General features: G+C 48.7%; 37 protein-coding genes, 2 tRNA genes and 1 other RNA gene. 10 read left to right on the top strand and 30 right to left on the bottom strand.

Annotated features, from left to right (window positions below; all coding sequences use genetic code 11):
• Positions 1 to 177: 177 nt before the first annotated feature.
• The 14 genes from H141_RS0106735 to H141_RS0106665 all read right to left on the bottom strand — a co-directional run bounded on the left by H141_RS0106735 (position 178) and on the right by H141_RS0106665 (position 15,926).
• On the bottom strand, positions 178 to 1,743 hold the full coding sequence (locus tag H141_RS0106735; RefSeq protein ID WP_019675487.1) for a transposase: 1,566 nt from the start codon (positions 1,741 to 1,743) through the stop codon (positions 178 to 180).
• A 160-nt stretch (positions 1,744 to 1,903) separates the two neighbouring features.
• Positions 1,904 to 2,353 carry a GNAT family N-acetyltransferase gene (locus H141_RS0106730; RefSeq protein WP_205620348.1) on the bottom strand — a complete coding sequence of 150 codons (450 nt, stop codon included), beginning with the start codon at positions 2,351 to 2,353 and terminating at the stop codon, positions 1,904 to 1,906.
• A gap of 130 nt (positions 2,354 to 2,483) precedes the next feature.
• Positions 2,484 to 2,843 (bottom strand): hypothetical protein, encoded by a 360-nt coding sequence (locus tag H141_RS0106725; RefSeq protein WP_019675485.1) that lies wholly within the window; start codon positions 2,841 to 2,843, stop codon positions 2,484 to 2,486.
• A gap of 143 nt (positions 2,844 to 2,986) precedes the next feature.
• On the bottom strand, positions 2,987 to 3,832 hold the full coding sequence (locus H141_RS0106720; protein ID WP_019675484.1) for a trypsin-like serine protease: 846 nt from the start codon (positions 3,830 to 3,832) through the stop codon (positions 2,987 to 2,989).
• Between the two features lie 99 nt (positions 3,833 to 3,931).
• Positions 3,932 to 4,237, bottom strand: a complete 306-nt coding sequence (locus tag H141_RS19925; RefSeq protein WP_019675483.1) for a hypothetical protein — start codon at positions 4,235 to 4,237, stop codon at positions 3,932 to 3,934.
• A 398-nt stretch (positions 4,238 to 4,635) separates the two neighbouring features.
• Positions 4,636 to 5,142: a hypothetical protein gene (locus tag H141_RS0106710; protein ID WP_019675482.1), complete on the bottom strand. Its 507-nt coding sequence runs from the start codon at positions 5,140 to 5,142 to the stop codon at positions 4,636 to 4,638.
• 446 nt (positions 5,143 to 5,588) lie between these two features.
• Positions 5,589 to 5,990, bottom strand: coding sequence for a hypothetical protein (locus H141_RS0106700; protein WP_019675480.1), 402 nt, complete (start codon positions 5,988 to 5,990; stop codon positions 5,589 to 5,591).
• Between the two features lie 800 nt (positions 5,991 to 6,790).
• Positions 6,791 to 9,682 carry an aminomethyl-transferring glycine dehydrogenase gene (gene gcvP / locus H141_RS0106695; RefSeq protein ID WP_019675479.1) on the bottom strand — a complete coding sequence of 964 codons (2,892 nt, stop codon included), beginning with the start codon at positions 9,680 to 9,682 and terminating at the stop codon, positions 6,791 to 6,793.
• Positions 9,683 to 9,779: 97 nt separating this feature from the next.
• A complete protein-coding gene (gcvH, locus tag H141_RS0106690; protein ID WP_019675478.1) occupies positions 9,780 to 10,169 on the bottom strand; it encodes a glycine cleavage system protein GcvH in 390 nt (129 codons plus the stop codon).
• A gap of 78 nt (positions 10,170 to 10,247) precedes the next feature.
• Positions 10,248 to 11,327 carry a glycine cleavage system aminomethyltransferase GcvT gene (gene gcvT / locus H141_RS0106685; protein WP_019675477.1) on the bottom strand — a complete coding sequence of 360 codons (1,080 nt, stop codon included), beginning with the start codon at positions 11,325 to 11,327 and terminating at the stop codon, positions 10,248 to 10,250.
• A gap of 196 nt (positions 11,328 to 11,523) precedes the next feature.
• Positions 11,524 to 12,756, bottom strand: coding sequence for an FAD-dependent oxidoreductase (locus H141_RS0106680; protein WP_019675476.1), 1,233 nt, complete (start codon positions 12,754 to 12,756; stop codon positions 11,524 to 11,526).
• The gene (gene ubiH, locus H141_RS0106675) at positions 12,743 to 13,987 is read right to left on the bottom strand and encodes a 2-octaprenyl-6-methoxyphenyl hydroxylase (protein ID WP_019675475.1); all 1,245 of its coding nucleotides are present in this window, start codon (positions 13,985 to 13,987) and stop codon (positions 12,743 to 12,745) included. The genes H141_RS0106680 and ubiH overlap by 14 nt, the downstream gene beginning before the upstream one ends.
• Positions 13,974 to 15,305 carry a Xaa-Pro aminopeptidase gene (gene pepP / locus H141_RS0106670; RefSeq protein WP_019675474.1) on the bottom strand — a complete coding sequence of 444 codons (1,332 nt, stop codon included), beginning with the start codon at positions 15,303 to 15,305 and terminating at the stop codon, positions 13,974 to 13,976. The genes ubiH and pepP overlap by 14 nt, the downstream gene beginning before the upstream one ends.
• Before the next feature lie 39 nt (positions 15,306 to 15,344).
• Positions 15,345 to 15,926 (bottom strand): UPF0149 family protein, encoded by a 582-nt coding sequence (locus H141_RS0106665; RefSeq protein ID WP_019675473.1) that lies wholly within the window; start codon positions 15,924 to 15,926, stop codon positions 15,345 to 15,347.
• A 161-nt stretch (positions 15,927 to 16,087) separates the two neighbouring features.
• Between H141_RS0106665 and ssrS the strand changes: the two genes are divergently transcribed.
• The 4 genes from ssrS (at position 16,088) to serA (ending at position 19,152) form a co-directional block, all read left to right on the top strand.
• A non-coding RNA gene (gene ssrS, locus H141_RS21105) (6S RNA) lies at positions 16,088 to 16,271 on the top strand.
• 52 nt (positions 16,272 to 16,323) lie between these two features.
• Positions 16,324 to 16,941, top strand: a complete 618-nt coding sequence (locus tag H141_RS0106660; protein WP_051090383.1) for a 5-formyltetrahydrofolate cyclo-ligase — start codon at positions 16,324 to 16,326, stop codon at positions 16,939 to 16,941.
• 259 nt (positions 16,942 to 17,200) lie between these two features.
• Positions 17,201 to 17,857 (top strand): ribose-5-phosphate isomerase RpiA, encoded by a 657-nt coding sequence (gene rpiA, locus H141_RS0106655; RefSeq protein ID WP_019675471.1) that lies wholly within the window; start codon positions 17,201 to 17,203, stop codon positions 17,855 to 17,857.
• A gap of 68 nt (positions 17,858 to 17,925) precedes the next feature.
• A complete protein-coding gene (gene serA / locus H141_RS0106650; RefSeq protein WP_019675470.1) occupies positions 17,926 to 19,152 on the top strand; it encodes a phosphoglycerate dehydrogenase in 1,227 nt (408 codons plus the stop codon).
• 18 nt (positions 19,153 to 19,170) lie between these two features.
• Here the strand turns inward: serA and H141_RS0106645 are convergent, their stop codons facing one another.
• Both H141_RS0106645 and gltX read right to left on the bottom strand, forming a co-directional pair.
• Positions 19,171 to 20,001: a DUF481 domain-containing protein gene (locus H141_RS0106645; protein WP_240473103.1), complete on the bottom strand. Its 831-nt coding sequence runs from the start codon at positions 19,999 to 20,001 to the stop codon at positions 19,171 to 19,173.
• 7 nt (positions 20,002 to 20,008) lie between these two features.
• On the bottom strand, positions 20,009 to 21,421 hold the full coding sequence (gene gltX / locus H141_RS0106640; protein ID WP_019675468.1) for a glutamate--tRNA ligase: 1,413 nt from the start codon (positions 21,419 to 21,421) through the stop codon (positions 20,009 to 20,011).
• Between the two features lie 203 nt (positions 21,422 to 21,624).
• On the opposite strand from gltX, the gene H141_RS0106630 reads away from it, so the two are divergent.
• Both H141_RS0106630 and H141_RS0106625 read left to right on the top strand, forming a co-directional pair.
• A tRNA-Val gene (locus H141_RS0106630) sits at positions 21,625 to 21,700 on the top strand.
• A 116-nt stretch (positions 21,701 to 21,816) separates the two neighbouring features.
• Positions 21,817 to 21,892, top strand: a tRNA-Val gene (locus tag H141_RS0106625).
• A gap of 12 nt (positions 21,893 to 21,904) precedes the next feature.
• On the opposite strand, the gene H141_RS0106620 is transcribed toward H141_RS0106625, so the two are convergent.
• Positions 21,905 to 22,342: a CBS domain-containing protein gene (locus H141_RS0106620; protein WP_019675466.1), complete on the bottom strand. Its 438-nt coding sequence runs from the start codon at positions 22,340 to 22,342 to the stop codon at positions 21,905 to 21,907.
• 104 nt (positions 22,343 to 22,446) lie between these two features.
• Positions 22,447 to 23,118, bottom strand: coding sequence for a type 1 glutamine amidotransferase domain-containing protein (locus H141_RS0106615; protein ID WP_019675465.1), 672 nt, complete (start codon positions 23,116 to 23,118; stop codon positions 22,447 to 22,449).
• Positions 23,119 to 23,352: 234 nt separating this feature from the next.
• On the opposite strand from H141_RS0106615, the gene H141_RS0106610 reads away from it, so the two are divergent.
• A complete protein-coding gene (locus H141_RS0106610; protein ID WP_019675464.1) occupies positions 23,353 to 24,984 on the top strand; it encodes a response regulator in 1,632 nt (543 codons plus the stop codon).
• Here the strand turns inward: H141_RS0106610 and H141_RS0106605 are convergent.
• The 8 genes from H141_RS0106605 to H141_RS0106570 all read right to left on the bottom strand — a co-directional run bounded on the left by H141_RS0106605 (position 24,981) and on the right by H141_RS0106570 (position 34,588).
• Positions 24,981 to 25,478: a DUF2919 family protein gene (locus H141_RS0106605; RefSeq protein ID WP_019675463.1), complete on the bottom strand. Its 498-nt coding sequence runs from the start codon at positions 25,476 to 25,478 to the stop codon at positions 24,981 to 24,983. The genes H141_RS0106610 and H141_RS0106605 overlap by 4 nt on opposite strands.
• Positions 25,478 to 27,520, bottom strand: a complete 2,043-nt coding sequence (gene ligA, locus H141_RS0106600; protein WP_019675462.1) for an NAD-dependent DNA ligase LigA — start codon at positions 27,518 to 27,520, stop codon at positions 25,478 to 25,480. Before ligA ends, H141_RS0106605 begins: the two co-directional genes overlap by 1 nt.
• Positions 27,521 to 27,609: 89 nt before the next feature.
• A complete protein-coding gene (gene zipA / locus H141_RS0106595; protein WP_019675461.1) occupies positions 27,610 to 28,557 on the bottom strand; it encodes a cell division protein ZipA in 948 nt (315 codons plus the stop codon).
• Positions 28,558 to 28,577: 20 nt separating this feature from the next.
• Positions 28,578 to 32,006 carry a chromosome segregation protein SMC gene (smc, locus tag H141_RS0106590; RefSeq protein ID WP_019675460.1) on the bottom strand — a complete coding sequence of 1,143 codons (3,429 nt, stop codon included), beginning with the start codon at positions 32,004 to 32,006 and terminating at the stop codon, positions 28,578 to 28,580.
• A gap of 53 nt (positions 32,007 to 32,059) precedes the next feature.
• Positions 32,060 to 32,554 carry a YcgN family cysteine cluster protein gene (locus tag H141_RS0106585; protein WP_019675459.1) on the bottom strand — a complete coding sequence of 165 codons (495 nt, stop codon included), beginning with the start codon at positions 32,552 to 32,554 and terminating at the stop codon, positions 32,060 to 32,062.
• A 2-nt stretch (positions 32,555 to 32,556) separates the two neighbouring features.
• A complete protein-coding gene (locus H141_RS0106580) occupies positions 32,557 to 33,219 on the bottom strand; it encodes a fumarylacetoacetate hydrolase family protein (protein ID WP_019675458.1) in 663 nt (220 codons plus the stop codon).
• 3 nt (positions 33,220 to 33,222) lie between these two features.
• A complete protein-coding gene (locus tag H141_RS0106575) occupies positions 33,223 to 34,305 on the bottom strand; it encodes a lytic murein transglycosylase (protein ID WP_019675457.1) in 1,083 nt (360 codons plus the stop codon).
• 1 nt (position 34,306) lies between these two features.
• Positions 34,307 to 34,588, bottom strand: coding sequence for a YcgL domain-containing protein (locus H141_RS0106570; protein WP_019675456.1), 282 nt, complete (start codon positions 34,586 to 34,588; stop codon positions 34,307 to 34,309).
• Positions 34,589 to 34,732: 144 nt separating this feature from the next.
• Between H141_RS0106570 and minC the strand changes: the two genes are divergently transcribed.
• The 3 genes from minC to minE are packed head-to-tail and all read left to right on the top strand — an operon-like array spanning position 34,733 to position 36,570.
• The gene (minC, locus tag H141_RS0106565) at positions 34,733 to 35,485 is read left to right on the top strand and encodes a septum site-determining protein MinC (RefSeq protein ID WP_026349280.1); all 753 of its coding nucleotides are present in this window, start codon (positions 34,733 to 34,735) and stop codon (positions 35,483 to 35,485) included.
• A gap of 11 nt (positions 35,486 to 35,496) precedes the next feature.
• Positions 35,497 to 36,306 (top strand): septum site-determining protein MinD, encoded by an 810-nt coding sequence (gene minD / locus H141_RS0106560; RefSeq protein WP_019675454.1) that lies wholly within the window; start codon positions 35,497 to 35,499, stop codon positions 36,304 to 36,306.
• Between the two features lie 3 nt (positions 36,307 to 36,309).
• On the top strand, positions 36,310 to 36,570 hold the full coding sequence (gene minE, locus H141_RS0106555) for a cell division topological specificity factor MinE (RefSeq protein ID WP_019675453.1): 261 nt from the start codon (positions 36,310 to 36,312) through the stop codon (positions 36,568 to 36,570).
• A gap of 64 nt (positions 36,571 to 36,634) precedes the next feature.
• Here the strand turns inward: minE and H141_RS0106550 are convergent, their stop codons facing one another.
• From H141_RS0106550 to fadD, 4 genes are all read right to left on the bottom strand, one after another.
• The gene (locus tag H141_RS0106550; protein ID WP_019675452.1) at positions 36,635 to 38,578 is read right to left on the bottom strand and encodes an alpha/beta hydrolase family protein; all 1,944 of its coding nucleotides are present in this window, start codon (positions 38,576 to 38,578) and stop codon (positions 36,635 to 36,637) included.
• Between the two features lie 178 nt (positions 38,579 to 38,756).
• The gene (locus H141_RS0106545) at positions 38,757 to 40,154 is read right to left on the bottom strand and encodes a DUF4397 domain-containing protein (RefSeq protein ID WP_019675451.1); all 1,398 of its coding nucleotides are present in this window, start codon (positions 40,152 to 40,154) and stop codon (positions 38,757 to 38,759) included.
• 137 nt (positions 40,155 to 40,291) lie between these two features.
• A complete protein-coding gene (gene rnd, locus H141_RS19920) occupies positions 40,292 to 41,443 on the bottom strand; it encodes a ribonuclease D (RefSeq protein ID WP_019675449.1) in 1,152 nt (383 codons plus the stop codon).
• 45 nt (positions 41,444 to 41,488) lie between these two features.
• On the bottom strand, positions 41,489 to 43,144 hold the full coding sequence (fadD, locus tag H141_RS0106530) for a long-chain-fatty-acid--CoA ligase FadD (RefSeq protein ID WP_019675448.1): 1,656 nt from the start codon (positions 43,142 to 43,144) through the stop codon (positions 41,489 to 41,491).
• Between the last annotated feature and the right edge of the window lie 158 nt (positions 43,145 to 43,302).

Genomic DNA, 43,302 nt, shown 5'->3' with positions numbered 1-43,302 from the left:
CATAACGAGCCTGTAGAAAAACCTGTTTACAACACAGCATTTCTACCCAGGCTATTCTGTTTATTATTTGTTACGAACTTTGCATGCTTTTGGTGGGAATATCAAGACAAGATTGAGTTGATGCTAGTTATGTAAAACTAGTGAGTTATCAGGCCGCTCTGCGTGATATCAGTACCGCTATTCCGCTAGCTTACCGTATCGGTTTACCTTCTCCAGATTATGCACCATACAATACAATTGCCACTGGCCTTGCACCTTGGTTTTGCCGCGCAAGCTAAACCGGTTCAGCCGTTTGTTGGTGCCAATATTGCCAAACACCGGCTCCACTACCGACATTCGATGGCTGTATATTTGTTTACCGGCATCGCTGTCTACTCGCTGTTTCATCCAATCGGTGTAATTAGGTGGCGCATTGGCTTTCATTAAAAACGAGACCTGTCGGCCATTGCCCTTTCGATGGCTAGCTGACTCGGGGTTTATCATGCATTGTTCTTTTAAATCACAATTTCGACACTGCAATAGTCTGCCATTAAATTGAGCTCTTTGTAGTCCATCTGATTCAAGCCTGAAACCTCTAAAGGGTAGCGACTCCCCTGCAGGGCAAACACAGGTCATCGATATTGGGTCAAACGTAAAAGCACTGGAGGGGATAATGGCTTTCTGCCCCTTAGCTGTCGGAATATGCCGTTTTCCGTACTTTTTCTGTTGCTCGCTAAACTTCGGGTCACGTTTTCTAAACTGGTTATCCGGGATGAAGCCATTAATGTTTTGCAGGTATAGATAACTGTTGTTGGCTTCATTGGCAAAGCCGGTGTCGGCCGTGACTATGGTGTTATTGGCAAAGATGTTGTCGCTAATCCCTATGCTTTTATAGCGCTGCTTTATCTTTTCCAGTACCGGCACTAAAGTGTGATGTTCCTGCCCTTCGCCAAAGGCTTGGGCGTCCACAATGATTTGATGTTTTTTATCCACCGCCGCCACGCCGTTATAGCCCTGAATGGTGCCTTTGCTGGTGGTCATTTTGGCTGACTGATTATCGGTGATGTTACTTTTCACTTCCTTGCTGCGTTTGCCCTGGCCCATCCGTGGACTGGCGGTCTTTAGAAAGTCGGTGATTTTGTCATGCGCTTTATTTAGCGTGTCGATACTTTGTTGATGCCTCGCTTTGCGAACTTCATCAGCATTGGCTTGCTCATCCAGCTTTTTATGTTGTTCCAGATGGTAACGAATTTGCCGCTTTAATTTATCCCGCTTTGCACTTAGTTCTTTAAAGGTGCCAGACCATTCCTTGGCAGCGTTAGACGGCATTTTGCAACCGTCTATGGCAAACAACTCATTACCCAACAATCCTTGTTGATGGCACACCAACAGCACCTGTTCAAACAACTGCGCAATTTGCACCGACGAGCTACTGACAAAAGCCGCTATCGTCGTAAAGTGCGGTACCGTATCGCACGACAGCGCTTTGAAGATGATATTGGTTTCACAGCACCACTGTATTTCCCGGCTGGAGGTAATGCCTTTTGAGTAGGCAAACAAAATGACTTTTAATAGCACCGCAGGATCATACGCCGGGCGCCCGTTGTTTTCATTTTGGTATTTACAGTGAAATATCGACAAGTCCAGCTTGTTATCAATCAGGTAGTGGATGGCGTATTCAAAGGTGCCAGGCTGCAGTTGGTCGAGATAATTAATCACCACCATGGCGCTTTGGTTGTAGTCATAAGGGATGTATTTAGGCATGAGGCGTTGTCCACTTTTTAATCAGACAATGCTATTTGATCACAAACTCGATCGCGTGAAAAGAGGTTTTTCTACAGCCTCAACGCACGCCTAAACGGCGAGCAACTTGTTGCGAGTCCAGCGGCCGCAGGCCGCGTTGTTTAAGGCGCTTGTTAGTATTTTACCCTGCACTGGTAAATGCAGAACGATACTTAACAAAGCCACGCTTGACCGCCCCTTTATAACCCTGCTTTTCAAAAAATGCGTGCGAATCTAAACGCTGCGAAGAGCTAAGAAGCATGATCTTAGAGCAGTTTGTACTAACACAAAAAATTTCTATTGCCTGAAATAAAGCAGTACCAACACCCAACCCGCGAGCAGCAACATCAACAATAACGTTTTCTACTACAGCAAACGGCTGTTTACGAAACATAACATCAGGACACAGTGATACTAATGCGCTACCGACAACAATACCTTGGTAGTCGCAGACAAATAACTTTGAACGCGCATCGTCATAAAGTGCCTGTATTTGTTCTGGCTCTACATTTACCGCAGGATTATTAACCAATTGGTTATACAGTTCAGACAATCTTAAAGCATCTTCAGGCTTTGCATCACGAACTCTCAAACGAACACCTACCATCCTGAAATGCTAACGCCGCAATAAGCGGTGGTTTTTAAGTTGCACTTTTGCCATAAAATGGAGCGTAGCGGAATGGCAAAAGTGCAACTTAAAGGCCATCCGCTTGATTGCTTTGTTAGCTTGCTACTTTTGAGTGGTGAAAGTATAAATATGCCAAACCAATTGGGGCTATAAATATTGAAAAGCCCCAGCACAAGACCATAGTCATTATTTTTACGAACAACATGAGAAAAGTATTAACAAAAAAGGTATTTTCACCAAGAATAAAATTTACGATGCTTTCATAAACGAACCGTGAATAAGGATAAAGTACTGCGCTAATTATGCACATTAGCAATAGGCTAACTGATATTCCAGATGGGCCTCTTGCTGCCATAAACCCAACAAATGCACTTATTGCCACGCCAAAAATGAACTGACGCATGAAATATTGAAGAGATAAGCCACCAAATGTTTTTTCTAGTACGGGATGCATTTAAAGCTCCTTTTAGGTTAGTTGAGACGATTTTCTATTTCTGTGGATAAGCTAACGCTTTGCTAATTGGCTGCCGCAGCGCAGCGTAGGCAGTCCAGTGGAGGCCACGTTTTTTTGTGGCTGGAACGAAATTAAGCAATTTGTTAAATTGCATTTGGTTTTAACCCGATATCAGAACACACTTCAGGTAAAATCTGTTCTGTGAGACCTGCAGGAAGGCGCTCTAATTTGGGAAATGCCAATTGCCGTTGCAAAGTTTCTTCACCAGTGGTGATTTTTTCAATCCAAGGCTTAAAAAATGAAACTCTTGAATAAACTTCCACTACACCGTACTTCCCGATATCCCCGCCTTCAACTCTGGAGCTAATGCCGAGTAAGTGGCTCGTACCGTCAATAGTCAGATAGGCTGGGCCGCCACTATCGCCCCCACCAGAAACACCTTCGTGTGGTAAAGCTGCATCATCTCTGTCAAATTTGAATTTTAATAGCGGCCCTTCTGCTTGTTCGATTCGATTCTCGGCTTTTCGTAAAACTCCGCCATTTTCATAATTATCAACCGTTTGTCCGGTTAGCCCATTTCCAGTGCCGCCAACACCGATAAACCATATTATCTTGCCAACTTCATCTGTTTTTTCATACAAACTCGCTGGTTCTACATCCTTTATTGGGTTTACTAATTTCATTAACGCAATGTCGTGACTTTTACCTGGCTGATAATCTTTATGAACAAAGACACTTTCCACCTTGTGGTAGCCATTATTTAGGCCGATGTAGCTACCAGAATTAATACAGAACGTTGCGTGAGCAGCAGTCACAATCCAATCAGGCTTAATTAATGTGCCATGAGCCCCATCAACATAAAGTGTTGCCAAAGGTGCAAAATCTGTAGTGTCCGCAAGATATTTTTTGTCATCCACATCATGACGAACAACAATTGCTGAAGCTGCTAAGCTTAAAATTATTAATGAAAAGAACAGAAATATACGCATGACTTCCCTATGCAATTTAACGCCCGCCACAAACGCGAGCAACTTGTTGCGAGTCGAGCGCCCAAAGGGCGCGTTTTTGATGGCGCTTGTTATGTGATTTCATGGGTGCCCTACCTCGTGCATTAACCAATAGGCATCAACTTCGCTTAATGTACCAGCCTTGTTTACTAGGAAGCCGATACAGTCTGTGGCACCAAACCAACGAAGAATATACCAACGAGTTAGTTGAACAACCAAAAGTGCTTGCCCATCAAACTCTTGCCCCCAAATCGCAGGGTGGTATTTTTTGCCACTAATGGTGACAGGATCTTCATTGACCCATCCTAAATTAACGATCTCATCGTAATTTATACCTTTATAACGTTCTCTCATTTCTTTGAGATGGCGCTCGATCTCCGAGTTCATATATTCACATAACGCCAAAATAAGCCGCCACAAAAAGTGGCGCGTTTTTTTGCGACAGCAAAAAACGTGACGCTTTTTGTGGTCGGCTTGATTTTTTTGTTAGGTGGTTTTACACCACCGAATTAACAACTTTGCCACGATGGTTATGACCGCGACAAAACCAAACTAAAAGTTGAAACTGCCACGAAAAATAAAGACAGAAACAACATTGAAACCGCAAAAACAAAAGCCAAAAATTTACCGCACTAAAATAGCAAAACTTGCACGACAAAGGCATTGCAACTGCAAAAGCCAGAAAAACTGACACGACAAAAATAATTGCAGCAAAACTAAATATTGCAACCGCAATAAAGTTTCAATTTAATCACGTTAATACATGACGAACCTAACGCCCAAATTTAGCGCGGAAAGCCGCGCAGCGGGTTGACGTCGCAGCCAGCGCTGTTTGCTGGCGATAATATTTGCTTGTTATATTGGGCCATTGCCAACCCTTGATTGATTTTATGCTGCATGTAAATTACATGAAAAATTGACGTAATCAATGGTTTTAACCATAGCTTGTCACCTTTACTTGAACCCGTTATCAAATTAATACGGTTACGCACGACAATTATCCAAGTTACGTCGAATACACTTGAGACAATGTGAATACCGATTGTTCCTATTAAAATGGTTGGGTCATGAAGGTTGGCTAAACCATAAATCAAACTACCCAAGTGGATAGCGAATAATAAAATTGTTATTCCAATGAATAAGTTAGATATTTTGTATTCAGTTTTGTGATTAATTAGGCTTGAGAAATGATAAAGCTTATAAATTAGGTAAGCTCCAATAGTCAGTATGCAAAGCACTAATGTCTTTAACGCTGACTCAGCTTCAAATATTTCCACAAATCCTTTTTGCATTTACTCTCCGAAAGTGAAAGCACATCAATACTACAGCCCAATATAACGCTCAAAGCAGCTGCGCGGTACGCGTCGGCTGGCTTTGCTTGTTAGCAGCCTACACCGAACTATCGCGGCTTGCCGCACTGGCAAACCTGAACAACGGCACGCTGCTATTAATTAAAAACACCACCAGTTAACTGCGACACAGCGAGCCAACCGGAACCTATAAAACTGTTAAGCGAAGCCACGAAGAACAACGCTACCTTACCTACCGTTTGCTGCAAACCCACAAACTGGCGAGCTTTGACTATTTGCCAGTGCCGCTTGGTAAGCAAAACACGAGCAATGCCCGAACAAAACTACTGACTAAAACCCTTAAAACCCCGAATGCCTGCTAACGCCCGCCACACACGCGAGCAACTTGTTGCGAGTCGAGCGCCAAAGGCGCGTTGTGCTGGCGATTGTTATGCCTGACTCGGACCATCTTGATATTTAGATTTTTCAATGATTAAAGGGACTTGTGATGCGAACCACTCTTTTTCTTTGGCTCCAAATGTCGTTTTATGTCCATTTAACCTGTAGTGATAAACAATAGAACCTTGGTTTTCTTTTATCGTGAGCTGATGTTTTCCGATATTATCTGAAACAATTAACTCGATTTGAGCATTTTCGGGTAAAAATAATAGTTCTGTTTCTTCTGCGTTAAAACGAATTTCTTCTTTTACAACGCGAGATGGGGTCGTGATATGTAAATAGAAGTTTTCTTCATCTACAGTATGGCGATGTCCTGGCCAAGTAATACATGCAGAAAGAACAAGGCTTAGGCAAGCTAAAATAACTAGTCGAAATTTAAGAAATGCTAACATTTACTTTTCCTGTTTCACTGTTGTTCCTGAGACTATCTGTAATGTTTCAGCCGGCATAACGCAAAGCTTTGGGGCGGCTGAAGCGAAGCGTAAGCCGTCCCAGCCACGGCAGTGGCGACAATAGCGCTTTGTTATGTGATTGTTGAATCAATTTAACTTTTTCCCTTGATGATATTTATCATCCGATACATAGAGTACAAATACATGCTTGGGAAAAATGCACCGAAAAAGAGAATTAGGCTACTAAAGCTTAAAAACTCAGTATATGAAACATCAGTAGTCAGACCTTTTGACAACATTGAATTATACAGATTCCACAATCCAGCTATTAAAAGGCCACAATGCACAACTATGTAAAACATTAAACGAACCCTGGTCTTGGCCACTGATTCAGCCCACTTTACGGGATCACTAAATAAACTCACGAGCTATCCTTTTCTTAATCACATAACGCTTATTCGGCGGAAAAATCCGTATTTAAACACGGACTTTTCCGCTTTTGTAAATTTAATGTATAGAACATTACATCGTTTCTTTAAAACTTACAATAACTTATAGGTACAACTGGTAATTATTTAAGCTACAAATACGGGTTAGTCCGTCTAACAGGCACTGACGGCGTCTAGATGTGAACTGGATATAATCACAGATCTTATAATCACGTTAGAGGATATGAATGACCGCTTTTGGCACCAAGCAGTCTATCAAAAAACCCACCTCATATTTACCACAAGCAATCCCGCATAAAAAACCCCAGCACTCAGGCTGGGGTTTGTATAGTGCGTACTATTGTTAAACGCTTACCGATACGCTTCCGGGCTTGGGCAGGCGCACATTAAGTTGCGGTCGCCGTATACATCGTCAATCCGGGTAACGGTTGGCCAGAACTTGTTCTCGGCGACATAAGCTACCGGGAAGGCGCCATAGGTGCGCTCGTAAGCTCTGTCCCAGGCGGGGTCGAGAATATCGGCCATAGTGTGTGGCGCGTACGCCAGTGGGTTGTTATCCACTGTCCACTCGCCTGCTTCTACTTTGGCAATCTCGCTACGGATACTGGTCATCGCTTCAATAAACTTATCCAGCTCGGCTTTGCTTTCTGATTCAGTAGGCTCAATCATCAGGGTGCCGGCTACCGGGAAGCTCATGGTTGGCGAGTGATAACCGTAATCCATTAAACGCTTGGCAATATCCATTTCGGTAATACCGCTGGCGTCTTTTAATGGCCGGATATCGATAATACATTCATGGGCAACCCGGCCGTTGGTGCCGCGGTACAGTACCGGGAATAACGGGTCGAGTTTTTTCGCCATATAGTTGGCCGTTAAAATAGCAAATTCAGTAGCCTGTTTTAAACCCTCACCACCCATCATCGCGATATACATCCAGCTGATGGGTAAAATACCGGCGCTGCCAAATGGAGCAGCCGCTACTGCACCGTTGCACTCGCCGGTGCCGTCAATTTTTACCACCGGGTGGTTAGGTAAAAATGGCGCTAAATGGCTTTTCACGCCGATAGGGCCCATGCCCGGGCCGCCGCCGCCGTGCGGAATACAGAAAGTTTTATGCAGGTTTAAGTGCGATACGTCTGAACCGATAAAGCCTGGCGAGGTTAAGCCAACCTGAGCATTCATATTGGCGCCGTCCATATACACCTGGCCACCGTATGAGTGAACGATGTCGCACAGCTCCTGAATACTTTCTTCAAACACACCGTGAGTAGACGGATAGGTAACCATAATGGCCGCTAAGCGATCGCCCACTTCTGCTGCCTTGGCTTTTAAATCGGCCATATCGATATTGCCCGACTTGTCGCAGTCAACCAGTACCACATCGTAGCTGGCCATAGCGGCTGTGGCCGGGTTAGTACCGTGCGCCGATACCGGAATTAAACAGATATTACGATGACCTTCGCCACGGCTTTCGTGATACCTACGAATGGCTACCATACCAGCGTACTCACCCTGGGCACCTGAGTTAGGCTGCATTGAGATATTGTCGTAACCGGTAATATTGACCAGCCAGTCGCCCAGCTCAGTGATCATTTCATAATAGCCTTCGGCCTGATCGCGCGGCACGAACGGATGCAGTGAGCCAAATTCCGGCCAGGTGATCGGTATCATCTCGGCGGTGGCGTTCAGCTTCATGGTGCACGAGCCCAGGGAAATCATCGAGTGGTTCAGGGCTAAATCTTTGTTTTCCAGTTTTTTGATATAGCGCAGCATCTCAGTTTCGCTGTGATACTGGTTAAATACCGGATGGCTTAACACTGTTGTGGTACGTGCCAGCTCAGCTGGAATAGATGCTGAGCCATTAGCGACGATTTCGCTATCCAGCTTATCAACATTCAAGCCATGATCAGCACCCAGTACGATATCAAACAGCTCAGCAACATCGGCAGCCTGCGTCGCTTCGCTGAAGCTGACGGCCAGGCTGTCGCTGACGTCAGTGCGCAGGTTAACGCCGGCGGCCAGTGCCCGCTTCACCACGGCAGCACGATCAGTTGCTTTGAAAGTAACGGTATCGAACCAGTGGCTGTTGACTAACTCAACGCCTTTGGCTTTGATGCCGGCAGCAAAAATATCGGCGCTGCGGTGAATGCGCTCAGCAATATCTTTTAAGCCCTGCGGGCCATGGTATACCGCATAGAAAGAGGCGATATTGGCCAGTAATACCTGGGCCGTACAAATATTCGAGTTAGCTTTTTCGCGGCGGATATGTTGCTCGCGGGTTTGCATTGCCATCCGCAGTGCCTGATTGCCACGGCGATCTTTTGATACACCAATAATACGGCCTGGCATAGAGCGTTTATAAGCATCACGGGTAGCAAAGAACGCCGCATGCGGGCCACCATAGGCCATCGGCACGCCAAAGCGCTGCATTGAGCCGAGCACCACGTCAGCACCCAGTTCACCCGGTGATTTTAACAGCATTAAGGCCATCGGATCAGTCGCTACTGCCACTACCGCTTTTTTCGCCTGCAGCGCAGCAATTAAGGCGCTGTCGTTACGGATATCGCCATTAGTGGTCGGGTACTGAATTAAAGCACCAAATACCTCGTGGCTGGCGGCTTCGCTGGCTTTACCGATAACGATATCAAAGCCAAACATCTCGGCGCGGGTTTTTACCACATCGATAGTTTGCGGGTGCACATCGTCGCTAATAAAGTACAGGTTGGCTTTGCTTTTACTGACCCGCTTGGCCAACGCCATAGCTTCAGCAGCTGCGGTGGCTTCGTCCAGTAATGAGGCACTGGCCAGCTCCATGCCGGTTAAATCTAATGATAACTGCTGGAAATTTAACAGTGCTTCTAAGCGGCCCTGAGCAATTTCCGGCTGATAAGGTGTGTAAGCCGTGTACCAGCCCGGGTTTTCCAGCACATTACGCAAAATAACATTCGGGGTTAATGTCGGGTGATAACCCATACCAATGTATGACTTATACATTTTGTTCTTCGCTGCCACTGCCTTTAAATGGGTTAAGGCATTTTGCTCAGTGCGGCTGTTACCGGTCGCCAGTGGCTTGGGTAAGCGGATACTGGCCGGAACGGTTTGGGCAATCAGCGTTTCCATGCTATCAACGCCAAGTTCGGCCAGCATAGCAGCAGTTTCTGCTTCATCCGGGCCAATGTGGCGTTGAATAAATTCGTCGTGGTTCGCAAGTTGCGACAGGGTTTTCACAGCGGTATGGGTCATGCTTTGAATGTCCTAGTAATAATACAGCGTGCAGCACAGCTGTTAGTAAGATAAAGCCCCGGTATATACGGGGCTTTATGCTGGAACGATCTGTTAATTAAGCTTCGTCGATGCTGCTTTTGTAACCGGCAGCGTCTAATAACGCGTCCAGTTCAGCTTCATCGCTGGCTTTAATTTTAAACATCCAGCCATCATTATACGGGCTGGCATTAACTTGCTCTGGCGAATCAGCCAGCGCGTCGTTAACCTCTACTACTTCGCCAGACAGTGGCGCGTAAATATCAGACGCGGCTTTTACCGACTCTGCCACGGCGCAGTCGTCGCCCTGAGTGACGCTGTCGCCCACTTCTGGCAGCTCAACAAATACCATATCACCCAGCAGTTCCTGGGCATGCTCGGTAATGCCTACGGTGAAAACGCCATCACCGTCGTTGCGGACCCATTCGTGGCTGGTCGCATATTTTAATTCTGTAGGGATAGAGCTCATTATAAATTCCTTCGCTGTTTTATACGTATGTTTTATGGTCTACGTTAGTTGTTATATCTGTTGTTCGCAGTACTGATTTTAGATGACTTTTTTACCCATGCGCACAAAAGCCGGTTTTACCACTTTAACGCTGACCAGCTTACCGCGAATATCCACTTCAGCCGTATCGCCAGTGTTAGCAGGTACCCGTGCCATGGCAATACTGTAACCTAAGGTTGGTGAGAAGGTACCCGAAGTAATCACACCCTCGCCGCCATCAACCACCACCCGCTGGCCGTGGCGTAGCACACCCTTTTGCTCCATTACCAGGCCAACCAGCTTGGCGGTACCTGCTGCCTTTTGTTCAGTTAACGCCGCACGACCAATAAAGTTGCGCTGTTCCGGGTTCCAGGCAATAGTCCAGCCCATATTGGCTGCCAGTGGCGATACGGTTTCATCCATATCCTGGCCATATAAATTCATGCCGGCTTCTAAACGCAGGGTATCACGGGCGCCTAAGCCTGCCGGCGCCACGCCTGCGTCCAGCAATTTTTGCCAGAAATCAGCGGCCTGTTCGTTTGGCATGGCAATTTCATAACCATCTTCGCCGGTGTAACCGGTGGTAGCAATAAATAAATCGCCGGCCTGCTTGCCAAAAAACGGCTTCATACCGTCAACCGCGGCTTGTTGCTCAGCAGTTAATAAGGTCGCCACTTTCGCTTTAGCATTCGGGCCCTGCACCGCTATCATTGCAAACTCCGGCCGTTCGGTCACGGTCACCTCAAAAGCCTTAGCTTCAGCGGTTATATGCGCCAGGTCTTTCTCACGGGTAGCCGAATTCACCACCAACCGGAAAAAATCATCCTGCATAAAGTAAACAATTAAATCGTCAATCACGCCGCCACTCTGGTTCAGCATGCCGGTGTAAAGTGCTTTGCCAGGTACGGTCAGTTTGGCCACATCGTTAGCCAGTAAATAGCGTAAAAACTCCCGGGTTTTGCTCCCGGTTAAGTCAACAATGGTCATATGAGAAACGTCAAACATACCGGCGTCGCGGCGAACGGCGTGGTGCTCTTCAATTTGTGAGCCGTAGTTAATTGGCATATCCCAGCCAAAAAAATCGACCATCTTGGCACCAGCAGCAAGGTGGCTGGCATGTAATGCGGTTTTTTGAGCCATTATTTTTTCCTACTTATTGTGAGGGCCACAAGCGGTAAAACCAACAATAGCAATAAGCCTTATTTTTCAGGCTATTACGTAAAAATGTCAAGCTTGAGACTAAAAAATACTGCTCGATTATACCGCATACACCCTGCAGCAAACAGCCCAATTTGGATTACTTTTTATAATGCGATAGCCGCTGTTACAAATAAAACTAAGGCAAAACCTCAGCTGCTGCTCCCTGGTTTTTTACAAGCGTTGGTAAGTCGCCTTTTAAGCCCAGGGCATAAGCCATCAGTTGCTGTTTCAGCAATGGCAGGCGATCTACAGCCACTAAACCGAGGCCACGCAACAGTTTTAGCAGGGCCGGTTTCGCAGTAAAACCACGCTTAAAGGCTTCCATCGCTATTATCATGCTTTGCGCTTCTGCTTTGCGCCAACGCTCGTATCGGCGCAGCATCGCGGTTGCGGCTATATCTTCGCCCGCTGCTTGCTGAACGCCAATTAACTGGGCCAGTGCAGTCACGTCCATCAGGCCTAAATTCATGCCCTGGCCGGCCAGCGGGTGAATACTGTGCGCCGCATCGGCTACCAGTACTACCCGGTCCCGTTGCCAGCTGCTGGCATAACGCATGGTTAAGCCAAAAGCCTGACGCTCACTGACAAGTTTTACCGGCCCTAAAACGGCCTGGCTGGCAGCACATAGCGCCTGATTAAACTCAGTATCATTCAGCGCCATTAAGCGCCTGGCTTCATCGGTTTCGGCGCTCCAGACAATAGAGCATAAATTGCTGTCGGGCAGCGGCAACAATGCTAACGGGCCGCTTGGCAGAAATACCTGGCGGGCAGTCAGCTGGTGTGGCCCGCTGCAGCGAATTTTTGCGACAATAGCCGTATGCTGATAATCCCAGTGGGTTAACGGTAGCTGCATCTGCTGGCGTACAAAAGAGTTAACGCCATCAGCGCCAACCAGCAACTGGCTTAATATCAGCTCACTGTTATCCAGTTGCAGCATAACTTCGCGCTCGCCCTGCTTCAGCTGGCTAATTGCCACATCAAAGTAGCACTGGACGTTGCTGTGCTGCTGTAACTGACTAAAAAGCAGCTGGCGAATTTGCTCGTTATCACAAATATAGCCGAGCGCATCGAGCTGCTGCTCTTCGGCCGAAAAACCTATTTTGGCAAAACTGTCGGCCTCCCATACCTGCATATCGGTATAGGCCGCGGCAGCTTTCAGCAGTTGCGGCCAGATCCCCAGCTGCTGAAATAAGCTGCGTGAGGCCATATTAAGGGCGCTGACCCGCTGGTAAGCCGGAGCAGTTGCCGTTTGCGCGGGCGCCGGGCCTTTTTCCACCAGCACCACCCGCAGCTGCTGCCGGGCCAGTAACAAAGCCAGGGTCAGGCCGGCGCTACCGCCGCCGACTATAATTACATCAGTATTTTGCATAGGGTTGTCCCTGGCCCATCGCCTGCATGGCAAGCGGCCGTTTTAATGGATCGCACAGCAGCATGGCGGCCAACCCAGCGTTACGGGCCAGTGCCACCAGCCGCGAATTATTGGAAAAACCGCGCACCAGCGCATCGGTAAACCAAATCACCCGTTTAATGTCCTGCGCGCGCAGTTGCTGATAGGTGCGCAGCACCGGGTAACTGCCGGGATCGTTTGCGTCATTAAGCGCCAGCAGCAAGGCCTGAATATCTCGAATGGCCAGGTTAAACCCCTGGCCGGCTATCGGGTGTAAATTATGTAAGCTGTTACCCAATAAGGCGCTGCGGTGGCGCACTATTTCATTGGGCCGGCGCAGTGTCAGCGGATACTGCGCCCGGACACCTGCACTGGTAAATACTCCGGCCCGGTAACCAAAAGCCTGCTGAATAGCGGCAGTAAATTCTGGCCCGTCCAGAGCTAACAAGCCCGCAGCATCATCGCGTGCTACCGTCCACACCAGCGAATATCGCTGGCCGCTCAGAGGCAGTAAGGCAATAGGGCCATGTTCGGTAAAACGTTCAAACGCGGTATTGTTATGATCCTGCGCCAGCGCCAGATTGGCAATCACCGCACTTTGCTGATAATCATCACTGCTAACGCTGAACCCTGCTAACTGCCGGCTTTGCGACAAACCACCTTCGGCAATCACTAGTAAATTAGCACTCAGTTCAGCGCCACTGTTCAGCTGAATATGTTGCTGATCTATAGCTGGGGTTATTGCCGTTATAAAATCGGGCTGGAAATAACTCAGGTTAGGCTGCGCTGAGAGCTTAGTGTTAAGCAAACTTCCCAGATGCTCCACTTCTAATACCTGGCCCAGTGCCGCCTGCTGATACTCACTGGCGGTTAACTGCGTTTTACCGAAATGGCCGCGATCTGACACCCAAATTTGCTTAAGCGGGGAGGCTTTAGCACCGAGATCCTGCCATAGCCCCCAGCGCTGTAATAAACTGACACTGCCAGCGGCGAGCGCAATACTGCGACTGTCGAAACTGGCCGGTTGCGGGCTCTGAGCCTGCTCAGGGTTCTGTCTTTCACTACTCTGTTTATCACTGCTTTGTCTTTCGATCAGGGCTAAGCGCAGTTCTGGCCGGGCACTAAGCAGACACCAGGCCAACAAGCTGCCGGCCATGCCACCACCGGCAATAATGATGTCAAAATGCGCCTGACTTTGGTTAATTTGGGTCATTATTTACTGCCATTAGCTGCTCGATGGCGTCAATTTCTTTCGGGACAGCAGTAGTCAGGTTGGTATGGCCATCAGACGTTACCAGCAGATTATCTTCAATCCGGATGGCTAAATCCCACCAGCGCGGCTCGGTTGGGCTGCCCTGTGGAATGTACAAGCCGGGCTCAATGGTCAGCACCATGCCGGGCACAAAGGGCTGCTCGGCAGCTGCACTATCCGGGCCAGGAACTTTATATGCACCAACATCATGCACATCCAGCCCCAGCCAGTGGCCAATGCCGTGAATAAAATACTGTTTACAGGCTTTATCGCGGATAAGCTGCTCCAGCTCGCCCTGCAAAATGCCAAGGCCCAGTAAGCCCTCGGTAAGCACCTGCTCGGCCGCGGCGCTAACCTTAGCAAAGTTGCTACCGGGCTTTACTGCATTACAGGCCGCGTACTGGGCATCTAATACCAGCTGATACAGCTCAGCTTGCTCCGGGCTGAATTTGCCGGCTACCGGAAAAGTCCGGCTAATGTCTGCCGCATAACCTTGCAGCTCACAGCCGGCGTCAATCAGCACTAAATCGCCGGCTTTCAGCTCACTGCTGTTATCGGTGTAATGTAAAATACAACCGTTAGCACCACTGCCGACAATACTGTTGTACGCCGGGTGGCGGGCAGCGTTCAGGGCAAAGTGATGCAGAATTTCCGCTTCCAACTGATACTCAAATCGCCCGGGCTGGCAATACTGCATAGCTCGGATATGCGCCTGGGCGCTAATTTGACCGGCCCGGCGCATGATTGCAATTTCACTCTGATCTTTTATCAGCCGCTGCGCTGCGCTGATGGGTGCCAGATCAACCAGTTGGGTTGGCGCGATATCACCGCGTTTTTCCCGTTGCTTCAGCAATTGCATTTGCCCGGTGATCTGCTGCAGCAGCGCGCTATTTTCAGTTAAATGCAGGTAAACCGCTGCGCTGCCGTTGATAGCTTGCTGCAAGAGTGGGCTCTGCTCGCTAAGTGAAAATGCCTGAAGTTGCAGGGTATCAGCAGCGGCAAGCGGGCCCAGCCGGCGGCCATGCCATACTTCCTGCGCCGGGTCTTTGTCACGGCATAACAATTGAGCCGCTGGTAAATCAGCACGGTTAGTTAAGATCAACAGCGCATCAGGTTCGTTAAAACCGGTAAAATACCAAAAGTCACTATGCTGACGAAACGGATATTCGGTATCACGGCTGCGGTTTTGTTCAGTGGCAGCACAGATAATGGCGACTGAGCCCGGCTGCAAAGCCGCGATTAACTGCTGTCGGCGCTTTACGAAAACACTGTTTTCCATTGCAATCCTTCGGGGTTAAAGTGAGCGGGCAAAGTAGTATTAATGCAGCGTTTTGCCATACGGTGGCTGCGGGCTGTATTTCAGGCCAACTTCATTAAAACAACACAGCACCATAATCCGCACATGTTCCAGCACCAGATAATAGGCTTCTTCATTCTCATCTTTGCTGCCATCAGTTACGGTATGAATGTCAACCCGGGTCACTTCCGTCAGCTGATCCAGTGCTTCGCGTACATCTTCCGACACCAGCGATAAATCGGTTTGCTGCACGGCAAAACCGACTAGAAATGCCTGTGACCATTCAACCAGTGCCTCTAACCGCTCAAACAGCGCATCATCATCACTTGGCAGTAATACACTAAAAGAAAAGTCGCCCTGATTCAGGCTTTTCGCTGTGGCATTAACTAACAACTGCACCTGTTTTTCCAGGCCGACCGGCAAGGCCTGGCCATCGTTCAGAAAATCGTACAGTACCGGCAGCAGCGATTTAGCATCGGCTTTTACGCCGGCACTTAACATGCCGGCAATTAAACCATGCAGTTCAGCGGCGGAAGCCATAACGTGAGCTTGCTCCAGCTCAGAGCTCCAGCGGTCATAACTTTGAATAAGAGGGTCAGTCATAGGGTTGTCTTCACAAAATTACACGGCATTATCCTACCATTGCCGCAAGCCAACTGCCAGTAAGGTGCAGCTATCGGCGTCGCTGCTGGATATCTGCGCAACCAGTCAGCATTTGTTCGCCTGCCCCTTATAAGGTAGCAATTGTGCTGCTATACTCAAGGCGTTCTCTGGGTTGTTTGTAATGTTATTGACGTCCCTGAGCCGATAATTGTTTTATCCAGGAATTCTTCTGTGTGGCTTTTGTGCAGGCCCGGCTAGTACCGGGAAGCCTACGGCAACCATGAGTCTTCCGCCTTGAACCCTGGGTTCAAGGGCTTAAATAACTAACGGCAATCCGGAGAACCCTGTTTCCTGCTTGTTATTAGTATTTCAGCGTATTGGCAGCAAAGGTATTTTGATGGCACACCTGCAGCAAGCTGTTCCGCCAGCCAGCCCCCATTCCCGTCAGGCCTTACGCCAACAAGTGCGCCAATTTCGCCAGCAATTAACTGCAGCTGAGCAAACCAAAGCGGCAACCGAACTTGTCAGGCAAGTAACCAGCACTAACTGGTTACTGACAAAGCAACATTTCGCTCTTTATCTGGCCAACGACGCCGAGCTGAATACCGAACCGTTAATTCAGGCATTATGGCAAGCCGGTAAAAATGTCTACCTGCCGGTATTACACCCTTTTTGCCCTGGTTACCTGCTATTTTTACACTATGACAGCAGCAGCGTAATGCAAATAAACCGTTTTAATATTCCTGAGCCGCAGCTTAATTGTGCCAGGGTAATGCCGGTTGCGGCCTTAGATATTATTTTTACCCCGCTGGTAGCGTTTGATGCCACAGGCAACCGGCTGGGGATGGGCGGTGGCTTTTATGATCGCACTTTGGCGCAACTTCCCGCCGCCAGCCCCTGCCAGGTTATTGGCCTGGCGCACAACTGCCAGCAGGTAGCTGCCGTGCCCGCTGAAGCCTGGGATATTCCACTGCAGCAGGTAATAACCCCTGCTAAGTATTTTGACTTTCGCTGAGCACGTTCGACTTACAAAAAAAAGCAGGCCAGAAACCCGAACTGGTCATCACAGAGTGTCTGAGCCCTGCCGCAGGCACTAGGGCGAGTTGCTGTGATGAGCCAGGGCGGGTATTGTGGCCGGCGTTCAGTGCAATGAACCATCTGTTAAACTGTTTTGCAATTTTTCGACTTTTGCCCTTTTGTCTGACCATGCTTTCGATATAATATCCATCTGTACGGCTAAACGCTAAAAACCGCTGAATAAAAAGAGACCTGCCATGACCCAAGATGAAATGAAACGTCACGCTGCCTGGGCAGCACTGGAATTTATCAGCAAAGACAGCATTGTCGGCGTGGGTACCGGCTCTACTGTTAATCATTTTATCGATGCCCTGGCCAGCATTAAAGATGATATCCGAGGTGCAGTCTCAAGCTCTGAACAGTCAACTGCCAAACTTAAGCAACTGGGTATAGCGGTGCTTGATTTGAATGAGATCAGCGAACTTAGTATTTACATTGACGGCGCTGATGAAATTAACAGCCAGAAGCATATGATTAAAGGCGGTGGCGCCGCCCTGACCCGGGAAAAAATTGTGGCTGCCGTTGCCAACACCTTTGTCTGTATCGTCGATAGCACTAAGCAAGTCGAGGTACTTGGTCGCTTTCCACTGCCTATTGAAGTGATCCCGATGGCCAGCAGCTATGTCAGCCGTGAGTTGGAAAAACTGGGGGCAAGACCAGTATTGCGCCAGGGTGTAATTACCGACAATGGCAACCAGATCATCGATGCCCACGACTTACAAATTACTGATCCGCGGGCCCTGGAGCAACAACTGAACAATATTGTTGGGGTAGTGACCAACGGCTTGTTCGCCCGTCGTCCGGCCGACATTGTGTTGGTCGGCAGCACTACTGGCACCAGGATCATTAAATAAGCCGCTGCCCAGGCACCTGCTGATAAGTTTGCAGACACCCTATTTTAAATTAATGCAACGAGAGAACCATGGAAAAATATTCGCTGGCCAAAGATAAAATAAAAATTCTGCTGCTGGAAGGCTTGCACCAGAGTGCTGTCCAAACCTTTAAAAACCAGGGTTATACCAATATTGAGTATCTTAAAACCTCATTACCTGAAGATCAGCTAATCGAGAGGATCAGCGAAGCACATTTTGTCGGCATTCGCTCACGTACCCAGTTAACTGAGCGGGTACTGGACGCCGCGAATAAGTTAATGGCCATTGGTTGTTTTTGTATTGGTACTAATCAGGTTGATTTAGACGCGGCGTTAAAACGCGCTATCCCGGTATTTAATGCGCCATTCTCCAACACCCGCTCGGTAGCTGAATTAGTGTTGGGCCAGATCATTATGCTGTTGCGTGGTATTCCGCAGCGTAACGCGGCGGCCCATCGCGGTGAGTGGTTAAAAACCGCTGATAACTCTTATGAAGCCCGCGGTAAAACCCTGGGGATTATTGGTTATGGTCATATCGGCACTCAGCTGAGTATTATGGCCGAGCACATTGGTATGCGCGTTCAGTTTTACGATATCGAAAGTAAACTGGTTCTGGGTAATGCTAATCAGGTCGATTTAACCACCCTGCTTAGCACTTCAGATGTGATCAGTCTGCATGTGCCGGAAACGCCGCAAACTAAAAACATGATTGCCGAAGCGGAGCTGGCGCTGATGAAACAGGGCGCCATTTTAATTAACGCCTCGCGGGGCACCGTTGTGGATATTGAGGCATTAACTGCCAGCTTACAAAACAAAAAACTGGCGGGCGCCGCTATTGATGTATTCCCGGTGGAACCAAAGGGCAATGATGAAGAATTTATCTCGCCACTGCGGGCCTTTGATAATGTGCTATTAACACCGCATATCGGTGGCTCCACCCAGGAAGCACAGGAAAACATTGGCTATGAAGTCGCCGGCAAAATGGTGAAATACAGCGATAACGGCTCTACCTTATCTGCAGTTAACTTCCCGGAAGTATCATTACCTGAGCATAAAGGCCGTTCACGCCTGCTGCATATTCACAAAAACCAGCCTGGCATGATGACTAAAATTAACGAAACTTTTGCTAAGCATAATATCAATATCTCTGGCCAGTACTTACAAACAGTGCAGGATATCGGCTATGTGGTAATTGATGTTGATTCAGAAGATCATGAACTGGCATTAAACGAGTTAAAAGCTATCCCGGGTACCTTAAGGGCGCGGGTATTGCACTAATTTAACAGGCTGCCTGAATTAAAACGTATAAACGATGGATGCTGCAGTTTCGGTATCCATTGTTTTTAAATTGCCCTCCGGCCGCGAGTTATGGCGGGCTACCAAGCTGAAACGCATTGATAACTTGTCAAACAACTGAGATGTAATGCTGCTGCGACTGACAAAGGTTGAGTTAGCGCCATCCAGCGACACTGAGCCTTCAAAAGTCTGCCGGAAACTACTACCCTCGTATATTTTTTGCTCCAGGTTAAATGCCAGAAACCAGATTAAACCGGTATTAGTTACACCACTACTACTGCGCTGGTGAGCAAAACCAGGGCCTGTTTCCAGATCAATATAGTTGGTTTGCATTTCATACACCCGGTTTGCATAACCCACTGCCAGTGAACTCTGTACCCGGAACGCACCAAACTGATCATATAAATAAGCCCCGCGGCCAAACAAAGACTGCCGGCCGACTAAAAACTTATAATTGCTCTGGCCGGTAATGCCATACCGTTTGGCTGTGGTGACATCTTCGTTGTGTTGGGTTGCAGAATTAAATACTTTACTGCGTTGAATACGGCCATATAACTGATACTTGTTGCGAAAATACTCAAGTTCATGCAGTAACTCGCTGTTAATGCGAACAGAGTGCGCTTCGGTATTGCCGGTATTGACCAGCAAACCCAGCTCAATATCGCCGCCAATAGTACCAAGAAAATCTAACGGCAACTGAAAGGTTGGTGAATCGCCAACAGCCACGCCGTCACCATCCGAATTGCCGTCGGCACGCACCGGCAAGGTTGTCGCAAGAACGGTTGTCGCGAGAACGACAGCAAGCAGCAATATTCCAGTTAGCCGTTTCAACACTGTGTTAGCTTGCCTCAGCCCGTTTACTGATAAACTCCAACGCCAGCTCAATTCTGGCTAAGGTCCGTTCCCGGCCAACCAACAACAAGGTTTGATCAAGCGCAGGTGAGTTGCCTCCCCCGGTTACGGCTACCCGCATTGGCATACCCACTTTGCCCATCCCAAGCCCCAACTGTTCAGCGGCGGCATTGATTGCGTCGTGAATAGGCTGCAACTGCCAATCTGTCAGCTCAGCTAATTTTTGTTTTACTAACGCCAGAGGCTCAGCGGCGACCGGGCGTAAATGCTTTTTCGCTGCATTTTCTTCAAATTCACTGAAGTCTTCATAAAAATAGCGGCTGACTTCTACCAGTTCTTTTAAGGTTTTTACCCGCTCACCCTGTACCGCAATCACTGCCTCAATAGCCGGGCCTTTACTGGTATCCAGCTGTTGTTCAGTTAAATGCCATTGCAGCTCTGCAGCTACCCGCTCTGGCGGCAGCGTTTTAATGTAATGCTGATTTAACCACAGCAGTTTTTCGGTATTGAAAGCTGATGGCGCCCGGTTACAGTCGGCCAGGTCGAACAGCTCCACCAATTCGGCTTTGCTGAAAATCTCCTGATCGCCATGCGACCAGCCCAGCCGCACCAGATAGTTAATCAGTGCCTCTGGCAAAAAGCCATTATCACGATACTGCATTACGCCCACCGCGCCATGGCGTTTTGATAAGCGCTTACCGTCATCACCTAAAATCATCGGCACATGAGCATACTTAGGGATTTCTGCACCCAAGGCCGCCAGAATATTCATTTGCCGCGGGGTATTGTTAACATGATCATCGCCGCGGATCACATGGGTAATTCCCATTTTCCAGTCATCTACCACTACCGTCAGGTTGTAGGTCGGGGTGCCATCACTACGGGCAATAATTAAATCGTCCAACTCACTGTTGGCAATTTCAATCCGGCCTTTAATCATGTCATCAATAACCACTGTGCCTTGCTGTGGGTTTTTAAAACGAATAACAAAGGGTTTATCGACCGGGTGATCAGTACGTTCGCGCCACATACCGTTATATTTTGGTTTTTCGCCGGCAGCCATTTGCGCTTCGCGCATGGCGTCCACTTCTTCTGCGGTACAAAAGCATTTATAAGCCTTACCATCGGCCAATAGCTGTGCCACCACTTCTTTGTATAAATCAAAGCGTTGAGTCTGGTAGTAAGGGCCCTCATCATGCTCTAAGCCCAACCAGTGCATACCTTCCAAGATAGCATCGACTGAGTCCTGATTTGAGCGCTCTAAATCGGTATCTTCAATCCGCAGAATAAACTTACCGCCGCGCTTTTTAGCATAAAGCCAGCTGTATAATGCGGTACGGGCACCGCCAACATGCAAATATCCGGTAGGGCTTGGCGCAAAACGGGTAACTAACGACATAATTAATCCAAAGTGGCAGAATACTAAGTTGGCGTCATTGTAACAATGCTGACGTCATGATGCACCACCTGCGCGCCGGCATTCAGCCGGCATTTCTGCCAAAAAGTTGCTGATGTTTACTTTTGCAGCAATCGAACCGCTTTTTAAAAAATAAAGTTGACAGTAAATTCATGCTCCCTATAATGAGCGCCATCAAACAGCGTGGATTGTTAGCTCAGCTGGGAGAGCACCGCCCTTACAAGGCGGGGGTCACTGGTTCGAACCCAGTACAATCCACCAAATTTTGAGGTCTTATCATGGAGAGCACCGCCCGCTCTTTACGACGAGACGGTGATAACTGGCTCAAGCCAGTACAATCCACCAATTTGATTTAAAAAATACAGTATATCTCCCGTGGATTGTTAGCTCAGCTGGGAGAGCACCGCCCTTACAAGGCGGGGGTCACTGGTTCGAACCCAGTACAATCCACCACTTTCTTAGCAATTATTTCTTTTGTTCTTGTTGTTTCTTTTGCTGCGCCTGAACAATCCGCCGCATAATATCTTTCCATGACACTATGCCAATTAATCGTTTTTGAGCATCAACTACCAGCAAACAGCTGATATTGCGCTCCACCAGAATACTTGCTGCCTGCAAAATACCAGTATCTGCAGGCACGCTGAACACTGGCGACGACATCACCTGAGCGACCTTACGCTTTTGCATATACAATTCGATAGTGCTTTGTGAGGCCGTGTCTATCACCGAACTTACCGCTTTAAAATAATCTTTTACCGACACAATGCCTATCGGCTGCTGCATGCTGTTAACCACCGGCACATGCTGAAATTTTGAATCAGTAAATAAAGTTCGCAAGCTTGCTAAGGTCGCGTCCTCCGTTGTCACTTGTACTTTTCTGGTCATAATTGACGCTAACGCCATAGTTTGTACCTGTTATTTTGTAAAGATAATTACACTGTAGCGCAAAACACCAAAAAACGCCCTGCAACAGGGCGTTATCAATGATTGTTAGCTGAGCTAAAAATTTAAACCAGCTGTTTTACCAGGGCTGCTGCCACCGCATGCGCACTGCCCGGATTCTGGCCAGTAATAACTCTGTTGTCTTCAACAATCAGTTCAGCCCAGGGTTGCCCTTTGCGATATTGCCTGGCTAGCCGGGTTAACGACTCTTCCAGCAAAAACGGAACCTTGTCGATAGTACCGTAATCCACCTCTTCTTCCCGGGTAAAGCCAGTTACTACTATATTTTGAAGCAGCTTGTTGCCATTACTCAGCGTAACAGGCAGTAAACCTGCAGGTCCATGGCATACTGCAGCCAGTAAGCCACCGTTTTCATAATGTTTGGCGCTTAACTTTGCTACCGTTTCATTAATTGCCAGATCCGATAACAAACCAAAACCACCCGGATAAAAAATAGCATCATAATCATCGACATTAATTTTCGACGCCACCAGAGTATTATTAATCCTTTTCTGAAACTCATCATTGGCCAGAATTCTTGCATTCACTTCATCATCGTCAATGTCAGTGCCATACAAAGGTGCTTTGCCACCGTTAATCGATACCAGATCATAATAAATATCGGCTTTGAGAAACACATCCAGCGCGTGAGTAAGTTCAGGAGCAAAAGTGCCGTTGGCTTCATCGGTATCACCCAACGTGGCATGGTTAGTTACAAATATCAGTACTTTTTTCATTAATCCTCCTTTAACTCATTATAGTACCCAATATTGGATATTATCTTTTCAGTTATGACTTAGGCTAAGTAGTAGCCCTAGCAGGTACGATTGGATCATCGCTAACAAGTTCATGTTGATTTGGATATCCCGGTATTTAAACCAATTACCTTATCCAACTGTTCTACTGTTGCTAAAGCCAAAACTTGCTATAGTAAGCAAAGTTACTAATTCCCGGTTGGAACCCTTTACTGCATGAACACTGCACCGCGCCGCGATGAACGTATTCTGGTGATAGACGACCAAAGTTTGGCTCAGGGCTTTTTACGCTTTGCCCTGGAGCAGCTGGGTTATCAGAATATTTTTCTGGCTGAACGGGCTAATGTGGCACTAAATCTTTGCCGGGAAAATCAGTTCGACTTAATTATCTGTGCCCACAACCAGCAACAAGGCAAAGATGGCTTTCAGTTGTATGAAGAAATTAAAGCCAAAGGCCTGCAGCAGCTAAGCTGTGCCATTATTTTTATCAGTGCTGAAACTGACCCTTCACTGGTACATAGCGTTATTGAACTGCAACCCGACGAATTTCTGGCCAAGCCTTTTGTGATCAAGGATTTGCAGCTGAGAATAGAACGGGTATTACGCCGTAAACAGCAGTTGCGTGAGGTGTATCAGGCATTGGATGCCAAGGACGATCAGAAAGCCCTGGCAGCAATTGATCGGCAACTGGCCGATGCCCGGCAGCATAAGTTGTTTCCACTTTTATTACGTTTAAAAGGTGATGTGCTGTTAAACCAGGGCAGCTACAGCGTAGCAGGGAAGTTTTTCAGTGCCATGCTCAACATCCAGCCCTTCAGCTGGGCCCGGATGGGCCTGGTACGCTGCCATTTAGCCCAGGGCAAGGAGCAGCAAGCATTTACTGAGCTGGAGGCCTTGCTGGAGCGCTCGGAGAGCCGCTTGTTTGCGTTGGATTTACTGGCCGAGCTGGAGTTTAAGCAACAACATTACCAGCAAGCACAGCAACATTTACTGGAGGCCGCGGACCTGGCGCCACGTAATATGTTTCGTCAGCAGAAATTACTACAGCTTTCCCGCATTAATCACGATTATGAAAACCAGTACCGGGCGGCCCGTGATATGGTGAAATACGCCCGTTACTCGATGTATGAGCAACCTGATTTATATTTAACGCTGGCCCGGGCCAGTATTGATTACGCCCTGAGTATTGATGATGAAGAGCAAAGCAGCCGCTTAAACCGCCAGGCGACGGTATCATTAAGCACCATGCAGCGCCAGTATACCAACGGCGCCTATAGTGCGCTGGAAAGCCAGCAACAGGTGCTGCAGGCCAGGTTACTGTATTTGCAGGATCATAAAGACAAAGCTCAGGCTATGCTTAGCGCGTTAGCACCGTTACAAAAAATAGAGTCGGTTGAAGGCGCGCTGGATCGGGCTAAAGCATTGCATGAAGTCGGCTTAAGCCAGGCCTCAGCCGAATTGTTCAGCCAGATCAGCGACCACTGCCAGCGGCAACTGGCCGACCCATTATTTAATGCCTATTTGCAACAGGAGCGGCAAGAGCGGTTAGCAATGCAGCTTGGCCCGCGTGAGCTGAACAATAATGCGGTTAACCTGTACAAACATGGCAACTGGCAGCAAGCCTTCGACGCCTTTAAACTAGCCTGGAAAGTGATGCCGAAAAATGCCGGCATCGCCCTGAATTTATGGCAAACCCTGTTAACCAGCCCGCGGCCACTTTGCGCGCCGTCCAACAAACAACAGTTGCTGGATCAATGCCAGCAACTTATCGAAGCCAGTAATTTAAAACCTGAGCAATTGCAGCGCTTTCAGCAACTTAAACAAAAACACTTAAATCAGCCGGCTTAAGCAGCTTTAGTGCTTTTTTTAGCCGGCTCCGGCTCCGGCCATTCTTTAAAAATCAATGGCAAACTTTTGCTGAATACCAGCCAGAACATAGCCAGCACTAATAATAGCGGCGCGATTAATCGCCAGGGCGCATCCAGAATAACATCGCCGTCCAGGCCACTGACACTATGCGCAAAATCCGCTATTGTCACCAGCCACAGCAGCCACAACCCCGGGCGCCACAAGTAATACCAGAATCGATGTCCTTTTGGCCGGCGCTGACTGAGTGCTGCCACCAATAACAATAGCGGCAGAGCGATCAGGCAGGCGACTAAAAAATCATGTTGCCGCGGATAAAACTGCTCCAGCAGACTGTGTTGTGAGCGCATCATACTCAGCTCAGCTACCCAGCAAATATAGGGCCTCAGCAAGAGTAACAGCAAGCCATAAAAGCGCAGCGGGATCTGCAACAGGCCGTTACTGTCAAGCAATGGCCAGTGCTGCGGCGCGCTCATCAGGCCACTCCGTTACTGCTAAACAAATCCAGCATTTGCTGTTCCGTCCACACCGGCACGTTAAGTTCATTAGCTTTAGCCAGTTTTGAACCGGCATTGTCACCCGCTATTACGGCATGGGTTTTTACCGATACCGAGCCGGATACCTTAGCACCCAGTTGCTGCAGACGGGCCTTAGCATCATCCCGTCCCATGCTGCTGAGCGTGCCGGTTAACACTACCGTCTGGCCTGCCAGCGGCTGAGCAGATGCCTGCTGCACCGTAATATCCGGCCAGTTAATGCCTACCTGCTGCAGGTCGGCAATTACCTGCTGGTTATGCGGCTCAGCAAAAAAGCTTTGCAGGTGCTCTGCCACAACCTTGCCCACGTCGTTTACTGCCAGTAATTGTTCCAGGCTGGCGTTCAGTATTGCCGGCAGATTACCAAAGTGCTGGGCCAGATTAAGGGCGGTTGCCTCACCTACCTCGCGAATACCAAGGGCATAAATAAAGCGCGGCAAGCTGGTCTGACGCGACGCTTTAATCGCGTTTAACAGCTTTAAGGCAGACTTCTCTGCCATCCGCTCCAGAGCAATTAACGCCGGCATATCCAGCTTATAAATATCGGCCGGGGTTTTAATCAGTTGTTGATCGACCAGCTGTTCTACCAGCTTATCGCCCAGGCCATCAATGTCGATCGCTTTGCGGCTGACAAAATGTTTAATTGACTCTTTTAACTGCGCCGGACAAAACAAACCACCGCTGCAGCGGGCCACCGCCTCACCACTAACCCGCTCTACTGCTGAGCCACATACCGGGCATTCGTCAGGGAATAAAATATCCCGGGCGTCCAACGGCCGACGCTCTGCTAATACCGCTACAATTTGCGGGATAACATCGCCCGCCCGGCGCACCGTTACCGTGTCTCCCACCATAATGCCCAGCCGGTTAATTTCATCCTGGTTGTGTAAGGTGGCATTACTGACAGTCACCCCACCCACGACAACCGGTGCCAGGCGCGCTACCGGGGTAATAGCACCGGTGCGGCCGACCTGAAATTCGACATCCAGCAAAGTAGTTAGCTGCTCCTGCGCCGGAAATTTAAAAGCAATGGCCCAGCGCGGCGCCCGCGCCACAAAACCCAGCGCCTGCTGCTGAGCCAGTGACGCTACTTTAATCACTACGCCGTCAATCTCATAAGGCAGCTGGCTCCGCTTCTCACCAATTTGCCGATAATAAGCCAGTGCAGCTTCACTGCCGCTAACCAGTTGTACTTCCGGACAGACCGGTAAACCCCAGTTTTTCAACTGCATCAGCCGCTGGTAATGGCTTTGCTCATCCAGCCGCTCATAACTGTCACTAACGGCACCAATACCGTAGGCATAAAACATCAGCGGCCGGGCGGCAGTAATTTTCGGATCCAGCTGGCGCAGACTGCCGGCTGCGGCATTGCGGGGGTTAGCAAATATTTTGTCACCGGCTAACCGCGCTTTATCGTTCATCGCCTGAAAACCGGCCAGCGGCATAAACACTTCGCCGCGCACTTCCAGTACCTCTGGCACCGCGCCGGTTAACTGCAGCGGCACCGCCCGGATCGTTTTCACATTGCCGGTAATATCTTCGCCGGTAAAACCATCGCCCCGGGTCGCGGCCTGCACCAGTAAACCGTTTTCATAACGAATCGCTACAGCCAGACCGTCAAGCTTTGGCTCACAGCAAAACGCAAACTCGTCATTGCTGTCGATCCGCTCGGCTATCCGCTTGCTGAAGGCTATAAAGTCGGCATCGTCAAAGGCATTGTCCAGGGACAGCATTGGCACGCTATGGCTAACCTGGCTGAATTTGGCTAAAGGCGCAGCGCCAACCCGCTGGCTGGGAGAGTCAGCAGTAATCAGCTCTGGATAAGCGTGTTCTAAGCTAACTAACTGTTGAAACAACCGGTCATATTCGGCATCCGGCACACTGGGATCATCCAGCACATAGTACTGATAATTGTACTGTTGTAATTGCTGACGCAGTTGCTGCAACTGAGCTGCGATATTATTGTTATCTGAAGTTGTCATAGCGCTTATTCTGTCAGGGTTTTAAAGAATACATTTTCGGGAACAAAAACGGCAGGGAGAGCCCTGCCGTACTTGATAAATAGCACCGGCTAGCCATGGATCAGCTGCTGGCGCTGAAATTCACGAATTTTATCCACGTAGTGCCGAACGGTTTGTACAGTTAATACGCTGCGCTGGCCATCCAGAACCTGGCCACCGAATTCCTCGGCCAGTTTTTTGGCCGCATTGTGCATTAGATTAAAATTCTGCAGCGGCTCACCAGGTCCGGGTAAGGTCATAAACAAACTTAAACCGCGGGTACTGATTTTATCTATCTGTTCTAAATCAAAGGTGCCGGGGTTAAACATGTTGGCCAGGCTGAATAACACTTCGCCGCCGCCGGCACTATCAAGATGACGGTGGAATATATCCATATCACCATATTTAAAGCCCAGTGGTAATAAAGCTGACAGTAAATCAGGGCCTCTGATATCACGCCCTTCCGGCAGCAACACGTACAAAATTAACACCTCAGATGGCTGGTGCGCTGATTTTTGCTTTGGCTCTGCATCAGCAGCATTCGCCCGCCGTTCCTCGCTGGTATAGGATTCTGAGCGGGCGTTGCTTTCAAAGTTCAGACTGCGTGGGCTTTCATTATCCTCAAGCGCAGCATCACCAAGCGCATTAAAATTTATCGCTGGTTCGGTTTTATCTTCCGCCGCTCCGAAGTCAAACTCTGGCTGTTGCTTAACCTGTTCGCTGGCCTGGCTGCTATTTTTAGCCTGACTCAGCGACTGCGAATGCGCCGCAGCTGGATTGATTTTGGGTTCAGTGCGCCCGGCACCAGCACTGCGTGATTTAATGACCCGCACCGGGCCCACGCCTAAGTCATCAAAACCCTCGGTCTGCTCTGGCTCTGCCGGTGGCGTGGTATCCGGATGATAGCGATGACCAGCCTGGCGGTTATTTTTCCGTACCGTCCACAGCCCATGAATAAACAGACCGCCTAACACCAGCGCCCCTAAAATAATTAATACTAATCTTAACTCACTAGCCATAGTTGTACCTTATTATGTTATCAGGCTACTGCCAGCTTGACAGCATCATCCACATCCACAGCCACTACCCGCGATACCCCAGGCTCTTGCATGGTTACGCCCATCAGCTGTGCTGCCATCTCCATGGCAATTTTATTGTGGCTAATATATATAAACTGCACCGTTTCTGACATTTCCCGTACCAGGTTACAAAACCGGCCCACGTTTGCATCGTCCAGCGGTGCATCTACTTCATCCAGCATACAAAACGGTGCTGGATTCAGTCTGAATATTGAAAACACCAATGATAAGGCCGTTAGCGCTTTTTCACCACCCGATAATAAATGAATTGTACTGTTTTTTTTGCCCGGTGGTCTGGCCATGATAGTAACACCGGTTTCCAGTAAATCATCTTCGGTAAGGTCCAGATAAGCACTGCCTCCGCCAAATACCTTGGGGAACAGACCCTTCAACCCTTCGTTTACCTGCTCAAAGGTGTCTTTAAACTTCTGCCGGGTTTCCTTATCAATTTTGCGCATAGCAGTTTCCAGAGTTTCCAGAGCCGAGGTTAGATCATCGTGCTGGCTGTCCAGATAGCGCTTACGCTCTGCCTGTTGTTCATACTCATCAATAGCCGCCAGGTTAATCGCCCCTAACCGGTTTACTGCTTCTACTGTTTTATCCAGTTGTTGCTGCCACTGGCTTTCAACTGCATCAGCCGCCAATTGCGGCAAGACGTCTTTAATATTGACCTGCTGTTCACGCAGCAGTTCCAGCATATTGTTCGCCCGGATCCGACAGCCCTCTGCATCAAGCCGCAGCGACTCAATCTGCTGCCGTTTCTGGTTAAGCTGCTGCATAATGCCCTGCTGACCTTGCTCCAGCTCACGCATCTGTTGCTCTAAACCCGCCAGCAAATCGGTGGCGGCTACCATGGCCTGCTCGGCATCTTCTCGGTTTAACAACGCTTCCTGCAACTGTTCCTGCAACAAAATTTCCGGTTCATTATTGTCATCAAGCTGCTGTTCTAAGCTGGCTATCTGCTCACGTAGCTGGCTTAATTGCAGCTCTGCCCGGCTCAGGTTCTGGGCAAGGCTCTGCTGTTGCCGCTCAGCCAGAGTTAACTGGGTTTGTAATTGCCGGCACTGCTCTTTCTGCTGTTCAAAACGCTGACTGCTCTGCTGCAGCGCCAGCTGTGCCTGTTGCTGCGCCTGCTGCAACGCGTGCTCCGCATCAGCATGCTCAGCCAGCGTATCCTCAGCATGTAGCTGTCGCTCGGCTAACACTGCCAGTTCGGTTTCCAGTTCAAGAAGACGGCTGTTAAGTTGCTGACATTCTGCTGCCAGCTGCAATTGTTGCTGCTGCGCCATTTGGGCAGCCTGAGCCTGTAACTGCCGCTCAGTATCTGTTTGGTGCAACTGTTGGCGTAACCCGGCAAGTATCTGCTGTTGCTCTGTTAATGCCTGGCGCGCTTCACTGTCAGCTTGCTGTGCTGCGCCTGACTGCTCACTTAATAAATCCTGTTCATTGCTCAATTCAGTTAGTTCAGTGGCAATCGCGCTCAACCTCTCACGGCGCAGCAAGCTGGAGTCGGTGCTGTCGCTATTGCTGCTATGGCCCCAGTTCTGGCCCAGCCAATGGCCCTCAGCGGTGATCACCGACTGGCCAGGATCAAGCTTAGTGGCAATAGCGCGGGCCATGGCCAGATTGTCGGCGAGCTGAATTGTCTGAAAATAATCAGGGTAGCAGCCGTCGCTAATCACACTGGCCAGGGTGCCGGATATTGCTTGCCGGCTTAGTGCTTGCGGGCTTAGCGCACTAACATAACAAAAGCTATCCAGCCCAGCGGCATCAGCGCTTAAGCCGGCATGCTGCAAGGCGCCAAGCGCAGCGGCTACTGCACCAGCCCAGCCTGGCTGCACAACTAACTGTGCCTGTAACACCTGCTGGTTTTGCTGCTGGCGGGCATCAAGTGCCGCCAGCCGCTGTTGCTCCTGGCTTAAAATCTGTTGCCGGGTTGCGATGGCCGCCAACTGCTGCTTGAGTGCAGCGCTCTGGCTTGCCATCTGCTCTGCCGCTAACCGGGCCCGCTCAACGTGCTGCATAGCGGCCTCGCTGGCAGCAGTTAATTGCTGCTGCCGGGCGGTAATGGCTTCAATGCTCTGCTCAGGTTGCAGCTGTTGCAACTGCTCTGATTGTTGCTGGCGCTGCATTAACTGGTTCTGGTACTGGCCGGCCTGATTACTGGCGTTTTGCCATGCTAACTGTGCCTGCTGCTGCTGTTGGCGCAGATTAAAATGCTGTTGTTGCCACTGTTGCCACTGCTGTTGTTGCTCAGTGAGATAAGCCTGCGCCTGCTCAAGTTGTTGCTCAAGCTCAGTCAGTTGCTCTTCGCTCAGCGCTAACTCCGGGCTGTGCTGCTGTTGCTCGCTAATCAGCTCAGCCAGTTGTTGCTGCTCGCTACTGATAAATTGCTCGCTGTCTGCCAGGGCCTGTTGTTTTTGCTGCAGCTGGCCGCTAAGGATCTGCTGCTGCTGGCGCTGATGCAAAATTTGTTGCTCCAGCCGGCTGATGGTATTGCCCAGCTGATAAAAACGGCTTTGCTGCTGTTCAGCTTGCTGCCGGGCATCGCTGGTTTGCTCTTTTAGCTCCACCAATATCCGCTGCTCGCCCTGCATCCCAGCCTGGTATTTTTCCAGCTCAGTTTCCTGTGTCGCCAGCTGCTGCTCCAGCTCTGTTAACTGATTATTAAAGCGCAGCCATTTTAAGGTGGTAAGCTCCGCTTTAAGTTTGCGCTCCTGTGCTTTGAGTTCTTTATAACGCTGGGCGGTGCTGGCCTGGCGTTTTAATTTGTCGATATTTTTCGCCAGTTCTTCGCGCACATCGGCCAGCCGGTCCAGGTTCTCCCGGGTATGTTTAATCCGGTTTTCGGTTTCCCGCCGCCGTTCTTTATATTTGGAAATACCGGCAGCTTCTTCAATGAATACCCGTAATTCCTGCGGCTTGGATTCTATCAGCCGCGAGATCATGCCCTGCTCAATAATGGCGTAGCTGCGTGGCCCCAGGCCAGTGCCAAGAAAAATATCGGTGATATCACGCCGGCGGCATTTGCTGCCATTCAAAAAGTAACTGGATTGCGCTTCGCGGGTAACCAGCCTTTTAATGGAAATTTCACTGCGGTCGGCCATATTGCCGCTAAGCCGGCCCTGGGTATTTTCAAACACCAATTCAACCGAGGCCTGAGATACCGGCTTGCGCTGGCCTGAGCCATTAAAAATAACATCGGTCATGGCGTCGCCACGCAGGTTTTTTGCCGAACTCTCACCCAGCACCCAGCGCACTGCGTCAATCACATTAGATTTACCGCAGCCGTTCGGGCCGACTACGGCCGTCATCTGTTCAGGAAAAGGTACCTGAGTTGGGTCAACGAAGGACTTAAAGCCCGCCAGTTTAATGTGTTTTAAGCGCATTTGTGCCCGGCATTATTATTGTTGTTAGAATGCGTTGTTACTTGATGTAACGGTTAATCTAAATCGTTTAATGGCCAGCGGACAATAAAATCTTCAAAATTATCCATATCTACCTGGGTTTCACAGATGGTTTTATTGCGTACTGACATTTGCTTTTTATGCATCAGGCTTTTTTTACCATTGTTCAAAAGCGGATGCCAGCCGGGCAAGCCCCGGCCTTCATGCAGGCGGCGATAAGCACAGCTGGTGGGCATAAAGAAAATGTCTTTTAAGTTGGCTTTAGTCAGCTGAATGCAGTCAGGTACCAATACAGTACGCTGAGTATATTCGGTGCATTCACATTTATGACTATTCAGATAACGGCAGCCGATATTGGTATAGTGTACCTGCTCATCAGCTTTTAACACGCTGGTCGGCCCCTGCTCCTCGTCATCATCAATAAATTTATTCAAACAGCATTTTGCACAGCCATCGCACAACGCTTCCCATTCCTCGGCGTTCATTTCATCGAGGGTTTTTGTTTCCCAGTAGCGCTCTGCTAATGCCATTTTCAGCTTACTCTTGTGTTTACCGTAAAATAATCGGCCAGCTGCAATTGCAGCTGATCGCCTGCTTGCAAGGGCCCTACTCCAGCCGGCGTGCCGGTAAGCACCATATCGCCGGGTAGCAGGGTAAAGTGCTGTGACATTTCACTGATCAGCTGACTGATACCGCGGATCATATTGGCGCTATTGCCGTGCTGACGCTGGACGCCGTTAACGCTAAGGCTGAAGTCGAGCTGCTGGGGGTGGGCAATATCGGCTGCCGGTACAAAACCTGCAACCGGACAGGCGCCATCAAAACCTTTGGCAACTTCCCACGGCCGGCCCAGCTGTTTCAGGTTAGCCTGTACTTCACGCAGGGTTAAATCCAGCGCCAGGCTGTAGCCCCAGATAGCCGCTGCAACCTGTTCAGCCGAAGCAGCGGTTAGCGGCTGGCTGAGCAGTACTGCGATTTCCAGCTCGTTGTGTACCGCACCACGGCCAGCCGGAATGACAAAAGCCGGTGCCAGTGAGCACAGAGCAGTACTGGGTTTAATAAAAAACAACGCTTCTGCGGCTGTTTTGCTTTGCATCTCAGCAATGTGATCCTGGTAGTTCTGACCAATACACACCACTTTACCCACCGGCAGCGCTATCGGCCTGCCATCAACTTGCTGATGAAAATAAGTCATTGCTTACTCGGCAATAATCAGGTCAGCCAGATAGCCGACACTGGTAACAAAGTAATAAGAACGGTTCCAGTGCATCAGGCTTTTATAGTTGTCGTAACCTAAAAAAGCCCGGCCACCCTCACCATCAGGCAGAATTAAGGCCGCTTGTAAGTCACGGCCAGGTAAATCGGCGCCATTGAGCCGGCGCACACCTAAATCGTTCCATTTTGCCAGGCTGCGGGCAGAATCGTGCCAGCGCTCTAACCATGCCGTGCGTGCCAGGCTACCACGCTGAATGGCTAAACCGGCATCAAACCCTTCCGGCAATACCACTTCCCGGCCCCAGGTGATACTGTTATCCCAATTCTGTTGCTTTAAATAATTGGCGATCGAGGCAAACACATCCAGCTGATTCGTCCAGATATCTTTTTTACCATCGCCATCACCATCCTGGGCATATGCCAGAAATGAGCTCGGCATAAACTGGCTTTGCCCCATCGCTCCGGCCCAGGAACCTTTCATATCGGCAAAGCTGATATGGCCCTCAGCCAGAATATCCAGCGCATGAAAAAACTCCTGGCGGAAAAAGGTTTCACGCCGGCCGTCATATGCCAGAGTGGCTAACGCGGATGGAATGGAATAATTGCCCATAAAACGGCCGAAGCTGCTCTCCAGCCCCCACAGAGCAACAATAAACCGTGGTTGCACGCCATATTTTTCACCAATTTTTTCCAGTTCTGGCAGGTATTGCTTGTAGAAACCCCGGGCCATGGTGATCCGGATTTTACTTACCCGTTTTGGCAGGTAAGTACTGAGTGTTTCAACAAATTCAGGCTGGCTCTGATCCGCTTTAACGACCCGTTCGTGAAAGGTTAACGAACTAAACACTTCGTCTAGCAGGGCTTTATCGTAGCCTTTTTGATCGGCTTCCAGCCGCAACGCAGCAGTGTATTGTTCAAAGCTGGGTTTAGCAGGCTGCTCCGCAGCTGCAGCTTCAGGCTGGTTGCTGGTTTGGCTGGTGGCAGCAATACTGCCAGCTGGAAGGATGAAACTGGTTGCCAATAATGCTGGCAAGCCAAGGTTTTTTAGCGCTAATTTTAATTTCATACTAACCTTTTTCTGTCTGGATACTGGCTTTGTGCTGAGCCAGCAGGTTTTCGGGTGGGGGTGGCAACTGCAGATAAAACCCCTGTGAACTGAGAGCAGAACGTAACTTATGAATATCAACCTGGGCTAAATGTTCCCGCTTTGCCAAATTAAGTACGGTAACCAGCTGCGGTTTGCCAAAAGTGGTCATTAAAGCAGCAGGCACCGGGCTGAAATCGTCGCGGCGTTCAACATACAGATAAGTGCCCTCTTTGCGCGGGCTTTTATAAACAACACATAACATCAATAAAACGTCTTCGCTACCTTGCCTAACAGAGGGCGAAACTATAACATGAAGCACAGGTAATGCGCACTGACCCGACACGTCAGGTGCATAAATAATACTGCTTATCGCAGTGATAAAAATAACGCGTGCGCCGATAGTTTTATGTCTGATAATTCGTTAGAACTGAAAGGGAGTTTATTCCCTATGTCAGTGTTGCACTGCGCTGATTTAAGCGTGGCAACCCTGCAAACGTTATTAAGCGCCAAACTGGCGCAAGCACCTGCATTTTTTCTGCAGGCCCCTATCGTGCTTAACCTCAGCGATGTCAGCCAAACCCCCGACTTTAGCGCTTTAAAAAGCCTGTTTACTGAGCTGAAGCTGGTACTGGTTGGCGTAACAGCGGCTAATGCTGAGCAAAAAGCGGCGGCGCATGCCGCAGGCCTGGCGGTTTTACAAGCGGGCAAAGCCAACGTAAATACGAAAGCGCCGGCCGCCGCACAGCAGCCAGCTAAAAGCCCGGCGACAGAAGTTGCTGATGCAACAGCTGCGATAAACAGTGCTGCGCTTGCCGCAGTTGCAGCGACAATGGACAGCAAAGTAATTGAGCAAACCGTACGCTCTGGCCAGCAAATTTATGCCAAAGGCACCGATTTAATCGTTAAAGGCGCAGTAGGCGCCGGCGCCGAAGTGATTGCCGATGGCAATATTCATATTTACGGGTCGCTCAGGGGTAAGGCTATCGCCGGTGCCAGTGGCGATACCAGCAAGCGAATTTATTGTTATAACCTGCAGGCAGAACTGGTGTCTATCGCCGGCAATTACTGGCTTAGTGACAGTTTGCAGGGCAAATTTTGGGGCAAATCAGCTTGCATTAAGATGCAGGACGATAGCTTAGTCATCTCTGAATTAGTGTAAGGATCCTCACTATGGCAAAAATTATTGTGGTTACATCGGGTAAAGGCGGTGTCGGCAAAACCACATCCAGTGCCGCTATTGGCACCGGCCTGGCATTGGCCGGCCATAAAACTGTTATTGTCGATTTTGATATCGGCCTGCGTAACCTCGATTTAATCATGGGTTGTGAGCGCCGGGTAGTGTACGACTTTGTCAATGTGATCAATGGCGAAGCCAATTTAAAGCAAACCCTGATCAAAGATAAGCGCACCGATAATCTGTTTATATTACCGGCATCGCAAACCCGCGATAAAGACGCGCTGACCCGCGATGGCGTAGAAAATGTATTAAACGAGCTGGCCAAAGAGTTCGACTTTATTATTTGTGACTCACCAGCCGGTATTGAATCTGGTGCCATGATGGCGCTGTATTTTGCCGACGAAGCAGTAGTGGTAACTAACCCTGAAGTGTCATCAGTACGGGATTCAGACCGGATCCTCGGCATGCTATCCAGCAAGTCGCGCCGGGCTGAACAAGGCCTGGAAGGCATTAAAGAGCATTTGCTGTTAACCCGCTATAACCCGGAGCGGGTAGAAAAAGGCGAAATGCTCAGCGTCGAAGATGTCAAAGAAATTCTGGCAATTGAATTAATAGGTGTTATTCCGGAATCCCAGGCGGTGTTAAATGCCTCTAACTCCGGCCAGCCGGTAATTCTGGATAAAGACAGCGACGCCGGCCAGGCCTATCTGGATACGATAAAGCGCTTATTAGGCGAGCAAGTGCCGTTCCGTTTTCTAAACGTGGAGAAAAAGGGCTTTATTAAAAGGATTTTTGGAGGATAACTGATGTCATTACTGGATTATTTTCGCTCAACCAAGAAAAACACTGCCAGCACTGCCAAAGAGCGGCTGCAGATTATTGTCGCGCACGAGCGCAAGCGTCGTAACGGCCCGGATTATCTGCCGCAATTAGAACGCGATATTCTGGAAGTTATCCGCAAGTATGTTGATATCCCGGCTGATCAAATTGCCGTATCGCTGGAGCAACGCGGCGACCAGATCTCGGTACTGGAACTTAACGTTACTTTTCCGGATGATAAGCGCTAAGCTTTCACTGCCCGATATCATAAGGCCCGCATATTGCGGGCCTTTGTTTTATAGTTAAAACCTTTTAATTTGCAGTGGCTTGTTGCACTGGTGCCAATAAGTGCTTTTTTAAAAAACTATCCATTGCTCTAAACGTTTCCAGCCGGTGGCTGTTGGTGCTGAGGTAATGATCACCGTCTTCCAGCTCAATATACTGCACGTCTTTATCATGGCTGCGTAGCGCCCGATACATGGCAGTGCTTTGCTTAAACGGTACACTGCGATCTTTAGTACCATGTAGCAGTAATACCGGCACCTGAATTTTTTCAGCATGGGTTAGTGGCGAACGCTGCTCGAGTAAATCAAAATCATCACCCAGTTGCTTTTTAACCACTTCGTAATTGGTGAATCTACGGTATGATTTAACCAGATCTTCTAAATCGGTAACGCCGGCAAAGCTGACGACACATTGGTAAAGTTCAGGGGTTTTAACCGCCCCCATCAGCGCCGCATAGCCACCATAACTGGCACCGACGATACAAATCCGCTTGGGATCGGCAACGCCCTGCTGTATCAGCCAGCGGGTGCCATCTTCCACATCGTCCTGCATTTGCAAACCCCAGCCTTGCAGGCCCATTTGCATAAAGTCGAAGCCATAGCCGTGAGAGCCTCGAAAATTCATTTGCAACACTGCAAAACCACGATTGGCAAAAAACTGGGTCCAGTAATCAAAGCCGTCGTCGTCAAACGAGATAGGCCCGCCATGTGGGAAAATAATAGTTGGCAAAGTAGCTGAAGAGCCCTGCTGATAACCAAGCGGCGTGGTCAGAAAGCCTTCAATATTTAAATCGTCCCGGGCCTGATAGCTGATTTTCTGCTTCGCGACCATTAATTCAGGAGCAAGCTGGCTAAATTTATCGACCAGGAACGTCATCGACTTTTCTTTGCGATCGCCCAGCAAATAACTTCCTGCCCGGGTAGCACTGCTTGATTTAACAATGTAGCGGTTTTGATCGTGGCTGGTGCTGACAATATGATTGTCGGCGTCCGGAATTGCTGCATCCAGAGATTTTTGAAATAGTTGGTAGGCGTTATCAACATAGTCACCACCAAAAGCAACAATCTTGTTCTGTTGCCATGAGTAATGAATATTCGCCGGTACATCGTAATCCGGATCTGCTTTTACCAGGGTAAGTACGGGTGTCTCTTTGCTTAAATCAGCACTGAAAATCGCCAGCCGACCTTCGTGATATGTCGATACGAATAGCACATTCGGGTCAGAGTCAAAGCCTATTGGCCATACCTCCTGCTCAGAAAACCGTTCAAACTGCCATAAGGTGCGAAATTCAGTGCTGTCGGCCAGCTTTTCTTTGATCTCATACCGGGTGTCATCTCTGAACAAGGCAATGCGCGGCCGGTGCTGGCGATCAGCAACCCAGTCAAATATCCCCTTGCGGCCATGGGCAACAATACTGTAGCGCTCGCCATTTAAATTAACCTTTACCACACTGGTACCTGACTCATGACTAAAGCCGTCTAACGCCAGCAAAAAATTATGCTCATCTTCTGGCATTAAGGCGACAATATTAGATTGAAACTGTGGGATCCGAACCAGCCTGCGCTGCAGCTGACCGCTAACAATACTTTTATTCTTGCCGGTTTCTACGTCGATAACCATCAGCCGGGTTTCCGAAACTGGTGTACCATAACGATGAGTGGCGTAAGCCGCACGCATCAATAATTGTTTATTGTTGGCCCAGATCACTGAGAAAATTGTTAAATCCCGGCTATCGGCCTTTACCAGAAAGCGCTGCTCTCCCGTTGTCAGATCAAACAGTTTCACCAACACTAATTGCTCTTTGTCGGTATCAATAGTTTGGATCATCGACAATTTAGTACCATCTGGCGACAGTTTAAGTTTATCTATGGCGGGCGCACTGGCAAAAGCCTCTACCGGCAACTCCTTCGCTAACGCCGACCAGCAGGTTAGTGCAACACACATCAGGGTAAAGCTTAATCCAACCTTCATCGCCAACGTTCCTGTTTTCGTTATTTTTTTGCTGCAGCAAAGTAGCAAATTAGCTGCGACCTGGCAAAATATTTCATTGCTGATAATGAGAAATACCCAATATAAAAACGCCCGCAATTGCGGGCGTTTGTTTCAGCTACTTATACAGAACCGTTAAAGTGGCGTCATTGTTTACAGATTACTCAGCTACAAAACCATCCATTACTGTTAAACCTACCCCCATTAAGCCAACGCCGTCGCGGGCAATGGCGGTGTAAATTTTATTGGCTTCCAGCATCAGGGCGCCGGTTTCAATAGCAGCGGTTTTGGTGCCGGTTGGGGTTACTGTGACAAAATACTCACCAGCGGCCAGTGGCACATAGCCGGTTTCTGCTTTAAACGGCACGTCGCTGAATGCTGGCATTACATCGGCAATATTACCATCGGCAGTAACATAGATATCAACATTACCCGCCAGGGTAGAACCATGCACGATGCGAACACGGGCTTCAGTTGCTACGGTACGGGTGTTGTCCACCAGAATTAATGGCTCGATGGCAAAATCATCGGCATCGCTTAATGAACCCACTGCCAGCACAGTATAAAACACACCATCTTCCAGGGTCACATCTGCGTCAATTACTGCAGTCTCAGTATTAGCCACTGCAACCTTAACATTATAATCACCCGGCGCTGGTGCGACATAACCAGTGAAATCCGGAAACGCTAAGTCTGATACCAGTGGCTCGGCGAAGTTATCATTTACTACGACATCAACTGCCGGCGCATCTGATACGTTGTGAACAACCCGCAGCGAGGAGGTGGTACCGTCATCCAAAATAGGTAATACATCGCCTTCCGGGGTCACGGCAATAAGCGATACCGGTGACGCACCTGAATACTCGCTGTTAATGGCGGCAACAACTAAATCCATACCACCAGCCAGCTCCAGGGTATTGCTGTCAAACACTACAGTGTCAGTACCCGGTAAGGTAATACGCACCCGGTAATCACCGGCAGGCACATCAAGGGCGTCGGTAAATTCAGTAAACGCCAGAGTAGTTAGCGGCGCGCCTAGCTCAGCTTCCGGTGCGGTGACATGAATATCGACGGCTGGTGCTGCAGAGGCGGCATGGACCACCTGTAATCTGACGTTGCCTGTGGCTAACTCAGCCACATCAGAGGTAACAACTAAAGGCGCCAGTGTTTCATCGGCAACTAAGCCTACAGCAAACACTTTGTAGTTGGTGGCTTCGGCAAGTGCCAGCACCGGAACATCGATTACGGTAGCGGTGTTGCCCTCACCCGGCAAAATTGCATCAACCGCTACCGCGTAGTCGGCTGGTGGTAAGCTAAAATTCTCGGAACTGCTGCCATAAGCCAGATTTTCAATTACGACGTCACCATTTACGCTGACATTAACAGCCGGAGCGTCAAAAGAAGCGTGCACTACCCGCAAAGTTGCATCAACAACTACCGGTGGCGGCGGTGGTGGCGGTGGAGGAGTCGGTGTTGGTAAATCTGAATCACTGTCAAAACAACCTGCAAGTGACAAAGTTAAAACCGCCGGAACGGCAAATTTTAGTATTCCTTTCATGGTTATTACCTTTCAGTTATTAGTTGCGTTAGGTTTACGCCTCCATTTACTGAAAAAGATCAGATTTTTTAATTGCAGATTTTTGCCTGAATTAACCAAAATTTTCTATTGATCTTATTTATCAATAACAACGTTAATTATTGGTTTTTGATTAAATTCTGGACATGCGCCGGAACAGGCAAATGGGGTAATAGCAGTTGCTTACGCCAACCTGTTAAATATTCCGGCAGCGGTAGTAAATTCCGTTCCTGCTCAGTTACCCGCCAACACCAGTTAAAATATTCATGCAACTGACGCCGGACCGACAAGAAAGCCGCTGGTATAGCCGTCTCAGCGGCAGTTACTTTAATAGCCTGACTAAGCTCTGCCAGTGCCACTTTCTCACCGGGAAAATGCTCAAGTTGATAAAAGGGCTGCGGGCAGGCTTCCTGCGGCAACTGCTTGGCCAGCTCAATTAACTCTATTATGGTTTTTGCGTGACGACGCATATCACGCCCGGTCATGCCGGGGATATTTAACAAACTCTCAACCGAACCCGGCTTACGCTTAGCCAGCTCCAGCATCTGAAAGTCTTTAATAACCAGGCCCAGTGCTAAATCGCGACTGGCTGCATACTCCAGTCGCCAGGCTACCAGCTCACGTAACACCGCCAGCTCACGACTGCGCAGCAGTGAACCATTTTTAACTTCCAGATACTTCAGGCGAGGTGGTAACGGCTTGGCCCGCCGCTGCTGCAATTGCTGCCCTTCGGCCAGTAACAATGGCAATAATGCCGGGTTGGTAAACTGCGCCATTAAGTGCTGATACAACGGCAGTAAAAATGTAACGTCATTGGCTGCATATTCTAACTGCTTTAAAGCCAAAGGCCGGGCCAGCCAGTCGGTGCGCGATTCACTTTTATCTAATACCTCACCTGTTGCCCGCTCGACCAGTTTGGCATAACCGATACTGCTGCCCCACCCCAGTAATTCTGCAGCCAGCTGCGTATCAAATAACGGCTGAATATGATGGATGCCAATAGTAGCCAGCGCTTCCAGATCTTCAGTACAGGAATGCAGGGTTTTAACAATAGTTTCATCTGCAAACAGCTGCGCCAGAGGCTGCCAGTTGGTAATAGTCAGAGGATCAATCAGAGCAAGTTGCTTGCCGTCAAACAGCTGAATCAACCCCAACTTGGGGTATAAGGTACTCTGGCGGATAAATTCAGAATCAACGGCCAAAGCGCTCTGGCCAGCAGCATTCTGACAATATTGCGCCAGGCTGCTGTTATCAGTGATCAAATAACTCATTTCTACATCTCATAAAAAACAAAACCGGCTATCGCCGGCTTTGGATTAATCCCGCAGCTCACGCCGCAGGATCTTACCAACATTAGTTTTCGGTAATTCGTTCCTGAATTCTACCAGTTTTGGCACCTTGTAGCCCGTTAAATGTTGTTTGCAATGGGCGATCACGTCTTCTTCAGTCAGTGAGGGGTCTTTTTTGACAATAACCACTTTCACTATTTCACCGGATGCCTCGTTGGCAACGCCAACAGCTGCCACTTCCAGCACTCTTTCATCCATCGCCACAACTTCTTCAATTTCATTCGGAAATACGTTAAAGCCCGAGACGATAATCATGTCTTTTTTGCGATCAACAATATAAAAGAAACCTTCGTCATCCATAGTGGCAATGTCACCGGTGTATAACCAGCCATCTTTAATGGTTTTGGCGGTTTCCTCCGGCCGGTTTAAATAGCCGAGCATAACTTGTGGTCCCTGCACCAGCATTTCACCAGGTTCCCCCAGAGCGACGTCTTTGCCCTCTTCGTCAATTAAACGAATTAAGGTAGACGGTGCCGGTAAGCCAATGCTGCCGTTAAAATCTTCTAAATCAAACGGACTTAAGGTTACTAATGGACAACATTCTGTTAAGCCATAGCCTTCAAGTAAGCGGGTTTTGGTCACTTTTTTCCAGCGCTCTGCTACCGGGCGCTGTACCGCCATACCGCCGCCCAACGACAGCTTTAACCGGCTAAAATCTAATTCAGCAAAGCCGGGGGTATTGAGCAAACCATTAAACAGAGTATTAACGCCGGTAATAGCGGTGAACGGGAATTTAGCAAGCTCCTTAACAAAACCAGGCATATCCCGGGGATTGGTAATTAATAAATTAGTGCCACCGTATTTAAAGAAGGTAAAGAAATTGGCCGTTAACGCGAAGATATGGTAAAGCGGCAGTGCAGTAACTACATGCTCTTTACCCTTATCAAGGAAGCAGTCAAGAAACGCGCTACACTGCTCCAGGTTAGCCACCATATTGCGATGGGTTAACATCGCGCCCTTCGAGACGCCGGTTGTACCGCCGGTATATTGTAAAAAAGCAATATCTTCACCGCTGAGATCCGGCTTTTGATATTTTAAATGCTGACCTTTTTCTAATACAGCATTAAAAGTAACAAACTTACTTAAAGAATACGCCGGAACCAGTTTTTTAACGTGCTTCACCACCAGGTTGACAATACTGCCTTTTAGCATGCCCAGCATGTCACCCATTTTGGTCAGAATAATGTGTTCTAAATCGACCTGTTTTTCCACTGCCGCAAGGGTATGCGCGAAGTTATCAACAATAACAATAGCTTTTGCTTTTGAATCAGATAACTGATGTTGTAATTCACGTGGGGTATAAAGTGGGTTAACGTTAACCACAGTACAACCAGCACGCAAAACCCCCATTAACACCACCGGATATTGCAACAGATTCGGCATCATAATAGCGACAGCGTCACCTTTTTGCAGGCCAAGATCTTTTTGTAAGTAAGCTGCAAAAGCTTTGCTTAATTTGTCCAGTTCGCGGTAACTGATACTTTTACCCATATTGATAAATGCAGTGTTATCGGCAAACTGACTGATGCTCTGGGAAAAGATATCAAGCAGGGAAGGGTAATGATCAGCATCAATTTCTGCGGGCACACCTGACGGGTAACGCTTTAACCAAACTTTATCCACCGTCCTCTCCTTTTAGTTAAGGTTATTATTTTATAGTTATAAATATGGCTGCCTGCAATAAATGTTGATGCTTTATTGCCGGGGAACAAGCCTGGTATTGAGTATTTACTCTAGCGCCAATCATCCCACAATTGTCCGCCTGGTACAATTAGCTTGCT

It is taken from the genome of Arsukibacterium perlucidum DSM 18276, from assembly GCF_000382165.1.
GTDB classification, from domain to species: domain Bacteria; phylum Pseudomonadota; class Gammaproteobacteria; order Enterobacterales; family Alteromonadaceae; genus Alishewanella; species Alishewanella perlucidum.
The sequence above is the reverse complement of the archived record's forward strand: the minus strand, read 5'-3'. Positions and strand labels throughout refer to the sequence as shown.

What these genes read in the sequence shown, in the direction of transcription:
- H141_RS0106735 (WP_019675487.1), bottom strand. Translation starts at nt 1,743, where the DNA reads ATGCCTAAATACATCCCTTATGACTACAACCAAAGCGCCATGGTGGTG.
- H141_RS0106725 (WP_019675485.1), bottom strand. Translation starts at nt 2,843, where the DNA reads ATGCATCCCGTACTAGAAAAAACATTTGGTGGCTTATCTCTTCAATAT.
- H141_RS0106720 (WP_019675484.1), bottom strand. Translation starts at nt 3,832, where the DNA reads ATGCGTATATTTCTGTTCTTTTCATTAATAATTTTAAGCTTAGCAGCT.
- H141_RS19925 (WP_019675483.1), bottom strand. Translation starts at nt 4,237, where the DNA reads ATGAACTCGGAGATCGAGCGCCATCTCAAAGAAATGAGAGAACGTTAT.
- H141_RS0106710 (WP_019675482.1), bottom strand. Translation starts at nt 5,142, where the DNA reads ATGCAAAAAGGATTTGTGGAAATATTTGAAGCTGAGTCAGCGTTAAAG.
- H141_RS0106700 (WP_019675480.1), bottom strand. Translation starts at nt 5,990, where the DNA reads ATGTTAGCATTTCTTAAATTTCGACTAGTTATTTTAGCTTGCCTAAGC.
- gcvP (WP_019675479.1), bottom strand. Translation starts at nt 9,682, where the DNA reads ATGACCCATACCGCTGTGAAAACCCTGTCGCAACTTGCGAACCACGAC.
- gcvH (WP_019675478.1), bottom strand. Translation starts at nt 10,169, where the DNA reads ATGAGCTCTATCCCTACAGAATTAAAATATGCGACCAGCCACGAATGG.
- gcvT (WP_019675477.1), bottom strand. Translation starts at nt 11,327, where the DNA reads ATGGCTCAAAAAACCGCATTACATGCCAGCCACCTTGCTGCTGGTGCC.
- H141_RS0106680 (WP_019675476.1), bottom strand. Translation starts at nt 12,756, where the DNA reads ATGCAAAATACTGATGTAATTATAGTCGGCGGCGGTAGCGCCGGCCTG.
- ubiH (WP_019675475.1), bottom strand. Translation starts at nt 13,987, where the DNA reads ATGACCCAAATTAACCAAAGTCAGGCGCATTTTGACATCATTATTGCC.
- pepP (WP_019675474.1), bottom strand. Translation starts at nt 15,305, where the DNA reads ATGGAAAACAGTGTTTTCGTAAAGCGCCGACAGCAGTTAATCGCGGCT.
- H141_RS0106665 (WP_019675473.1), bottom strand. Translation starts at nt 15,926, where the DNA reads ATGACTGACCCTCTTATTCAAAGTTATGACCGCTGGAGCTCTGAGCTG.
- H141_RS0106660 (WP_051090383.1), top strand. Translation starts at nt 16,324, where the DNA reads ATGGCACACCTGCAGCAAGCTGTTCCGCCAGCCAGCCCCCATTCCCGT.
- rpiA (WP_019675471.1), top strand. Translation starts at nt 17,201, where the DNA reads ATGACCCAAGATGAAATGAAACGTCACGCTGCCTGGGCAGCACTGGAA.
- serA (WP_019675470.1), top strand. Translation starts at nt 17,926, where the DNA reads ATGGAAAAATATTCGCTGGCCAAAGATAAAATAAAAATTCTGCTGCTG.
- gltX (WP_019675468.1), bottom strand. Translation starts at nt 21,421, where the DNA reads ATGTCGTTAGTTACCCGTTTTGCGCCAAGCCCTACCGGATATTTGCAT.
- H141_RS0106620 (WP_019675466.1), bottom strand. Translation starts at nt 22,342, where the DNA reads ATGGCGTTAGCGTCAATTATGACCAGAAAAGTACAAGTGACAACGGAG.
- H141_RS0106615 (WP_019675465.1), bottom strand. Translation starts at nt 23,118, where the DNA reads ATGAAAAAAGTACTGATATTTGTAACTAACCATGCCACGTTGGGTGAT.
- H141_RS0106610 (WP_019675464.1), top strand. Translation starts at nt 23,353, where the DNA reads ATGAACACTGCACCGCGCCGCGATGAACGTATTCTGGTGATAGACGAC.
- H141_RS0106605 (WP_019675463.1), bottom strand. Translation starts at nt 25,478, where the DNA reads ATGAGCGCGCCGCAGCACTGGCCATTGCTTGACAGTAACGGCCTGTTG.
- ligA (WP_019675462.1), bottom strand. Translation starts at nt 27,520, where the DNA reads ATGACAACTTCAGATAACAATAATATCGCAGCTCAGTTGCAGCAACTG.
- zipA (WP_019675461.1), bottom strand. Translation starts at nt 28,557, where the DNA reads ATGGCTAGTGAGTTAAGATTAGTATTAATTATTTTAGGGGCGCTGGTG.
- smc (WP_019675460.1), bottom strand. Translation starts at nt 32,006, where the DNA reads ATGCGCTTAAAACACATTAAACTGGCGGGCTTTAAGTCCTTCGTTGAC.
- H141_RS0106585 (WP_019675459.1), bottom strand. Translation starts at nt 32,554, where the DNA reads ATGGCATTAGCAGAGCGCTACTGGGAAACAAAAACCCTCGATGAAATG.
- H141_RS0106580 (WP_019675458.1), bottom strand. Translation starts at nt 33,219, where the DNA reads ATGACTTATTTTCATCAGCAAGTTGATGGCAGGCCGATAGCGCTGCCG.
- H141_RS0106575 (WP_019675457.1), bottom strand. Translation starts at nt 34,305, where the DNA reads ATGAAATTAAAATTAGCGCTAAAAAACCTTGGCTTGCCAGCATTATTG.
- H141_RS0106570 (WP_019675456.1), bottom strand. Translation starts at nt 34,588, where the DNA reads ATGTTATGTGTTGTTTATAAAAGCCCGCGCAAAGAGGGCACTTATCTG.
- minC (WP_026349280.1), top strand. Translation starts at nt 34,733, where the DNA reads ATGTCTGATAATTCGTTAGAACTGAAAGGGAGTTTATTCCCTATGTCA.
- minD (WP_019675454.1), top strand. Translation starts at nt 35,497, where the DNA reads ATGGCAAAAATTATTGTGGTTACATCGGGTAAAGGCGGTGTCGGCAAA.
- minE (WP_019675453.1), top strand. Translation starts at nt 36,310, where the DNA reads ATGTCATTACTGGATTATTTTCGCTCAACCAAGAAAAACACTGCCAGC.
- H141_RS0106550 (WP_019675452.1), bottom strand. Translation starts at nt 38,578, where the DNA reads ATGAAGGTTGGATTAAGCTTTACCCTGATGTGTGTTGCACTAACCTGC.
- H141_RS0106545 (WP_019675451.1), bottom strand. Translation starts at nt 40,154, where the DNA reads ATGAAAGGAATACTAAAATTTGCCGTTCCGGCGGTTTTAACTTTGTCA.
- rnd (WP_019675449.1), bottom strand. Translation starts at nt 41,443, where the DNA reads ATGAGTTATTTGATCACTGATAACAGCAGCCTGGCGCAATATTGTCAG.